At 42.6% G+C, this 57,671-nt stretch carries 46 protein-coding genes and 1 CRISPR repeat array (1 of these 47 running past the window's edge); of the genes, 33 read left to right on the top strand and 13 right to left on the bottom strand.

The window, feature by feature from the left end:
• Together CXF72_RS15495 and rnm are read right to left on the bottom strand one after the other, a co-directional pair.
• Nucleotides 1-393, bottom strand: partial view of an L-threonylcarbamoyladenylate synthase gene (locus CXF72_RS15495; protein WP_101040310.1) — the 5' portion only. Its footprint begins 228 nt before the window's first position; 393 of the gene's 621 nt are visible here — the first part of the coding sequence; it begins with the start codon at nucleotides 391-393; the stop codon falls past the left edge of the window.
• Nucleotides 390-1,265 (bottom strand): RNase RNM, encoded by an 876-nt coding sequence (gene rnm, locus CXF72_RS15490; protein ID WP_101040308.1) that lies wholly within the window; start codon nucleotides 1,263-1,265, stop codon nucleotides 390-392. Before rnm ends, CXF72_RS15495 begins: the two co-directional genes overlap by 4 nt.
• A gap of 734 nt (nucleotides 1,266-1,999) precedes the next feature.
• Here rnm and CXF72_RS15480 point away from each other — a divergent pair.
• The 8 genes from CXF72_RS15480 to CXF72_RS15445 all read left to right on the top strand — a co-directional run bounded on the left by CXF72_RS15480 (nucleotide 2,000) and on the right by CXF72_RS15445 (nucleotide 9,714).
• Complete coding sequence (locus CXF72_RS15480) at nucleotides 2,000-3,682, top strand: anthranilate synthase component 1 (RefSeq protein WP_101040304.1); 1,683 nt, start codon at nucleotides 2,000-2,002, stop codon at nucleotides 3,680-3,682.
• Between the two features lie 3 nt (nucleotides 3,683-3,685).
• Entirely contained in the window at nucleotides 3,686-4,288 is a 603-nt protein-coding gene (locus CXF72_RS15475) for an aminodeoxychorismate/anthranilate synthase component II (RefSeq protein ID WP_101040302.1), read from the top strand.
• On the top strand, nucleotides 4,289-5,311 hold the full coding sequence (gene trpD / locus CXF72_RS15470; protein ID WP_101040300.1) for an anthranilate phosphoribosyltransferase: 1,023 nt from the start codon (nucleotides 4,289-4,291) through the stop codon (nucleotides 5,309-5,311).
• Nucleotides 5,305-6,714: a bifunctional indole-3-glycerol-phosphate synthase TrpC/phosphoribosylanthranilate isomerase TrpF gene (trpCF, locus tag CXF72_RS15465; protein WP_101040298.1), complete on the top strand. Its 1,410-nt coding sequence runs from the start codon at nucleotides 5,305-5,307 to the stop codon at nucleotides 6,712-6,714. Before trpD ends, trpCF begins: the two co-directional genes overlap by 7 nt.
• A gap of 51 nt (nucleotides 6,715-6,765) precedes the next feature.
• On the top strand, nucleotides 6,766-7,953 hold the full coding sequence (trpB, locus tag CXF72_RS15460; protein ID WP_101040296.1) for a tryptophan synthase subunit beta: 1,188 nt from the start codon (nucleotides 6,766-6,768) through the stop codon (nucleotides 7,951-7,953).
• Nucleotides 7,953-8,765, top strand: a complete 813-nt coding sequence (gene trpA, locus CXF72_RS15455) for a tryptophan synthase subunit alpha (protein WP_101040294.1) — start codon at nucleotides 7,953-7,955, stop codon at nucleotides 8,763-8,765. Before trpB ends, trpA begins: the two co-directional genes overlap by 1 nt.
• A 77-nt stretch (nucleotides 8,766-8,842) precedes the next feature.
• Entirely contained in the window at nucleotides 8,843-9,412 is a 570-nt protein-coding gene (locus tag CXF72_RS15450) for a septation protein A (protein WP_101040292.1), read from the top strand.
• A gap of 2 nt (nucleotides 9,413-9,414) precedes the next feature.
• A complete protein-coding gene (locus CXF72_RS15445) occupies nucleotides 9,415-9,714 on the top strand; it encodes a YciI family protein (protein ID WP_101040290.1) in 300 nt (99 codons plus the stop codon).
• A gap of 65 nt (nucleotides 9,715-9,779) precedes the next feature.
• On the opposite strand, the gene dapD is transcribed toward CXF72_RS15445, so the two are convergent.
• Nucleotides 9,780-10,808 carry a 2,3,4,5-tetrahydropyridine-2,6-dicarboxylate N-succinyltransferase gene (gene dapD, locus CXF72_RS15440; protein ID WP_101040288.1) on the bottom strand — a complete coding sequence of 343 codons (1,029 nt, stop codon included), beginning with the start codon at nucleotides 10,806-10,808 and terminating at the stop codon, nucleotides 9,780-9,782.
• A gap of 734 nt (nucleotides 10,809-11,542) precedes the next feature.
• The gene (gene djlA, locus CXF72_RS15435; RefSeq protein WP_101040286.1) at nucleotides 11,543-12,349 is read right to left on the bottom strand and encodes a co-chaperone DjlA; all 807 of its coding nucleotides are present in this window, start codon (nucleotides 12,347-12,349) and stop codon (nucleotides 11,543-11,545) included.
• A gap of 231 nt (nucleotides 12,350-12,580) precedes the next feature.
• On the opposite strand from djlA, the gene lptD reads away from it, so the two are divergent.
• Genes lptD through CXF72_RS15410 form a run of 5 tightly spaced genes read left to right on the top strand, consistent with a single transcriptional unit; the run spans nucleotide 12,581 to nucleotide 18,925 of the window.
• Complete coding sequence (gene lptD, locus CXF72_RS15430) at nucleotides 12,581-14,941, top strand: LPS assembly protein LptD (protein WP_101040284.1); 2,361 nt, start codon at nucleotides 12,581-12,583, stop codon at nucleotides 14,939-14,941.
• 10 nt (nucleotides 14,942-14,951) lie between these two features.
• Nucleotides 14,952-16,271: a peptidylprolyl isomerase gene (locus tag CXF72_RS15425; protein ID WP_101040282.1), complete on the top strand. Its 1,320-nt coding sequence runs from the start codon at nucleotides 14,952-14,954 to the stop codon at nucleotides 16,269-16,271.
• Nucleotides 16,271-17,257 carry a 4-hydroxythreonine-4-phosphate dehydrogenase PdxA gene (gene pdxA / locus CXF72_RS15420; RefSeq protein ID WP_101040280.1) on the top strand — a complete coding sequence of 329 codons (987 nt, stop codon included), beginning with the start codon at nucleotides 16,271-16,273 and terminating at the stop codon, nucleotides 17,255-17,257. Before CXF72_RS15425 ends, pdxA begins: the two co-directional genes overlap by 1 nt.
• Nucleotides 17,258-17,279: 22 nt before the next feature.
• Nucleotides 17,280-18,092 carry a 16S rRNA (adenine(1518)-N(6)/adenine(1519)-N(6))-dimethyltransferase RsmA gene (gene rsmA, locus CXF72_RS15415; RefSeq protein WP_101040278.1) on the top strand — a complete coding sequence of 271 codons (813 nt, stop codon included), beginning with the start codon at nucleotides 17,280-17,282 and terminating at the stop codon, nucleotides 18,090-18,092.
• A 2-nt stretch (nucleotides 18,093-18,094) separates the two neighbouring features.
• A complete protein-coding gene (locus CXF72_RS15410; RefSeq protein ID WP_101040276.1) occupies nucleotides 18,095-18,925 on the top strand; it encodes a symmetrical bis(5'-nucleosyl)-tetraphosphatase in 831 nt (276 codons plus the stop codon).
• A gap of 1 nt (nucleotide 18,926) precedes the next feature.
• Here CXF72_RS15410 and folA read toward each other — a convergent pair whose 3' ends face one another.
• Nucleotides 18,927-19,418, bottom strand: coding sequence for a type 3 dihydrofolate reductase (gene folA, locus CXF72_RS15405; protein ID WP_198552623.1), 492 nt, complete (start codon nucleotides 19,416-19,418; stop codon nucleotides 18,927-18,929).
• A gap of 374 nt (nucleotides 19,419-19,792) precedes the next feature.
• On the opposite strand from folA, the gene CXF72_RS15400 reads away from it, so the two are divergent.
• The 4 genes from CXF72_RS15400 (at nucleotide 19,793) to CXF72_RS15385 (ending at nucleotide 23,043) form a co-directional block, all read left to right on the top strand.
• Nucleotides 19,793-20,764, top strand: coding sequence for a DUF2333 family protein (locus tag CXF72_RS15400; RefSeq protein ID WP_442966050.1), 972 nt, complete (start codon nucleotides 19,793-19,795; stop codon nucleotides 20,762-20,764).
• Between the two features lie 300 nt (nucleotides 20,765-21,064).
• Nucleotides 21,065-21,706 carry a glutathione S-transferase gene (locus CXF72_RS15395; protein WP_101040272.1) on the top strand — a complete coding sequence of 214 codons (642 nt, stop codon included), beginning with the start codon at nucleotides 21,065-21,067 and terminating at the stop codon, nucleotides 21,704-21,706.
• Between the two features lie 220 nt (nucleotides 21,707-21,926).
• Nucleotides 21,927-22,454: a cytochrome b gene (locus CXF72_RS15390; RefSeq protein ID WP_101040270.1), complete on the top strand. Its 528-nt coding sequence runs from the start codon at nucleotides 21,927-21,929 to the stop codon at nucleotides 22,452-22,454.
• Nucleotides 22,455-22,479: 25 nt separating this feature from the next.
• A complete protein-coding gene (locus CXF72_RS15385) occupies nucleotides 22,480-23,043 on the top strand; it encodes a YceI family protein (RefSeq protein WP_101040268.1) in 564 nt (187 codons plus the stop codon).
• A 78-nt stretch (nucleotides 23,044-23,121) separates the two neighbouring features.
• Here CXF72_RS15385 and CXF72_RS15380 read toward each other — a convergent pair whose 3' ends face one another.
• Nucleotides 23,122-25,599 carry an ATP-dependent Clp protease ATP-binding subunit gene (locus tag CXF72_RS15380; RefSeq protein WP_101040266.1) on the bottom strand — a complete coding sequence of 826 codons (2,478 nt, stop codon included), beginning with the start codon at nucleotides 25,597-25,599 and terminating at the stop codon, nucleotides 23,122-23,124.
• Between the two features lie 356 nt (nucleotides 25,600-25,955).
• On the opposite strand from CXF72_RS15380, the gene CXF72_RS15375 reads away from it, so the two are divergent.
• The 4 genes from CXF72_RS15375 (at nucleotide 25,956) to CXF72_RS15360 (ending at nucleotide 29,891) form a co-directional block, all read left to right on the top strand.
• Complete coding sequence (locus CXF72_RS15375; RefSeq protein ID WP_101040264.1) at nucleotides 25,956-26,891, top strand: DnaJ C-terminal domain-containing protein; 936 nt, start codon at nucleotides 25,956-25,958, stop codon at nucleotides 26,889-26,891.
• A 3-nt stretch (nucleotides 26,892-26,894) separates the two neighbouring features.
• On the top strand, nucleotides 26,895-27,203 hold the full coding sequence (locus CXF72_RS15370; protein WP_101040262.1) for a chaperone modulator CbpM: 309 nt from the start codon (nucleotides 26,895-26,897) through the stop codon (nucleotides 27,201-27,203).
• A 138-nt stretch (nucleotides 27,204-27,341) separates the two neighbouring features.
• Nucleotides 27,342-28,718, top strand: a complete 1,377-nt coding sequence (locus CXF72_RS15365; RefSeq protein WP_101040260.1) for a Do family serine endopeptidase — start codon at nucleotides 27,342-27,344, stop codon at nucleotides 28,716-28,718.
• A gap of 231 nt (nucleotides 28,719-28,949) precedes the next feature.
• A complete protein-coding gene (locus CXF72_RS15360) occupies nucleotides 28,950-29,891 on the top strand; it encodes a LysR family transcriptional regulator (protein ID WP_101040258.1) in 942 nt (313 codons plus the stop codon).
• A 54-nt stretch (nucleotides 29,892-29,945) separates the two neighbouring features.
• Here the strand turns inward: CXF72_RS15360 and acuI are convergent, their stop codons facing one another.
• On the bottom strand, nucleotides 29,946-30,926 hold the full coding sequence (acuI, locus tag CXF72_RS15355; protein ID WP_101040256.1) for an acrylyl-CoA reductase (NADPH): 981 nt from the start codon (nucleotides 30,924-30,926) through the stop codon (nucleotides 29,946-29,948).
• A gap of 120 nt (nucleotides 30,927-31,046) precedes the next feature.
• On the bottom strand, nucleotides 31,047-32,531 hold the full coding sequence (locus CXF72_RS15350; protein WP_101040254.1) for a carboxypeptidase M32: 1,485 nt from the start codon (nucleotides 32,529-32,531) through the stop codon (nucleotides 31,047-31,049).
• A 251-nt stretch (nucleotides 32,532-32,782) separates the two neighbouring features.
• Between CXF72_RS15350 and hutC the strand changes: the two genes are divergently transcribed.
• From hutC to hutH, 5 genes are all read left to right on the top strand, one after another.
• Nucleotides 32,783-33,487, top strand: coding sequence for a histidine utilization repressor (gene hutC, locus CXF72_RS15345; protein WP_101040252.1), 705 nt, complete (start codon nucleotides 32,783-32,785; stop codon nucleotides 33,485-33,487).
• A gap of 272 nt (nucleotides 33,488-33,759) precedes the next feature.
• Nucleotides 33,760-34,971 carry an imidazolonepropionase gene (hutI, locus tag CXF72_RS15340; RefSeq protein WP_101040250.1) on the top strand — a complete coding sequence of 404 codons (1,212 nt, stop codon included), beginning with the start codon at nucleotides 33,760-33,762 and terminating at the stop codon, nucleotides 34,969-34,971.
• Complete coding sequence (gene hutG, locus CXF72_RS15335; RefSeq protein WP_101040248.1) at nucleotides 34,964-36,004, top strand: formimidoylglutamase; 1,041 nt, start codon at nucleotides 34,964-34,966, stop codon at nucleotides 36,002-36,004. Before hutI ends, hutG begins: the two co-directional genes overlap by 8 nt.
• 215 nt (nucleotides 36,005-36,219) lie before the next feature.
• The gene (gene hutU, locus CXF72_RS15330; RefSeq protein ID WP_101040246.1) at nucleotides 36,220-37,896 is read left to right on the top strand and encodes a urocanate hydratase; all 1,677 of its coding nucleotides are present in this window, start codon (nucleotides 36,220-36,222) and stop codon (nucleotides 37,894-37,896) included.
• A gap of 85 nt (nucleotides 37,897-37,981) precedes the next feature.
• Complete coding sequence (gene hutH / locus CXF72_RS15325) at nucleotides 37,982-39,514, top strand: histidine ammonia-lyase (RefSeq protein WP_101040244.1); 1,533 nt, start codon at nucleotides 37,982-37,984, stop codon at nucleotides 39,512-39,514.
• A 94-nt stretch (nucleotides 39,515-39,608) separates the two neighbouring features.
• On the opposite strand, the gene msrA is transcribed toward hutH, so the two are convergent.
• The 3 genes from msrA to CXF72_RS15310 all read right to left on the bottom strand — a co-directional run bounded on the left by msrA (nucleotide 39,609) and on the right by CXF72_RS15310 (nucleotide 44,195).
• A complete protein-coding gene (msrA, locus tag CXF72_RS15320) occupies nucleotides 39,609-40,199 on the bottom strand; it encodes a peptide-methionine (S)-S-oxide reductase MsrA (protein ID WP_101040242.1) in 591 nt (196 codons plus the stop codon).
• 95 nt (nucleotides 40,200-40,294) lie between these two features.
• Nucleotides 40,295-41,185 (bottom strand): formyltetrahydrofolate deformylase, encoded by an 891-nt coding sequence (gene purU / locus CXF72_RS15315; RefSeq protein WP_101040240.1) that lies wholly within the window; start codon nucleotides 41,183-41,185, stop codon nucleotides 40,295-40,297.
• Between the two features lie 325 nt (nucleotides 41,186-41,510).
• Nucleotides 41,511-44,195, bottom strand: a complete 2,685-nt coding sequence (locus CXF72_RS15310; protein ID WP_101040238.1) for a nitrate reductase — start codon at nucleotides 44,193-44,195, stop codon at nucleotides 41,511-41,513.
• A 489-nt stretch (nucleotides 44,196-44,684) separates the two neighbouring features.
• Here CXF72_RS15310 and cobA point away from each other — a divergent pair, with 489 nt between their 5' ends.
• The 5 genes from cobA (at nucleotide 44,685) to CXF72_RS15285 (ending at nucleotide 52,004) form a co-directional block, all read left to right on the top strand.
• The gene (gene cobA, locus CXF72_RS15305; RefSeq protein ID WP_101040236.1) at nucleotides 44,685-45,566 is read left to right on the top strand and encodes a uroporphyrinogen-III C-methyltransferase; all 882 of its coding nucleotides are present in this window, start codon (nucleotides 44,685-44,687) and stop codon (nucleotides 45,564-45,566) included.
• Nucleotides 45,567-45,589: 23 nt separating this feature from the next.
• Nucleotides 45,590-48,115: a nitrite reductase large subunit NirB gene (gene nirB, locus CXF72_RS15300; protein WP_101040234.1), complete on the top strand. Its 2,526-nt coding sequence runs from the start codon at nucleotides 45,590-45,592 to the stop codon at nucleotides 48,113-48,115.
• A 10-nt stretch (nucleotides 48,116-48,125) separates the two neighbouring features.
• Complete coding sequence (nirD, locus tag CXF72_RS15295; RefSeq protein WP_101040232.1) at nucleotides 48,126-48,458, top strand: nitrite reductase small subunit NirD; 333 nt, start codon at nucleotides 48,126-48,128, stop codon at nucleotides 48,456-48,458.
• 72 nt (nucleotides 48,459-48,530) lie between these two features.
• A complete protein-coding gene (locus tag CXF72_RS15290) occupies nucleotides 48,531-50,000 on the top strand; it encodes a NarK family nitrate/nitrite MFS transporter (protein WP_101040230.1) in 1,470 nt (489 codons plus the stop codon).
• Nucleotides 50,001-50,234: 234 nt separating this feature from the next.
• Entirely contained in the window at nucleotides 50,235-52,004 is a 1,770-nt protein-coding gene (locus CXF72_RS15285; RefSeq protein ID WP_101040228.1) for a bifunctional protein-serine/threonine kinase/phosphatase, read from the top strand.
• A 369-nt stretch (nucleotides 52,005-52,373) separates the two neighbouring features.
• On the opposite strand, the gene CXF72_RS15280 is transcribed toward CXF72_RS15285, so the two are convergent.
• Complete coding sequence (locus tag CXF72_RS15280) at nucleotides 52,374-53,450, bottom strand: endonuclease/exonuclease/phosphatase family protein (protein WP_101040226.1); 1,077 nt, start codon at nucleotides 53,448-53,450, stop codon at nucleotides 52,374-52,376.
• A 132-nt stretch (nucleotides 53,451-53,582) separates the two neighbouring features.
• Here CXF72_RS15280 and CXF72_RS19440 point away from each other — a divergent pair, with 132 nt between their 5' ends.
• The gene (locus CXF72_RS19440; RefSeq protein ID WP_157823274.1) at nucleotides 53,583-53,720 is read left to right on the top strand and encodes a hypothetical protein; all 138 of its coding nucleotides are present in this window, start codon (nucleotides 53,583-53,585) and stop codon (nucleotides 53,718-53,720) included.
• Nucleotides 53,721-54,004: 284 nt separating this feature from the next.
• Here the strand turns inward: CXF72_RS19440 and CXF72_RS15275 are convergent, their stop codons facing one another.
• Entirely contained in the window at nucleotides 54,005-54,475 is a 471-nt protein-coding gene (locus tag CXF72_RS15275; RefSeq protein WP_157823273.1) for a DUF2780 domain-containing protein, read from the bottom strand.
• A 503-nt stretch (nucleotides 54,476-54,978) separates the two neighbouring features.
• Between CXF72_RS15275 and CXF72_RS15270 the strand changes: the two genes are divergently transcribed.
• Nucleotides 54,979-56,889: an AsmA family protein gene (locus tag CXF72_RS15270; protein ID WP_101040222.1), complete on the top strand. Its 1,911-nt coding sequence runs from the start codon at nucleotides 54,979-54,981 to the stop codon at nucleotides 56,887-56,889.
• Nucleotides 56,890-57,219: 330 nt separating this feature from the next.
• Nucleotides 57,220-57,614: a CRISPR direct-repeat array (repeat unit 29 nt; unit sequence CGGTTCATCCCCGTAGGCACGGGGAACAC).
• Between the last annotated feature and the right edge of the window lie 57 nt (nucleotides 57,615-57,671).

Here is a 57,671-nt window from a genome sequence, read left to right as displayed (position 1 = left end):
TGCCAGTGCAATAACATTATCGGGAATGCGAATGCCGATAGTGCGTTTAGTCGGATTCATTAAACGTTTAGGCAAATCTTTGGTGGATTTGAAAATAAAAGTATAGGCACCCGGGGTATTATTTTTAAGCGCACGAAAGGCATGATTATCCACTCGTGCATAGGTCGCTATTTCCGATAGATCGCGGCACACCAAAGTGAAGTTATGTTTTTTATTTAGATCCCGAATTTGACATATTTTGTCCAAACCGTGTTTATTGTCCATTGTGCAACCTAATGCATAACCGGAATCCGTTGGATAAATAATCACTCCACCCTTTTTCAATATCTCTACAGCTTGCTTAATCATGCGAACTTGGGGATTTTCAGGGTGTACATAAAAAAATTGACTCATTGTATTTTTTCTTCTTTCGATACTAACGTTGCTGACAAATAACTTGGCCAATCAGCCCAAACGGGTTTGGCTGTCTCCGGTAAATGTAGCGCTTTACCGAGATCCCGCCAACGACCAACAAAATGGAAGTCACTGCCCTGTGAAGCGAGCAACTTATACTCATTACTCCAAATTGCAAGCTGTAAACGCATTTGTGGTGATTGTTGCCCCATTGCCACTTCCATTGCATCGCCGTTAAGCTGCTTAAATTCAGTCAATAAACGACGCATCCATTTGTTGGATAAACCGTAGCCATTAGGGTGTGCTAAGATGGCCTGCCCGCCGGCTTGATGGATAGCCCTTATGGCGCACTCCAAATCTACCCAATCATGGGGTACATAACCGGTATTTCCACGGCTTAAATATTTATCAAATACCTTTTGAAAGGTCGGTGCGACACCTATATCAACTAAATGACGCGCAAAATGTGCCCGCGTAATGGCACCCTCACCCGCCAAGGCCTTTGCGCCTTCATAAACATCGGGTATTTTCGCTTTTGCTAAGCGAGCTCCCATTTCAACAGCTCGCGCTTCACGTTTTTCTTTTTGCAGTTTGATAAGAGAGCTTAACCCCGAATGCGCCGGATCGATATTAACACCGACCACATGGATTTCATGATTTAACCAGTTGCTGGTTATCTCAATACCGTTAATCAGCGTGAGCTTAAGTTTATTATCAATAATGGTTTGCTGCGCTTCAGCTAACCCGTCAACCGTATCGTGATCGGTAATGGCTAATATGTTTACTTGACGATTTGCGGCCCGCACAACCAATTCTGTAGGCGTTAACTGCCCATCGGAAGCTTTTGTATGTGAATGAAGATCAATTAACATGAATATCCCAAAGGAGTGAACGCGAATAAACAACCATTAATATCAATCTCTAAAAATTCGCATGTGAATCAAATCCAGATAACAGTAATATCCTGAAAATTAGCATGTGAATTAAATCCAAATAACAGTAATATCCTGAAAATTAGCATGTGAATTAAATCCAAATAACAGTAATATCCTGAAAATTCGCATGTGAATCAAATCCAAATAACAGTAATATCCTGAAAATTCGCATCTGAATCAAATTCAAATAACGGTAATATCCTAAAAATTCGCATGTGAATAAAATCCAAATAACGATAACATTCTAAAGATTCGCAGATGAATCAAATCAAAATAACGATAACATCCTAAAAATTCGCATGTGAATAAAATCCAAATAACGATAATATCCTAAAAATCACCTTGACATTAATAGCATAATCGCAAAAGATGGTTGTCATAACTTTATGGAATACATGATATATGATTTTAACAACAATTTCTCTTAATGATTATTGGTGGCACTCATTCTCCTAAGCGAGCAATGAGGTTTTTTTATATTCGTATATTTTCCAAAAACCAAATTTTAAGCTCGCAATATGCGGGCTTTTTTTGTATTTGGGCATTAGCTTTTTAATCACATATTTGAGAACAAACATGGACAAGAACAATAAAATCCTTAAACAATCTTGGCGATGGCGGTGAAAAAAATCCATACCCCCTGTTAACAGATATAATTTTAAAGGATAAAAATGAATACTAATCATCCCATCGGCGTATTAAAAAGCCTTTCAGCAGACTGTGAATATATCAGTGACTCGCTCGGTTTATTTCAAACGTTCAGTGCCAATACAGACAATCATCTCTTATTCGATTCTGCCGAGATTGAAAGTAAAAACCATCTTAAAAGTTTAATGCTGATTGATGCCTGCATGAAAATAACCTGTCATGGTCTCACCGTCACACTCGAGGCGTTAACTGATAACGGTAAAGACCTGCTTACTTTTATCGCTCCACAATTTTCCACTCAAATAATCAGCCAACATTCCGCCCATCAATTACAGCTTGTTTTCCCAGTATCAGACTCCACTGGCGATGAAGATCAACGTTTAAAATCATTATCACCGGTAGATGCTTTACGTTTTATTGTTAAAGGCATTAAAACGTCCTCGCCTCATCAGCAGGCATTGTTTTTGGGCGGTATCTTTGCCTATGACTTTATCGCTACCTTTGAAGATTTAATGGCCGTGCCCGAGAGTGATAACATCTGTCCTGATTTTATGTTTTATGTCGCTGAAACATTAATGATTCAGAATCATCAAACTCAGAAAGGAGAATTAATCGCGTCGGTGTTTGGCGGATTATACTCCGATGAAAACGAGCAGCACCTGAACGCACGTTTAGAAGAAATACAACAACAATGTCTTGATTTTGAAACGGTCGATAGCCCGGTCATTCCCTTAACCGGGAAAGTCAGTACGGATGTTTCAGATCAAGATTATTGTTCTATTGTTGAAGAGCTTAAAGAATATATAGTAAAAGGGGATATTTTCCAGGTAGTACCTTCGCGCAGCTTTTCGCTTTCCTGCCCTGATCCGATTGCTGCCTATGCAAAACTTAAACAAACAAACCCAAGCCCTTATATGTTTTATTTAAAGGACAGTGACTTCACTCTGTTTGGCGCATCACCGGAAAGTGCGCTTAAATACACCCAAGCCTCAAATGATGTTGAAATTTATCCCATTGCAGGGACACGCAGACGGGGATTTAACCCCGATGGCAGCATTAACAAAGATTTAGACAGTCGTTTAGAGTTGGAATTACGTTTAGACCAAAAAGAAACCTCTGAGCATTTAATGCTGGTTGATTTAGCACGTAATGACGTGGCGCGCATTAGCGAACCGGGTACTCGACACGTAGCAGACCTGTTAAAAGTAGACCGCTACAGCCACGTGATGCACTTAGTTTCCCGCGTTATCGGTCAATTACGCAGGGATTTAGATGCACTGCACGCCTACCAGGCATGTATGAATATGGGTACCCTAGTCGGTGCGCCTAAAATCAGTGCGTCAAATCTGGTGCGTCAGGTAGAAAAAAAACGCCGTGGCAGTTACGGGGGTGCAGTCGGTTATATCAATGGCAGTGGTGATATGGATACCTGTATTGTTATCCGCTCGGCATTTGTAAAAAATGGTATCGCACAAGCGCAGGCAGGCGCAGGGGTTGTATTTGATTCAATACCCCAATCAGAGGCCGATGAAACACGCACTAAAGCCGCAGCGGTCTTAAATGCGATTGCATTGGCTCATGGTACAACACTTGCAGAAGTCTCTGTACCCGATGTCTCTGTACCCGATGCCTCTTTACCTGAGGACTCTTTGCCTGAAGTCGTTTCATCAAGCAAAATATCATCAACCGTAGCCCATGGAGAGTAAAAAATGGAGATAACTCAAAAACAAACACTCTTTTTTCTGGATAACTTTGATTCTTTTACTTATAACCTGGTTGATCAATTTAAGGCATTGGGTTATCCGGTAAAAATTTACCGGAATAATATACCCGCCAAACAGGTTAAAGCACATATTGATGCTTGTGAAAATGACCCGGTTTTAATTCTTTCACCCGGTCCCGGTACGCCAAGTGCGGCAGGCTGCCTGATTGAACTGATCGGTTTATGCCGAGGAAAAATTCCGATGATTGGGGTGTGCTTAGGCCACCAGGCGATCATCGAGCAGTATGGCGGCACAGTCGGTCAGGCGGATCAAATTATGCATGGCAAATCATCACTGATCGAACATTGCGGTGACCGAATGTTCAGCGGTTTAAGCCAGCCGCTTTCCGTTGCGCGCTATCATTCTTTAATTGGTACCTTTGTACCGCCATCGCTTGAGGTCGTGGCACATTTTAATGGCATGTGCATGGCTGTTTATAATGAAGCAGATAAAGTGATAGGTGTTCAATTTCATCCTGAATCTATTTTAACCTGCGAAGGTGCAAAATTATTAGAGAGCAGTTTAAATTTAGTTACGGGGAACAGTTAAATGAGTCCATTCAATATACATGACATTTTAGAGCAGTTATACGCCGCTAAATCACTGACCTGTGGACAAAGCCAGGCATTCTTTGAGCGGGTTGTTCAAGGGGAAGTTGATCCTATCATTTTATCTTCGGTGCTAACGGCATTAAAAATGAAGGGTGAAACAACGCAGGAGATTACTGGCGCCGCTAATGCTCTGCTTGCACAGGCAACACCTTTCCCGCGTCCCGATTATGACTTTACCGATATCGTTGGCACCGGAGGAGACGGTTTAGGGACGATTAACATTTCCACTGCCAGTGCCTTTGTTGCCGCTGCCTGTGGCCTAAAAGTGTGCAAACATGGCAGCCGCAGCGTATCCAGTAAATCCGGCTCGTCGGATTTACTGGCCGCTTTTGGTCTCAATCTGGATATGAGTGCGCAGCTTTCGCGCCGTTGTTTAGATGATTTAAATATCTGTTTTTTATTTGCCCCGCAATATCATGCGGGCATGCGTTTTGCAGCCCCAGTACGCGCCGCATTAAAAACGCGTTCAATTTTCAATCTGCTGGGTCCGTTAATTAACCCGGCTCGTCCCAAATTTGAACTGATGGGCGTGTATGCACCTGAACTGTTAAAACCTATTGCAGAAGTGCACAAACAATTAGGAATGAAGCGGGTTATGGTGGTTTACGGCAGTGGTCTGGATGAAATCGCATTGCATGGTGAAACCCAAGTGGCAGAACTGATTAATGGTGAAATTAGAGAATATACGCTAACACCGGAAGATTTTGGCGTTCAACATTACCCCGTCGAGGCAATTCTTGGTGGCACCCCCTCAGAAAATAAAGTGATCATTGAACAAATATTACAGGGTAAAGGCAGCGACGCACAGCAGGCGGCCGTGGCCATTAATGTTTCCGCTTTACTGGTCTTAAACGGTAAAGCCGATAACTTTAAAGAGGGTACAAAACAAGCGCTGGATATGATGTTAACCGGTAAACCATTACAACTATTAAAAGCACTTGCGGAGCTAAGCCAATGTTAAACGATAAAAGCCTAGAAGATACTATTCTCGGAAAAATTATAGCGGATAAGGTCGAGTGGGTAAAAGCGCGTCAGCAAATAGAGCCCCTGATAAGCTTCAAAGATAAAATTACAGAGAGCGATCGCTATTTTTATGAAGCATTGGATAAACCTGACACTGTCTTTATTTTAGAGTGTAAAAAAGCCTCTCCGTCAAAAGGGTTGATTCGAGAAGATTTTGATTTGGATCTAATTGCTGGTACCTACAAAAATTATGCCAGTGCAATCTCGGTGCTAACGGACGAAAAGTACTTTCAAGGTAATTTTGAATATATCAGTAAAGTTCGGGAGCAAGTCTCCCAACCGGTGATCTGTAAAGATTTTATTATTGATCCCTACCAAATTTACCTGGCACGCTATTATAAAGCCGATGCGATATTATTAATGCTTTCTGTTTTGAATGATGATGCTTACCGGGCTTATCGCGACACGGCACACAGTCTTAACATGGGGGTCTTAACGGAAGTCAGTAATGAGCATGAGCTGGTACGTGCCATTGCATTAAATGCAAAAATCATTGGCATAAATAACCGTGATTTACGTGATCTAAGTATTGATTTAAATCGTACTAAGGAACTGGCAGCTAAAATACCGGCAGACCGAATTGTCATTTCTGAATCGGGTATTTACAACCACAGTCAGGTTAAACAACTGAGTAAATATGCAAACGGTTTTTTAGTCGGCAGCGCAATTATGAGCCAACCTAATATTGATAGCGCTTGTAGAAGATTGATTTTAGGCAGTAACAAAGTTTGTGGTTTAACCCATCCGAGAGCAGCTGCAGATGTTTATAAAGCGGGCGCAGTTTATGGCGGTTTAATCTTTGTAGATAAATCGCCGCGTTTTGTGGATCTGGAGGAAGCGCGTTTAGTAATGCTCGGCGCGCCGCTATTATATGTGGGTGTTTTTCAAAATGAAGAGCCTGAATTAATCAGCTATACCGTTAAACACTTAGGACTCGCCGCAGTACAATTACACGGTGATGAAAACCCAAAATATATTAAAGTGTTACGCGCTTTATTACCGGAAAAATGTGAAATATGGAAAGCCCATGGTGTGAGTGACAGTTTACCCGAGTTTGAAAAGTTTAATGTTCAAAAGCACCTGCTGGATACTCGAATCGGTGGACAAACAGGAGGAACAGGCAGAGCCTTTGACTGGGCCCTGCTGGCAACTCTAAGCAGTGAAATTAAAAGTAAAATAATACTGGCCGGTGGTTTAACCCCTGAAAATGCACAGCAAGCCTGTTTAATAGGCTGCGCAGGGTTAGATTTCAATTCAGGTGTTGAATCTGCGCCCGGCAAAAAAGATCCGCTAAAATTAAACGCCGCATTTTCAGCAATAAGACATTACCTGCAGCGCTAAAAAAATATTCCAAGGTGGAGACACCTTGTATAAAATAAAAGGTTCATAAAAATGGAAAAACTAAATCCTTACTTCGGTCAATTTGGCGGCATGTTTGTCCCCCAAATTCTGGTCCCCGCATTAAAACAGTTAGAAGCTGAATTTGTAAAAGCACAGACAGATCCTGAATTTTTGGCAGAGCTGTCTGAATTATTAACCGAATATGCCGGTCGTCCGACGCCCTTAACATTGTGTCGCAACCTGACTAAAGGTAAAAAAACCAAACTTTACCTTAAACGCGAAGATCTGCTCCACGGGGGTGCACATAAAACCAACCAAGTGTTGGGACAAGCATTACTCGCTAAACGCATGGGTAAAAAAGAAATTATTGCAGAAACCGGGGCCGGCCAACACGGTGTTGCAACGGCATTAGCCTGTGCGTTACTGGGGCTTAAATGCCGTGTGTATATGGGCGCTGTGGATTGTGAACGTCAAAAACCCAATGTATTCCGTATGCGTTTAATGGGCGCGGAAGTGATTCCGGTGCATTCCGGTTCATCAACATTAAAAGATGCCTGTAATGAAGCATTACGTGATTGGGCGGGCAGTTATGATACTGCGCACTATTTATTGGGCACCGCGGCTGGCCCGCACCCTTTTCCAACTATTGTACGCGAATTCCAGAAAATAATTGGCGAAGAAGCAAAGCAGCAGGTATTGAAAAAAGAAGGTGTGTTACCCGATAAAGTGATTGCCTGTGTGGGCGGAGGCTCTAACGCGATCGGCATATTCAATGATTTTATAGATGATCCAACGGTTGAATTAATTGGGGTTGAGCCGGGAGGACACGGTATTGAAACAGGTGAGCACGGTTGTCCTATTTCCTATGGTTCAAAAGGTATCTTTTTTGGAATGCATTCCTTAATGATGCAGGACAAACATGGTCAGGTTAAAGAATCTTATTCAATTTCTGCCGGACTTGATTTCCCATCCGTTGGCCCGCAACATGCGCACCTCGCCGAAACGGGACGCGCTCAATATGTTTATGCCACCGATGACGAAGCTCTGGACGCTTTTCAGGCTCTGTCTTTAAACGAAGGTATTATTCCCGCCCTTGAGTCGGCACACGCATTAGCACATGCTTTAAAACTGATTAAACATGATGATAAGGAGCAAATCATTATTGTTAATTTATCCGGGCGCGGCGATAAAGATATCTTTGCCGTGGCTGAAATTTTTGAAGAAAGAGGAACTCTCTAATGAGCAAACGTTATCAAGCTTTATTTGCCCGCCTTAAAACTGAAAATAAGGGCGCTTTTGTTCCTTTTGTGACTGTGGGTGATCCAAATCGTGCCCTCTCTCTGAAAATAATTGATACTTTAGTTGATGCCGGTGCGGATGCATTGGAATTAGGTATTCCCTTTTCAGATCCTGTTGCCGATGGCATTGTTATTCAAGAGGCCTCCGTTCGGGCTTTGGATGCCGGTGCGACACCCGATAGCTGTCTGGAAATAATTGCGGAAATACGTCATAAACATCCGACCATTCCCATTGGTTTATTATTGTATGTAAACCTTGTTTATCGTAATGGTATTGAAAATTTTTATGAACGTTGTGCTAAAGCGGGTGTCGATTCTATACTGATAGCAGATGTGCCGCTTGAAGAAAGTGCTCCGTACCGTGCTGCGGCTGAGAAGTTTGCCATTAACCAAATATTTATAGCGCCCCCCAATGGCGATCAGGAAACATTACAAAAAGTGGCTGAATATGGACAGGGTTATACCTACTTATTAAGTCGCGCAGGGGTTACCGGCGGACATGCAAAAGCAGGCATGCCGGTTGGCAATATGTTAGCTACATTAAATAAGTATCATGCACCACCGTCGTTACTGGGTTTTGGTATTTCCACACCTGAGCAGGTACGAGAAGCGATAAAATTGGGTGCTGCCGGCGCAATTTCAGGTTCAGCAGTGGTTAAAATTATCGAAAAAAGCTTAGATAATCCTGATAAACTGCTGTTCGAAATGCATAAATTTATCAGTAAAATGAAAGCCGCCACCGATAAAAAATAAACTGCTGAAAGTGCAATGCTTACTTTAGAGTTACTTTTTATAGAGTGACTTTGTACTTTTTTATAATAGGAAAAAACATGAAACAATTTTTTGAATTTATTCCACTGATTATCTTTTTTGTGGTCTTTAAGACGACCGATATTTATATCGCAACGGGAGCCTTAATAGTCAGCATGGGGTTATTGCTCGCTTTAAACTATTACAAAAACGGTAAAGTTGAGAAAATGCAGGCTATTACCTTTGGTATGGTGCTGGTATTTGGCACCTTAACAATTGTTCTGCACGATGACGTATTCATTAAATGGAAAGTCACCGTAGTATACGCCCTGTTTAGTGTCGCTTTACTGGTTAGCCAGTTTTTCTATAAAAAGCCAATTATCAAACAGATGCTGGGCAAAGAAATCAGCCTGCCCGCCAATATATGGAATAATCTGAACAGCGCCTGGGCAGTATTTTTTGCCGTATTATCAGCGCTCAATGTTTATGTTGCATTCAGTTTGTCACAGGAGACTTGGGTTAATTTCAAAGTATTCGGCTTATTGTCAGTCACCCTTGTATTTACGCTTTTAAGTGGCATTTATATCTATAAATACTTACCTGCACCGGCAGAAAAAAAGATTTCCAGCAATAAAAATCCAGAGGAATAAAAATGTTATATGTTATTTTTTCACAAGATGTGGAAAACAGTTTAAGTTTACGCCAACAGGTACGCCCCGCACATGTTGCACGCTTACAACAATTAAATGAGCAGGAGCGGTTAATTGTGGCAGGTCCGATGCCCGCGATTGACAGTGAAGATCCGGCTGATGCAGGTTTTAGCGGCTCGACTATTATCGCGGAGTTTGACAGTTTAGAAGCAGCACAAAACTGGGCGGATGCGGATCCTTACGTGGCCGCAGGCGTCTATAAAAAGGTCATAGTAAAACCCTTTAAAAAAGTATTACCTTAGCTTATAAAAAAAGGGACTCAATGAGTCCCTTTCTTATTTTCATATAAAATATTTACTATAAAAATTTAGTTCGAATGCAGCATACTGTTCAATTCAACCGCGCTTTTATTCGCTAAACATTCAATCTGTCCGGTCATTGAATTACGGCGGAAAAGCAAATCATCTTTATTGGCAAGTTCACGCGCCTTGACATAACCCGCTTCTTTACCTTCATTATCAAGCATTTTTACTTTTGAGCCAGCTGTTATGTATAATCCAGACTCGATAGTGCAGCGATTACCAAGTGGAATCCCCAAACCTGCATTAGCCCCTAATAAACTGTTTTCTCCGATCGTGATGACCATTTTGCCACCGCCACTTAAGGTCCCCATAATCGATGCACCACCACCGATATCAGTGCCTTCACCAACCATAACACCCGCAGAAATTCGACCTTCAACCATGCTGACGCCAGCCGTGCCTGCATTGAAATTGATAAAACCTTCATGCATCACAGTGGTGCCTTGGCCCACATGCGCGCCCAAACGTACACGAGAGGTATCGGCAATACGTACACCACTTGGTACAATGTAATCAACCATTTTAGGAAATTTATCCACACAATCAACGGTGAGTGTTTCACCCTTTAAACGCGCCTCTATCTGGCGGTCAGATAATTCAGGAAGATCTATTGCGCCTTTGTTGGTCCAGGCAATATTATGCAGGATACCAAAAATACCATCTAAAACTAAACCATGGGGTTTAACTAAACGATGCGAGATAAGCTGCAGCTTCAAATACCCTTCAGCGACACTTTGCGGTGCATCATCTGTTGCCAGAATAACTAAGACTAAAGGTTGGCTTGATTTTTCCGCTGCTGTTGCAAAATCAGCATTTGCGCTGTCATTAGCGCCATTAAAAGCAGCCGCTAAATATTCGGACATTTCAGCTTTTATTTCAATAACTTGATTACCCTGCTCATAGCCTGTAATAGCACCGATAACAGAAACCAGATCATCACTTGGATTCAAGATTGGGTTAGGAAAGAAAGCTTCAATAATTTTTTGATCGCGGTTTTTTGTGGCAGTACCTAAAGCAAGTGCAAAAGTCGACATTAATATAACTCCGTTTTAAAAATTCAATATAGTGTTTTATTAAATCATAATCAAGATGCGGATTACAGATTTATCCCCAATCACTTGCAGATGCACAAAGCAGCAGTTTGGGTACATGCAAAAACCGACCAAAAAGTGTTCAGTTTAGTCCACCGCTTAACGGTGTGGTGAGGTGTGGTTTTAGAATGCAGAAAGAAGACTTTTCTGGCTAACAAAGCTGAGATAAAACAGTGATTATAATAATAGAAAAGTGATCAGGGGTGTCACTCGATTGTGCAGTTTTTAACTTTAAAGATGGCACGAAACTTTCCGGCTTTTCGTATCAATTAAGGTATCTTCATTGCTTCAAATAGTGGATGAAAAGGCTATTTTTTTAAAAAAACTGTCATTATTTGAATTTAAAGCAAGTAAAATTTCATGTCAAAGCCGCAACAAAAAACGGCGGAATCGAGTGTAACTGTTTTACGTTTCACTAAACGGAGGGGTATTTAACTGCCCGGCTAAACACCACAAAGGTTCGACGAGCGATGCATTTCATCGGTTTTATACGCTTGCAGGTATTTAAATTGCCGCTCACCCGCAAAGAGGTAATCGGCAATCATTTAATATCATTTTTTGCTTCGCTATAATTACCCTCTAAGCATATTTAATACTGCAGCAAAAAATTTGAATGTACACTGCATCGATGCTCAGAGGCGTTGTAAACGCTAATGCTGTAAAGACGCTATCAACTTTTATTTAAATCCCCGTGAGCTGCGCAGTGTCTCATAGGCACCTTGGATATTCTGTGCTTTTTCTTTGGCTAACGTCATCATCTCTTCGGGCAACCCTTTAGATGCCAACTTATCCGGATGATGTTGGCTCATCAGTTTCCGATAAGCACGCTTAATTTCTTTGTCCGTTGCAATCTCTTCAACGCCGAGTATTTTATAAGCGTCTTCTTTATTAGCCGTTTGGGTTTGCTGTTGCTGGCCTTGATGAAAATGTTGCTGACCTTCCATCATCTGTAATAAACGTTCCAGTTCAAACCTTGAAAAACCTAACTGTTGGGCAATATTATATAAAATGCTTTTTTCATTTTCGTCCAGTACACCGTCAGAATAAGCAACCTGCACCTGAATACCCAAAAACATTTGCAGCAGATTGCGTTCACCGCGCACCATTTGAGTAAACTGAGCAAGTGTCTCTTGAAGTGAAAACTCCCCCGCTTTACCCTGTGAAAACGAAGTCTGTGCCCGCTCTCTAGCTGCCCCCTGCAGACGCATTTGATCCATATAAGCGTTAGCAATTTGTATATCCGTTTGTGTTACCTGGCCTTTTGCTTTGGCAACATGTCCCATCACAGAAAACGTAGCGTTAAAAAATATTTTTTGCCGCTCCTGGCTGCTGGCAGCATTACCAAATAAACTGTTTTTCGCACTGAAGTTATTAGCCCGTGCGCGATCAAAACGATGCCCTAGCCAAATGCCCAGCAACATGCCAAAAATATTACCAAACATAAAACCAAAAAAGCCGCCGAGTAGTTTTCCCCAAATGCGCATAACGTTAAAATACCTTGTTTATTAGAAAGAGAAAGAATCAATATTGTGTTTGTTTTGTTTAACTGTTGCTTAGTTTGCCTCTTTTTTATCTAAAATACAGAACTTTAACATATTTATAAGTAACAAAGATTGGAGCTCAGTTAAGTTTGTTCTATTATACCAAGATCTATTTTATTTTATTTTATTTTAGCTTGGCGTTTTCAATTTCTAAGCAATATTTGTGAGTTATTCATGTTAAAAATATTACCTTCATTGCTCTTTCTCTTACCTTTATTTGCAAATGCAGCAGAAAAATCCGTGCCTGAAGAAAAAAGCACACAACAATATGCCGTTACCGATAAGGCATCAACCGCAGAAGAGCAGCCTACGGATCCAAAACGTGATACGGAACTTTTTTTCCGTCAATGTTATACACAAGTTCCACCGAGAGTCGATGATCCTAATACTCTGCCCGTTGAACAACAACCTATTAATATTGATGCGCAGAAATTATATGCTATTCCGAGTAAGTTGGTCTATGAGAAGGATGTTAATCTCACCCAGGGGGATAAAAATCTAAGCGCCGACAAATTAACCTATTATCTTGAACAGGAAAAGGTCATTGCAGAAGGTAATGTGAATTTTAATAATGGCCAAGTCACCTTGTTTGCAGACGTAATCGAAAGGCAATTAACCAGCAATAAAACGTCTTTGTACCAGGCTGATTACCAGTTTCACGGACGGGGAGGACGGGGAGATGCGAGTAAAGTTTATGATAATGGTGAGGATTTATATGAGCTGAATAACTCCTCCTATAGCGCCTGCCCGCCTGGCGATAACACCTGGTCAATTGATTCGACAACACTGTATATAGACAATAAGGCTGGCACCGCCTCAGCTTATAACGCAATACTAAAAATAAAAAATGTCCCGATTTTTTACTTGCCTTATATTACATACCCTATTGCGGACAAACGCAAAACAGGCCTTTTATTTCCAAGTTTTGAATTTGCAGACACCAATGGTTTGACCATCAGCCAACCCTTGTATCTTAATATTTCGGAAAACATGGACGCCACTATTACGCCGACTTATATGCAGGAGCGAGGCACACTGGTTGCGGGTCAATATCGTTATCTGTTTGATGCCGGCAGCGGTAAAATGCAAGCAGAATATTTAGCAGATGATAAAATTTACAATGAAGCCCGTTATCTATTCCATTGGGATCATGGGCTAAGCTTTGCTGATAACTGGCAGTTTAATCTAAATTATAATCGTGTCAGTGATAACGATTATTTTACGGATATTTCGACCAAATACGGTTCACGCAGTGATAACCAGTTATTGCAGACAGCCAGTTTAAAATATACTGAAAATAACTGGAACAGTGAATTAGAGGTCAGAAGTTTCCAAATATTGGGTGACGGGGACACACCGCACGAAGTATTGCCAAAACTTGCATTCAGTGCTTATCAACCCCTTAAATTTCATAGTTTACAATTAGACTGGTACTCCGAAATTTCAAAATTTAACCACAGCGATGACGATATTTATACCGGTACCCGACTCCATTTAGAGCCTAAATTATCACTGCCCTTGTATTACAACTCACTGTTTATTAATACTGAGCTTAAGTATATGCTGAGCTTTTATCAGCAGGATTTAAGCAATGAGACTCAATACGACTGGTATGATAATCTAAGCGAAACGGCGACGCGTAATCTGCCCTCGTTCAAAATTAATTCCGGGGTTAATTTTGAACGTACATTATCAATACTGGATAACCAGTACCGGCAAACACTGGTACCGCAAATTCAATATTTATATGTACCTTATCAGGATCAATCGGCGATCGGCATTTATGACAGTACGGAGATGGAAGTCGATTATTACGGTTTATTCCGTGATAATCGATTTTCGGGATATGACAGAATTTCAGATGCTAATCAGATAACCTTTGGTGTTTCAAGTAGCTTTATTAACCCGCAGGGAGAAAAGAAAGTACGTTTGGCGCTTGGTCAAAATTATTATTTGACTCCTTCGCAAACCTATATACCCGATAACGATAACGATAACGATGAGAATACGGCAAGTCGCTCTTCGCTTATTGGAGAGTTAGATGTTAATTTCGACAATGATTATTTTTTCCATACCGGATTAGCATTTGACTCAGATCAGGGGGAATTTACCCGATCCAATTTCACGTTGGAGAAACGCTGGATCAATAATACCTTTGCACAATTAAATTACCGTTATTATGCCAATCCGGAAGATGAAGATTGGGACATAAAAATTAATCAGCTGGGAACTAAAGTAAATTGGGCAATGAATTCACAATGGACCTCTTATCTCAGTTACTATTATGATCTGGATTACAATCATGCCTACGAGAGTCTTGTTGGCTTAAAATATCAATCATGCTGCTGGGCAGTCAACTTATCCTACGGTAGTTATATGGACTCCTATTCTGGTGAGGAAGATTCAATAAAAGATGATTATGAGAGCGAAGAAAGTCTTACACTAAATTTTGAATTAACCGGGTTGGGTGGTGTTGGCGTTAGCTCAGCGGGTGAAAGTTCATTTGATTACGGTCGTCCTTTTTACTTACAATAATGGAAAAAAAATGAAAGTTATTCAGAATATTATCCTGCCTTTACTTTTTGCGTCTTTGGCCGCAACGCAGGTGTTTGCACAGAAGATACCCTTAGACAAAATAGAAGCGGTTGTTAATCAAGACATTATTCTAAGCAGTGATTTGCAGCGCGCGCAACTTGAAATTCAAGCGCGTTATAAAAATAGCGAGCAAACGTTACCCAGCGGCGATAAATTAAGCAAGCAGATTCTTGATAAATTAATCACTGACCGTTTACAGCTGCAAATTGCACAGCGTATCGGATTGCGGATAAATGATGCGCAACTGCAACAAACGGTACAGCAAATAGCACAAAAAGAGGGGCTGACCAGCGAAAATCTACAAGAAAAACTTGAAAAACAGGGCAAAAATTACGCCGCATTTGTTGATACTATCCGTGACGAATTGACCATCAATGAAATACGTCAAATTGAGGTTCGCCGCCGTATTACTATTTCTGATCAAGAAGTTGAACAGATGGTAAAACGCATCAATACCGAGGGACAAAAAAATACTCAATTTAATTTTGTACATCTTCTTTTTAAGTTAGACAAACACAGTTCAGCGGCAGAGCAGCAAGCGGTTGAAAAAAAAGCACAGGATCTGCTTAAAAAAATAAAACTTGGGGGCAATGCATCACAGTTAGCACTGCTTAACTCTGAAGGGCCAAAAGCGTCTGAAGGGGGTGACTGGGGATGGAGAACGATCAATGAAATGCCCACTTTATTTGCAGACATATTTAATGAACAGCTGACTAATAAAGGCGATCTGATAGGTCCATTTAAATCAGACCTTGGTCTTCATATTATCAAGATAATTGATAAAAAAGGGGATCAGAATGTCATGACGGTTGAAGTCAATACACGGCATATATTGATTAAATCTAATATCATTCTTAGCGATCAAAAAGCGCAAAAATTATTGACGGGTTACCGTCAGGATATTATCAACGGCAAAAAATCCTTTGCAGCACTTGCCCGCGAGTATTCTCAAGATCCGGGTTCAGCCGTTAAGGGAGGGGAATTAGGTTGGGCAGATCCCAGTATGTATGTGCCTGAGTTTAAAGCATTAGCGCTCTCTCTACCCGTTGGAGAACTCAGCCAGCCGTTTCGTACTATGCATGGTTGGCACATTCTTGAGGTGACCGGTAAACGCGAATCAGATACCACAGCACAAGCAACCAAACAAAAAGCTTACAACCTATTATTTCAGCAGCGCTTTCCCGCAGAAGTTTATGCCTGGATGAATGAAATACGCCAGGAAGCCTATATTAAAATACATAATCCGAATTATATTATTGAGAAACAATAATGGTGAAGCGTTTAATTATCACCGCCGGGGAACCGGGCGGTATTGGACCAGACTTAATTCTACAACTTGCTAAACAAGCCTGGCCTGTAGAATTAATTATTTGTACAGACAAAAGGTTATTGGCTGAACGTGCCTTACAACTTAATGAACAAGTTAAATTGCTTGATTATGATCCGCAAACAGCAGCTAAAGCCAATCAGATTGGCAGCTTAAAAGTGGCTAATATTAACTTGCAGGTGCCGGTTAAAGCAGGGGAATTAAACATGCTGAATGCGCAGTTTGTTTTGAATACCCTGAGTTTTGCAAGCCGCGGCTGCTTGTCAGGCGAATTTTCCGCGGTTGTCACAGCACCTGTGCATAAAGCGGTTATTAATGATGCGGGGATCACTTTTAGCGGTCATACTGAATTTTTTGCTGAACAGGCAGGTGTTGATCTGGTCGTAATGATGTTAGCCACAACCGGACTGCGGGTGGCATTGGTCACAACGCATCTGCCTTTAGCCGATGTTTCCGCCGCCATTACCGAGTCCCGTTTAACGCAAATAATCCGCATACTGAATCAAGAATTACAAACAAAATATGCCATCAAGCAACCGCGTATTTATGTTTGCGGTTTGAACCCTCACGCGGGTGAAGGTGGCCACATGGGCCGAGAAGAGATTGATACCATAGAGCCGACATTAGAGAAGTTACGTGCAGAAGGGATCAACTTAACCGGTCCCCTGCCGGCAGATACACTCTTTCAGGAAAAATATTTAGCAGATGCAGATGCGGTTTTAGCCATGTATCATGATCAAGGCTTGCCCGTTTTAAAATATAAAGGATTTGGCAAATCAGTCAATATCACTTTAGGTCTGCCCTTTATCCGCACCTCTGTGGATCATGGTACTGCGTTAGACTTAGCCGGCACGGGTAAAGCAGATTCAGGCAGCTTGCTATGCGCTGTCGATGAAGCTATTACGATGATTCAGAGCACTAATAAATAATAAGCAACAAGGCAAAATCAACATGAATGATAAAACACACTTAGGTCACACCGCGCGTAAACGTTTTGGACAAAATTTCTTACACGATGATTACATTATTGACTCTATTGTTGCGGCCATAGCACCTCAATGGGAAGACAATATCGTTGAAATAGGTCCGGGATTAGGCGCACTAACCGAGCCGGTTGCAAGCAAAGTTAAAATCTTAAATGTCATTGAACTCGATAGAGATTTGGCAGATCGTTTAGCAGAGCATCCCGTATTAGGTGATAAATTAAACATTACCCAAGCCGATGCAATGCAATTTGATTTTGGGAAATTAGCCAGTGCCGAAAGACCGCTGCGCGTTTTTGGTAACTTGCCCTATAACATTTCAACACCGCTGATGTTTCATTTGTTTGAATATGCAGACAAAATTTCCGATATGCATTTTATGCTCCAAAAAGAAGTGGTAAATCGTCTCTGTGCAGGTCCTGACTGTAAAGCCTACGGACGCTTAACCGTCATGGCGCAATATTATTGCCGAGTTATACCTGTATTAGAAGTGCCTCCGACGGCTTTTATACCTGCTCCTAAGGTTGATTCGGCAGTCGTACGTTTAGAGCCCTATGATACCCCACCCTTTGTCGCTAAAAGCTTAAAATCCCTCACCCAAGTGTGTTCAATGGCATTTAATCAGCGTCGTAAAACAATTCGTAATGGTTTACGTGATTTGTTAAGTATTGAACAATTACAAGAGATTGGCATTGATACAACCAAACGGGCAGAAAATATCAGCGTTGAAGAATACGTTAATATTGCCAATTATGTATATGATTTAAAAGAAAACAAATAAAGATGGCCACCTATATAGTGGGTGATGTCCACGGCTGCTTTGATGAACTTCAAGCATTGCTTGAACTGGCGAAATTTGAAAAAAATAAAGATCAGCTTTGGATAACCGGGGATCTTGTCGGACGGGGTCCAAAATCGCTGCAAACATTACGTTTTGTTAAAAGCTTAGGTGACAGTGCCAAAGTGATATTGGGTAATCATGATCTGCATCTTTTGGCCATCCATCAAGGTATCCACCGTGATAAAGAAAGTGATAAATTAAGCGCATTATTAAATGCGCCAGACTGTGATGAGTTACTGAATTGGCTGCGTTTCCAACCGCTTTTTAGACGCCACCCTGAATTTAACTTTGTGATGGTTCATGCGGGTATATCCCCACAGTGGACTATTGAGCAAGCGCAAGGTTACGCGCAGGAAGTGCAAGACATTTTGCAGGGTAATGAGTTTAAAATGCTGCTTAAAAACATGTACGGCAACCACCCTGCCTCATGGAATGATAGTTCACAGGGTATTGAGCGCTTACGTTTTATCATTAACGCGTTAACCAGAATGCGTTATTGCCTGTTAGACGGGTCATTAGAATTTCACAGCAAACTTTCCCCTAAGAAAACCGATAGCACTGTCCTTAAACCCTGGTTTGAAATTAACACGATGGATCAGAGTAGTGACATAATATTTGGTCATTGGGCGGCGTTATCAGGCACAGCGACTAGAGAAGGGATTTATGCTTTAGATACCGGTTGCGTATGGGGAAATAAGCTGAGTATGTTACGTTGGCAAGATAAAAAAATATTTTCTTTCGCTTGCCAACATCAAAAAGTTCACCGTAAATAAATCAACTTACTCGATCTAGTGTTACAAATTGATAATTATAATTGTTTTGCGCGTCAGACTGATGCGCTTCAGTTTGTACTTCTTGCCAATTGGCGATCATTTTATAATCGGGAAACTGCGTATCACCCGCGGTTTTTAAATCGATAAAAGTAATATACAAACGGCTTGCTTGTGGTAAAAACTGCTCATAAATCGTCGCACCACCGATCACCATCACTTCATCACAATCCTGCACCAGTGCAAGTGCCTGTTCAACGGTTTGCACACAGCAAACCCCCTCTATGCGAAGATTTTTATCACGGCTTAAGACGATGTTTTTTCTTCCGGGTAACGGTCGCCCAATTGACTGGAAGGTTTTTCGGCCCATAATAATGGGTTTACCTAATGTCACACGTTTAAAAAACATTAAATCGGCAGGTAAATGCCACGGCATTTTATTATCCAAACCAATTACCCTGTTTTCCGCCATCGCAACAATCATTGAAATTTTCATAACGAACCCTGTTCAACTATTTTGCAGGAAGATTACCATAGAATACCAAATTCACTCATTTTCTCTTCATTTATGCGGATGAAAATGAATGTTATCCACGCATGAAAGCAAAGCATTGATTGCGGTAACTAGTTATTCTAATTATACAAAATCGTAGGGAACAATTTTGTGAAGTGAACATAACGATCGAATACAACTCACCTCCTTGTTAGGTTAGAGCTAATTTTTTCTGCGCAATCATTGATCACTTAATTAATTCTTCTGATATTATTAATCTTTGTCTAAAGCAGACACTAAAATCTTAAGCGCTTGTTATTGCTTAATTAACCCTTTAAAATATTTTTTGAATATCAAGATTAGGGACTAAAATGACTATTTCAGTAAAAAAAGGAATTTTCGCCGGCCTTGCAATCATCGCATTGATACTATGGATAGTATCAATTTGGTGGGGATTCCCCCCCGCAGCCTATGATGTAAAAGCTAAAGCGTTGACAGCAGCCAAAATAAATAACCATAAAATAGTGCCTGGTTATACAACAACAACCACCTTAATCGATGTCACCAGCTGGTTAATTGAAAAGCCTGGCGGATTTTTTTCAAATGATGTTACACCGCCGGGATTATTCATGGATAATATGCCTGCTTTTGAATATGGTGCGCTCGAGCAGATAAGAGATTTATCATTAGCCATGCGTTTAGATTTTAGCCGCTCACCGACCCAGACAACGGGCGATAACGATTTAGAAAAAGCACAGGAAAAAATCAATACTTCGCACAAAAACTGGGCGTTGCCAAGTGCCGAAAAGGAGTACCGCCAAGCTATTGCCTCTCTGCTGTATTATCGAACACGTTTAGTTGCAAATAATCAAACTGATGCACAATTTTACACTAGAGCAGATAATTTAAGTGCCTGGTTAAGTGCCGTGGAAAAACGTTTAGCTTCTCTTTCTCAACGCTTAAGCTCAAGTGTTGGGCAAGATAATGATAACAGCGCATTAAGCGCTGATCCTGCAACCGAAACAGCACAGCGAATGCAAATAAAAACCCCTTGGTTTCAAATTGATGACGTATTTTATGAAAGTCGCGGTGCAACTTGGGCTCTCTTGCATTTTTTGAAAGCCGTCGAGGTAGATTTTGCCGATGTCTTAGAAAAGAAAAATGCACAAGTCAGTTTAAAGAAAATAATTAAAGACTTAGAATCAACACAAGCTGTTATATGGAGTCCGATTATTTTAAATGGCAGTGGTTTTGGTTTGTTAGCAAACCATTCATTGGTGATGGCAGATTATGTATCGCGTGCCAACACGGCATTAATAGATCTGCGTCTTTTGTTAGGGCAAGGTTAAAAACATAACAATCCGCTTACAATATGTAAGCGGTGCTCGCCTCGATGATTCTGAAGTGATTTGAGTATCAACGTTTCGGCGCTGAAACGTTGATACCAAATGACATTGCCAGCTGATAGCAAACAACTAAAAAGGTGAACAGTCCTATTGACTCCCTCTAACAGCGGCGTGAGTGATAATGATTTTCCTGAGTAATACTTTAGCAGTGCATTAATTCTTTTGCTATCAAGACTATTTTTATAAAAAATGATCGTAAAATGATCATAACGCACCTTTCTTCAAATTTATTACGAGGTATTTATGCCCAATACGTTATATTCATTTCGCCGTTGCCCCTATGCCATACGTGCCCGTTTAGCCTTAACGGTCAGTTCACAATCTGTTTTTTTACGGGAAATACTACTTAAAAATAAACCGGCAGAAATGTTAGCGCTTTCATCCAAAGGCACAGTGCCTGTTTTACAACTAAGCGATGGGACTGTCGTTGATGAAAGCTTAGATATTATGGTTTGGGCGCTGGCACGCCGCGATCCAGACGGCTGGTTACAGGGTAATTTAACTGAAATGCTAAATTTGATTGATGAAAATGATGTGGAATTTAAAGACTGGCTCGATAAATACAAATATGCGGATCGTTTTCCAGAACATTCGGCGCATTATTACCGGGAGCATGCGGAAGACTTTTTAATGCAATTAGAAAATCGTCTCAGTAATAGTCCTTATCTTTTCGGCCAACAAATCAGCCTGGCCGATATGGCTATCCTCCCTTTTATACGGCAATTTGCAGGCGTTGATAAAGACTGGTTTGAGCAAAGTGCCTACCCGTTTCTAAAGGTGTGGTTAGCCGACTTCATCAACTCTCCATTATTTACATCGGTAATGAAAAAATACCCTATCTGGCTTGAATCCGAACAACAAACTTCCTTTCCGGAAATGCCATAATTTGTCAGATTTAATTAAATAAGCTACTGAATCTTAAAGTGAATTCGCACCGTTAACGGTTAAGACCTTTAAATTATCAATAGAATGAAAGTATCAACAAGGTAAATCATCAAAATATTTGAACAAACTATTCTACATTTCTATCTTTGCTTATCAAATAGTTAATCTACAATGAAACTGATTAACACTTTGTTAAGGTCACCTTTTAAAAGGGCAGTAAATGTCACAAACCGTCACAAAATATAATATCACCGCTAAACTCCTGCATTGGGTTTCAGCTCTGTTGGTTATTGGTTTATTTAGTTTAGGGCTGTGGATGGTTGATCTGGGCTATTACAATGACTGGTATAAAACAGCACCACACATACATAAATCCGTTGGCCTGTGTTTGTTTGCATTGACTCTGCTGCGGGTTGTCTGGAAACTGTTAACTGCCCATCCCGAAATTGAAGGTCAAAAGTGGGAAATACAAGCGGCTAAAATAGCCCATTTCGCTCTTTATATTTTATTGTTCAGTCTTTTTATTGCCGGATATCTGATTTCAACGGCTGATGGTCGTGCGATCGCGGTATTTAATTGGTTTTCCGTGCCCGGTTTTGGCTCATTGATTGAAAACCAGGAAGATATTGCCGGTGTTGTTCATTACTATCTGGCATTTACATTGATTGGCTTAGCCGCTTTGCACGCCTTAGCTGCCCTAAAACATCACTTTATTAATAAAGATAATACACTCAAGAAAATGCTCTAACTTAAACTCGAATAGGAATGAAATAATGAAAAAATCACTAATCGCAGCGGCACTCAGCACTGCGCTGTTCATGCCAACCTTCGCCAATGCCGCTGACTATAAAATTGACACAGCACACGCTTCCGTTAATTTTAAAGTAAGCCACTTAGGTTACAGCTTTATTCAGGGTCGTTTTAACAAATTCGACGGTCAATTTAGTTACGATGAAACGAATATTGCAGCCTCTAAAATAACCGTAAACGTGGATACCAGCAGCCTCGATTCAAACCATGCAGAACGTGACAAACATATTAAAAGTGACGACTTTATTAATGCAGGTAAATTTTCCGAGGCAAAATTTGTCAGCCAAAAATTCACTGAAAAAACGGATGGCAGTTTAGCTGTTAACGGTAATTTGACACTGCACGGTATCACTAAACCTATTACTATTGATGCTAACTTTGTTGGTGCAGGTGAAGATCCCTGGGGCGGATACCGCACAGGTTTTCAAGGCACAACACGTTTACAGCTAGTTGACTTTGGTATTCAGGTAATGGGTCCGGCAAGTTATGTGGACATGGAATTAAATGTTGAAGGTATACGTCAATAAATTCAATACGTTAAAAATGGCAAACCCGTAAAGGTTTGTCATTTTATTGACCACAAAAAATACAACGCTATTTAGCCATCACTGCTCCTCGGTAATAAAAACAACCTCCTTATCCTGCATCTTAACTTCAACCCGGCAGTTATCTGAGAATTCATTGCGCACAATTTTCATTGCTAATACATTTTCTATTTGACGCTCCACTTCACGCCTTAAGGGCCGCGCACCGTAAATAGGATCAAAACCGTCTGCCGAGAGTTTATCAATCACTGCATTATCAACTTCAAGCACAATTCCCCTCAGTTTCATCCGTTCGACTAATTCAGCGACAAACATCTCAGCTATCTGGTGCACATGGTCTTTTTCTAAATAATGGAAGACGATAATGTCATCAAGCCGGTTAAGAAACTCCGGTTTAAAGAATTTCTTAACTTCGTGCATCACCAAATCTTGGGTTTCCTTATAGTTTAGCGAATCAGAATGAATAAATCCGATCGGTCGTTTGTCAGGGGAAAGTGACCCGGTGCCCAGGTTAGAAGTGCCTATGATAACGGTATTGCGAAAGGATACTTTACGCCCTTTAGCATCCGTTAGTTGCCCATCTTCAAGAATTTGCAGTAACATATTAAATACATCAGGGTGGGCTTTCTCCATCTCATCCAGCAATACCACTGTATAGGGGTTATGACGTACACGTTCAGTTAATTGCCCTCCTTCACCATAACCAATATACCCCGGCGGTGCGCCAATCATTTTAGAGACTTCGTGTCTCTCCATGTACTCCGACATATCCAGACGGATTATTCTTGTTTCATCATCTAATAAAAAAGCTGCCAAGGCGCGGGCGAGTTCAGTTTTCCCTACACCGGTAGGACCGAGAAAAAGAAATGAGCCAATAGGACGACGGCTGGATGTAATACCGGCGCGATTACGACGAATGGCATCGGCGACAGCGCGAACAGCATCCTCCTGGCCTACGATCCGCTGGTGCAGTTTTTCTTCCATTCTGGCCAGCTTTTCTGATTCCGATTCAACCATTCTCGCAACCGGAATACCCGTCCAGCGCGCCACTACTTCAGCAATATCATCCGGTGTCACCATCGCATCTTCCTTGGCCTGGCCTTTTTGCCAATCACTGCGCGCATCTTTAAGCTTTTGATCGATCCTTAAAATCTCCATCTGTGTTGCAGCTACCTGTTCAAAATTTTGATCATTAAAAGCGCCGGTCTTATCGCGTAATAACCCTTGATGCTGTCGTTCAAGATCCCGTAAATTGTGAGGAATAGCGGTTAGACGAAGGTGTTTACGCGCGCCTGCTTCATCTATCAAATCAACCGCCTTGTCAGGTAAACAGCGATCCGCAATATAACGCTCAGAAAGTCGCGCTGCCGCTTCGAATGCTGATAACGCATAATGAACATCATGGTGCTTTTCATAACGCGGGGCTGCCCCCTGCAAAATAGCAATGGTTTCATCAATGCTCGGCTCGCGCACTAAAATAGGATGGAAACGGCGCTCAAGGGCTTTATCTGCTTCTATATATTTTTGATATTCATCCAAAGTGTCAGCACCGATAACCTGCAGGGTTCCTTGAGCCAGCGCGGTTTTCAGCAGACTGGGCGCATCAATACCACCGGATCCGGCATTAGCGCCAACCACGGTATGTAATTCATCAATAAACAGAATAACCTTGCCCCCCGCCTCAATAACGGCATCACGTACAGATTTCAAGCGCTCCTCAAATTCACCCCGCATCGAAGCCCCAGCCACTAACTCTCCCATATCCAGCGCGAGCAAACGCTTATTTAACTGGCTATCGGGTACATCTGCAGCCACAATCCGTTGCGCCAAACCTTCGACAATGACCGTCTTACCCACCCCGGGTTCACCAATCAAGGCGGGGTTATTTTTCTTGCGCCGGGACAAGGTTTGAATAATCAACTCAATCTCCTCCTCCCGACCGATAACAGGATCTAACTCCCCCTTGCGCGCCATCTCGGTGAGATCTTTAGTGTAGATATCCAATACATCTGGTTTTCCTTCTGCATCTTGACTATTAAGCTGATGCCCCCGTCGAATATGCTTTAGTGCTTGACGCGCCTGATCAACACGAATACCTTCATTGTTTAAAATATCAGCAACAGGCCCCGCATCCTTATGAAAAAAAGCAAGAAATAAAGTGCCTGTACCAATATAATCATCGCCAAAATTTTTAGCCTCGTCGTAGGCCACTCGAAACACTTCGACTATCTCCTGAGAAGCCAGAATTTGCTTTGCCTGTACGTTACTTGCGGGCGGGTAGTTTTGTCTTATCTGACCAACGATACGCAACGGAGCATCATCTTCATTGGGCAATAACTCCTGCAAAACCTTATGTCCTTCACTGTCCGGTTGAGAAAGTAACGCAACCAGCAAAAAATCGGGCGTCAATATATTCAGTCGTAAGCTTCCTAACTCGGCAAAAGAAAGCTCCAAACAGCCAATTACCTTCTGGGTACTCTTCTGAACATAATTATGTAACATGGCTCCTTTGGCCGCCGGATTATTCCAATCGGACATAATAAAATTCCTTACATTATGATTTCATGAACTTGAATTTAAGCTCTCCGCCAAAAATCTCTTACTTATAATTCTAGTATCCATAACTCGCCCTGCACTGTTATTTTTTAAAATACCAACAGTATTGGATACTTAATCATCATAATATTGATAAAGATCGGAACATTATAATCGAGATACGCAAACGACTTGCAGATCCAGATTCCTGAATCTGCAAGTCATTTGCTCATAAGCCTGTGCTGGACTATAAAATTATGCAGACTAATCTTTAATTAAGCTTTCCCATCCTGGGGGAGATTTTTCACGCCATTTTTTTAATGATGTTATCGATAAAATTTCAATAAGGTAGATCGACCATGGAATATAAGGATTATTACAAAATAATGGGTCTACAGCGCAATGCGTCGAAAGAGGAGATCAAACGCGCATACCGAAAATTAGCGCGTAAATATCATCCGGATATCAGCAAAGAGCCCGCAGCTGAAGCTAACTTTAAAGAGGTATCCGAAGCCTATGAAGTGCTTAGGGATCCCAAAAAACGCGCCACCTACGACCGTTTAGATCCAAATTTAAAATCCTGGCAGCAGGCGGACAGAGATTCAAGTTTTGAGTTTAGCAAAGGGGAATTTGACGATCTCCATGGCGGTGCCTTTAGCGATTTTTTTGAAGCGTTTTTTGGTCATAAAGATCAACATTCTGATTTTAACCGTAGTGCACAGTTTAATACTCGCGGATCTGACCACCATGCCAAAGTGTCGATTAACTTAGAAGATGCCTTTTTTGGTGCAACGCGTAGCATTAATCTGCAAACACAGGAAGCCGATAGTCGGGGATCAATACGAGCAGTTAATCGCACCCTTAATATTAAAATTCCCAAGGGAATCAAAGATGGGCAACAGATTCGTCTTTCCGGACAAGGCTCGAACGGTATGGGACAGGGGAAAAAAGGAGATCTTTATCTGGAAGTTCATTTTAACCCTCACCCCCTTTATAGGCTCGAGCAACAAGATTTGCACATGCAACTGCCGGTGACTCCCTGGGAAGCAGCGCTGGGCGCAACGGTCAAACTTCCAACGCCCGCCGGCGTGGTGGACCTTAAAATTTCACCGGGATCAAACAGTGGCAGTAAAATGCGCTTAAAAGGCCGAGGTATTCCGAGTAATCCTGCCGGGGATATTTACGTCATACTTAGTGTTGTCACACCGCCAGCGACGAGTGAGTCGGCCAGGAAACTTTATCAAGAAATGGAAAAAATAATGGCATTTAACCCAAGAGCTAAAATGGGGGTATAGAGCATGATCAAGCAAACCGTATTATCAGGGCTGATTGTTGAGAAAGGCACCATTTTCACTCTGGAGGAACTTAGCCATGCCTGTGGTAAGCCTGCCGAATGGATTTTAAATTTAGTAGAAGAGGGGGTTATTGAGCCGGTGAAAAACGATCAACAGCATTGGCAATTTAGTGGATACTGCCTGCGGCGTGTGCTTATTGTACAACGACTCGAATCGGATCTCGGGGTTAATCTTGCCGGGGCCGCACTCGCGTTAGAATTACTGGAAGAAGTCGAAACACTTCGAAATAAAATTGCATTATTGGAGTATTAAGCCGCCCTTTACTCCCTTAACAGGGTAATTATCGGTCAATAAATTTGATCTATAAGGCACCATTTTGTAAGCTACTAACGTGCTCAAAGCACTCTCTTTTCCATTAAATTTTTTGATTAACGTTGTTAAGGAAAAAACATGAAGATAAAATCAGCTTTGTTATTAGTGATGATGCTTTGCCTGAGTTTAAGTTACAGCGCAAATGCAGCAATACCTAATGTGACGGCTCAGGGAAAACCTTTTCCATCTCTTGCGCCCATGTTGAAAAAAATAAATTCTGCAGTGGTTAATATCTCCACCTATTCAACCAAACAGGCGTTAGTCAACCCGTTATTAAACGACCCTTTTTTCAAGCACTTTTTTGAACTCCCTGAGCAGGATAATTTACAGCAGCAAGCACCTCAAAAACGCCAACAAAGTGCAGGTTCAGGGGTCATAATCAATGCTCAGAATGGCATCATTATGACCAATTTCCATGTAATAAAAGACGCTGATGAAGTGCAGGTTTCATTGATCGACGGACGCAGTTATAAGGCGAAAATAATAGGTTCAGACCCGGAATTGGATATTGCTATACTGGCAATAAAAGCAAAAAACCTGACGCAGATCGCAATATCCGAGTCAATTCTGTTAGAAGTCGGTGATTTTGTCGTTGCCATCGGCAATCCTTTTGGTTTAGGTCAAACCGTGACCACGGGCATTGTCAGTGCGCTGGGACGCAGTGGTTTGGGGATAGAAGGCTATGAAAACTTTATCCAAACCGATGCTTCTATTAATCCGGGTAATTCCGGAGGTGCACTGGTTAATTTGAATGGTGAATTGGTCGGTATCAATACGGCTATTATTGCGCCGGCAGGTGGAAATATAGGAATAGGATTTGCCATTCCAATCAATATGGCTAAAGCGAGCATGCAGCAAATCACAAAATACGGTGAGGTTAAGCGCGGTCAGATTGGTGTTGCTATTCAGGATATTACGCGCGATTTAGGCGAGGCGCTGGAGCTTAAAAATGGTCAACTGGGTGTACTTGTTGCCGGTGTAACTAAAGGCTCTCCCGCTGAACAAGCGGGATTAATCGCGGGGGATATTATTACCGGTGTTGATGGTCAGATAACCAAGTCGACCGGACAATTACGCAGTCAAATAGGCCTGAAAAGTATCGGTGATACAGTCAAAATAACCTTATTGCGGGATGGCATGAAAAAAACAGTGGATGTGGGCATTGGCAAACCACAAACCTTGAGTGCGGTTGATTCATTCAAAGAATTGCATCCTTTACTCGCGGGCGCTTCATTTGCCAATAATAACAAGGGCAAGGGTGTCAAAGTCGTCGAAGTACAGGCAAATTCTCCGGCCGCCTACAGTGGACTGGAGGCAGGTGATCTGATCATTGCAGCGAACAAACGTCGCGTTGATGATTTATTATCCTTCAAAAAAGCGCTGGGAATGGCTAAAAACAATATCTTATTGCAGGTAAACCGCAATGGACTGTCTTTATTTATTGCCATTCGTTAATTAAAAGCATGCACATTGTTGCTCTGTGGTGAATAATTTCACCACAGAGCATAAACTAAATCACCTCCCCCCCCCCCCCCTTTTTTACCTTCACCAAAAGCTAAGCCTAACTCGATATATGTGCGGACAGCATTCTCGGCAGCAAAAAATAATACCAATTAGAAAAGAAATAGCAGTTATGTTTAATCTTATCCATAATAACCCACTGTGATTGAAACCCTGGATCAAAATATGGAACTGGAAGATGTTTACCGCAAAGACTTAAATCTCTTAATTGCATTAAAGGTATTAGTTGAAGAAGGCAGTGTCAGTCATGCTGCAGTCAGGCTTAATTTGAGTCAATCTGCATTGAGTCGAATATTAGGAAGGTTAAGAGATCTGCTTGGCGATCCGCTTTTTATTCGCAATGGCCAACATCTGCAGCCAACACAACGCGCTATCGAGTTAAACCTTGCACTTAATGATCCCCTGCAATCACTACGGACTCTGTTATCACCCGGTGATTTTGAAGCAATAAATTGTAAGCAGCATTTTAATATCGCCGCGACTGATTATGCACTGCAGACAATAATGCCCTATGCACTGCCCCGTATTTACCAAGAGGCACCCAATATATCCCTTGAATTTGTACCTCTTAAACATAAACAGATGATCAATCAATTAACCAGTGAAGGTGTTGATATGGCTATCTGCCATCCGGATTATTCAATTGCTCCGTTACAGCGAGATAAACTTGGCTTAGTCAGCGTATTTTGTATGTTGTCAAAGTCTCATCCCCTTGCCGATAAAATATTAACTCTGGAAAATTATCTTACCTATCCGCATGCCTTAATTGCTATTAGTGATGGTGTTAAAGCACTGCTTGATGAAGCACTCAGTGGACATCAAAAGCAAAACACGATTCTACGGGCATCTCATTTAGAAACGGCCTTAGCTATTGTTGACAGTATGCCGCTGCTGATTACCGTGCCTGCAGATCTGGCCTATTTAGTGGCAGAAAAATATGACTTGATTGTAAAACCCCTGCCTTTTGATTTTAAACCTTTTGAATATTCACTTATCTGGCATCCTCGTTCTGAATATTCTCAAGCACAAATTTGGCTGCGCCGGATATTAAAAGAAGAATGCAGTAAGTTAATTGAGCAGCGGATAAATGCGATGGGATTGGATTGATTAAAAAAAGCCTGCAGCAGCAGGCTCATTATTATTGCTTAAGCACTATAGTCTTTACAGCTTGATGACTGTGCGACCGGTCACTTGTCCATTGGTGATAGCTTCAGCATATTCTGCTGCTTGTTCTAAATCGATTTCGTGGCAGGCCTGCTGGTAATAACTGGCTGGCAAGATTTCAGCGATACGTTTCCATGCGGCCATACGGCGCGCATAGGGGCAGGAAACCGAATCAACACCTAATAATTTAACACCACGTAAAATAAAGGGCATAACGGTGGTTGGCAAATCAAAACCGTTGGCTAAACCACATGCCGCAACCGCACCGTCATAATTAATTTGTGACAGCACTTTAGCCAGTATTTTACTGCCGGCGGTATCCACGGCCCCGGCCCATAACTGTTTGTCTAATGGACGGATCGGCTCTTCAAGTTCAGAACGCGGTATAACACGGCTGGCACCCAGTTGTTTTAACAACTCACCATTTTCTTCCACTCTGCCGGTCACGGCGACGGCACGATAACCCAGCTTAGCTAATAACGTCACGGCAACCGAGCCCACACCACCGCTCGCACCGGTCACTAATATTTCACCGCTTTCAGGTTTAATGCCCGCATCAATTAATGCTTGTACGCATAACATAGCGGTTAAGCCGGCGGTGCCAATCATCATCGCTTGTTTGCCGGTCATGCCCTGCGGAAGAGGGACTAACCAATCAGCTTGTAAACTCGCTTTCTCTGCCATGCCGCCCCAATGACCTTCACCAACGCCCCAACCTGTTAATACAACATTATCTCCTGCCTGGTAACGCCCATCCTTAGATTCGACCACCTGACCGGCTAAATCGATACCCGGTACCATAGGAAATTGACGAACAACTCTTCCTTTGCCGGTAATAGCTAAACCATCTTTATAGTTTAATGATGAATAATCAACATCAATCAAGACTTCTCCTTCAGGTAACTGAGATTCATCAATTTGGCAAATTTCTGCAGTGGTTTTTTTGTCTTGCTGATTCAGGATAAGTGCTTTAAACATAGAGATACTCCGTAAATAATAAAGATGCTTTAAAGAATAGATATTTTAGGTCAAAACAATTTATGAAAAAAATGAAATTTAATCATATTATCTATGCATAAACCGCATAAATTGAAAATTTTAACTTAAATATCTTTGCTGTAGATGTTTCCCGTATAAAGCGGGGTTAAGGGTTTCACCTGTTGCTTGTTTAACTAACTGATCGGTTGGTAACAAACTCGCTTTGCTCCAAATGTTTTTATTTAACCAATTGAAAATAGGCGTTAATTTTTGTTCTCTCAGGCAGGCATTAACGTCCACCTGTTTTTTCATCGCGGTCATAAACTGCGCAGCGTACATGGCGCCCAGGGTATAACTGGGAAAATATCCAAACGCGCCATCTGTCCAGTGGATATCCTGCATACAGCCATTTTTGTAGTTACCCGCAGTTGAAAGACCTAAATATTGCTGCATTTTAAGATCCCATAATTCCGGGATATCCGTATAATTAATATTGCCGTTCATTAAATCACGTTCTATTTCATAACGTAACATAACATGGGCAGGATACGTGACCTCATCGGCATCAACACGAATTAATCCGGGGTTAACACGCGTATATATTTTCTGCAGATTAGCGGTCTCGAAGACGGCGGGATTATTATTCGGAAAATGTTTTAAAGCCAAGGGCACAAGTTGATCAATAAATTCCTTACTGCGACCCAACTGCATTTCAAAAAATAAACTTTGAGATTCATGGATCCCCATCGAACGCGCTTCACCGACCGGCAGCCCCGTGAGGATTTTTGGTAATCCCTGCTCATAACGGGCATGCCCGGTTTCATGGACAATACCCATCAAAGATTGTACAAAATCCGTTTCATCATAACGTGTTGTTATCCGTACATCCTGACTGGTTCCACCGCAGAACGGGTGCGCACTGATATCTAATCGCCCGTGATTAAAATCAAAATCAAGCAATTTCATAATATCCAGGCCAAGCGCATTCTGCTGCTTGGTTGTATAAATTTCCGTCGGTTTGATAAACTTCTGGCTGCTTTGGCGCTGCTGTATTTTCCGGGTTAAATCAGGTAACCAGGTTTTTAAATTTCCAAAAAGACCATCCAGCTGCTCGCTGGTAGTACCGGGTTCATACAAATCCAGCATGGCATCATAGGGGGTTTTATTAGCGGCATCCGCTCGAATCGACGCCTCTTCTTTAGATAACAACACCACCTCGGCAAAGTTTTTGGAAAATCCCTGCCAATCATTTTCGCCGCGTTGCGTACGCCAGGCGTGCCCGCATTTAGAACCGGCTAATGATTTAGCCTGTACCAAACGTTGCGGCAGCACCGTCGTTTTTTGCCATGATGCTTTCATTTCACGCAAACTCGCGGACTCAAGTTCACCGAGATTTTCCGATTCAGCATCAGCAAATAACTCGCCAAGATGCTCCGACGTTGATAACTGATGGATATGAACAGAGAGTTCAGCCATTGCCTGCGCGCGAGATTCATTGCCTCCCGCAGGCATCATTACCGCCTGATCCCAGCCACCTATTGCAGCGAGATGCTCAAAATTGGCAATTTTTTTATAATGCTCAGAAAGCTTGTTGTAGTACTTCATTATTTTATCCTAGGGATTAAAGGTGAATGCGTATTTATCTGCTTGGGAACACAGCAATATAGAAATGAATTTAAATTCGAACCGTTATTATGCTCGCTTCCTATCAATATCTATTATACCAGTATACCGGTGCGCATAAAGTTCAGCGCCAACTTACTGTTTTCAACTAAGTGACTTTAATTATTTATCACTTGATTTATTCTGATAAAAAAGGGAGTATTTGTATAGTCAATTAACAATAAGGTAAATGCATGGGTAAATCACCACGTTATATCCAAATCAGAGAATTTATAAACGAAAAGATCAGCAGTAATGTCTGGCCGGTAGGCAGTAAAATCCCAACTGAGATGGCGTTAACTGAGCAGTTTGGGGTCAGCCGTATGACAGTCAATAAAGCGATTCGAGATTTAGTGACGGCAGGATTGTTAAAACGAACGGCGCGGGTTGGCACTTTTGTCTGCCAGAACAAAATGGAATCCCCATTAATAGACATTCGTAATATAGCCGATGAAATCCGCCAGCGCGGCAAACAATACAGCAGTCAGGTGCTGACTCAATTAACCCTGCATGCTGATCCGCAAACGGCAATACGTTTAGGGGTGCCTCTTGATACGCCAATCTACTTTAGTGAGATTATCCACCTGGAGGATGACAGCCCGCTGCAGCTGGAGATGCGTTGGGTAAACCCATCGTTTGCGCCTGATTATATCAAACAGGATTTCAACCGTTCGACACCCAACGAATACCTGACAAAAAATTGCCCCTTAAGCTCGATAGAGCATAGCGTTGAAGCCGTGATGGTTAATAAACGCATTCAGGGACATTTGCACTTATCAACTCACCAACCCTGCCTGCTTTTAAACCGTCGAACCTGGAGCAAACAGAATCTGATCAGTGTCGCCCTGCTGTATCACCCGGCCGATAAATATAAATTGACCTTAAAGACTAAGATCTAAATGCTAAGCAGCGAGTTGCGAGCTACGGGGCACGAGCCGCCGGCCTTCAGCTGTCTGCTGTCTGCTGTCTGCTGTCAGCCGTCAGCCGTCAGCCGTCAGCGATGAGTCGCAGCTCGAAACTCAAAGCTCGCAGCTCAAAACTCGAAGCTCGAAGCTCGTAGCTCGTAGCTCGAAACTCGCAGCTCAAAACCACAAATTATTAACATAATGCTTGCGCTTTATTTTTTAACTGCTAATGTAATTGTATATACATTTAAACAAGCGGGAATAAAATGAATTTACTGTTAACCAATGCCACCCTTGTCACCATGGAAACGAACGACACGGGTTACCAGCTTAAAGCTAATCATTTTATTAATATCATTAACGGTAAAATCGCACAGATAGGTGGAATGGCATCCTGCCCGCTGTTGTCATCGGGTAAACAGTTCGACTGCGAAAACAAACTGCTCACCCCGGGGTTTATCGATTGCCATACCCACCTGGTTTTTGCCGGTAATCGCGCCCATGAATTTGAGCAACGCTTAACCGGCGTGCCCTATCAAGAAATTGCCCGTCAAGGCGGCGGAATCATGACCACGGTTAACGCCACACGGAAAGCCACGGAAGCACAACTGTTAGCAAAAGCCCTGCAGCACCTTTCTGGTTTGATTAAAGACGGCGTCACTACGGTTGAAATAAAATCGGGTTACGGTCTCGACCTTGAAAGTGAATTAAAAATACTGCGTGTCGCCAAGCAGGTTGAACAACAGGCCAAGATTAAAGTGTCCACCACGCTTCTGGCTGCACATGCTGTGCCGCCGGAGTTTAAAGACTCCCCGGATCGTTATATTGATTATGTGTGCAATACTATTATTCCGGCGGCAGTTGACGCGCAACTAGTTGATTATGTGGATGTATTCTGTGAAGGCATTGGTTTTAACCTACAGCAAACAGAACGGGTTTTTAGGGCGGCGTTATCTTTTGGTCTGGGCATCAAGGGGCATACCGAGCAGTTAAGCAATTCAGGCGGCAGCGCATTAGCCGCAAGAATGGGCGCAAGCTCGGTGGATCATATTGAATACCTTGATGAAACCGGCGTTAAAGCCCTTGCCGAAAGCGGTACGGTGGCGACCTTATTACCCGGCGCTTTTTACTTTTTAAGGGAAACACAATTACCGCCTGTCGAATTACTGCGCGCGTACAAAGTACCAATGGCATTAGCCACGGATTTTAATCCCGGCACCTCCCCGATAGCATCCCTTTTAATGATCATGAATATGGGCTGTACGCTCTTTGATTTAACACCGGAAGAGGCCCTGCGCGGTGTCACTTGTCATGCGGCAAAAGCATTAGGTTTAGCGCAGCAGCGCGGTCAAATCAAAGTGGGTTTTGAAGCAGATTTGTGTCTTTGGAATATCGAGCACCCGGCACAACTGGCCTATGAAATAGGCACTGGCCTGCTGGCAGCACGGATCATTAATGGAGGGTTATGCAATGACTGATAAAGTTAATCATCATCACCTGCACCAGCCGACAGCAGAAAACATATGGCAGGGAAGAACAGACGCAGAAGATGGCGCGAGCGGTAAACGTTTTCACCATATGGTCAGCCTTACGGCATCGGAGCAGGATGCTTCCGGCATTACTCTGTTGGGTTTTTGCTGCGATCAAGGTGTCAAACGCAACAAAGGACGAACAGGTGCATTTGATGCGCCGGATCTGATTCGTCGAGCATTGGCCAACAGCGCATGGCATCAGCAAACGGACTCGGGGAAAGCGTCCTTCTACGATGCTGGTAATGTTTTTTGCCATGGGAAAAACCTTGAAGAAAGCCAGCAAACACTGGCCAAACAGGTACAAATTGCGCTCAAGCAGGAGCATAAAGTAATAGTATTGGGTGGTGGTCATGAAATCGCCTGGGGCTCTTTTCGAGGACTCGCCGCGCACCTGCAGGAAACAAATAGCAGCTCGCCTAAAATAGGCATAGTCAACTTTGATGCGCATTTTGACCTGCGATCCTATGCACAAGACAGCGCGCAATATTCGGGGAGTTCCGGTACCCCTTTTCGCCAGATAGCCGATTTTTGCAAGGACCTGGGCTGGGCATTTAATTACGCCTGTTTAGGCGTCTGCAGAGCAAGTAATACTCAAGCATTATTTTCCTGTGCCGACAGTCTGAAGGTTTTTTACCGCGAAGATAACCAGCTTGCAAGCCACCTGATGGAAAAAAGAATCTCTGAGTTAACCCGCTTTATAGCGCAAGTTGATTACCTTTATCTGACCATTGATCTGGATGTTTTCTCTGCGGGCATAGCGCCCGGTGTCAGCGCGCCCGCTGCAAGAGGACTTTCTTATGAGACGGTCGAGCGCTTGCTGCAGCCGATTTTTGAGGCAAGCAATAATAAGGGTAAAGCAAAACTGCTGTTAGCGGATTTGGCAGAATATAATCCGGCATTTGATATCGACCAGCAAACCGCCAGATTAGCGGCGCGACTGGTCTGGGATATCTCCCATGCCATGTTTAAACATAGTTAGACCCACACCCGTCTGTTTGTGAAGGGATAATTCATACCAATTCCACTAAATAGGTGGTCTATTTAGGCGCCGGAAAAATGCATGAAAGCAAGACATTGATTGCAGTAACTAGTTGTTCTAATTATAAAATCAATAACGAAGCTAGCGTGTATTTTAACCAGCATAAATGAACAGAAAATTAATGGATTTGGTATTACTATTACGAGGAAAAAAAAATGACCGATAAGCGTTTAGATACTTCGCGCACCATTATTGCACCACAGGGTACAAAATTGAATGCTAAATCATGGCTAACGGAAGCGCCCCTTAGAATGTTAATGAATAACCTTCACCCGGACGTGGCAGAGCACCCGCATGCCCTGGTTGTATATGGTGGTATTGGCCGCGCTGCACGTGATTGGCAGTCCTATGACAAGATTGTCGAAGTACTGCAACGTTTAGAGAATGACGAAACCTTATTAGTCCAGTCAGGTAAACCCGTCGGTGTCTTTCAAACCCATGAAAATGCGCCACGGGTACTGATTGCCAATTCAAACCTCGTCCCCCACTGGGCAAACTGGGAACACTTCAACAAACTCGATAAACAGGGTTTAATGATGTACGGACAAATGACCGCGGGCTCTTGGATTTACATCGGCTCTCAAGGCATTGTGCAAGGTACCTATGAGACTTTTGTGGCGATGGCGAAAAAACATTTTTCCGGCAGCGCCAGCGGTCGCTGGATATTAACCGGTGGTTTAGGGGGCATGGGCGGTGCCCAACCCCTTGCTGCCACTATGGCGGGCTTTTCAATGCTGGCCGTAGAATGTGATGAGTCGCGCATTGATTACCGTTTACGGACAGGTTATGTGGATCAAAAAGCGACTTCGTTGGATCAGGCATTAACCATGATTGAACAGGCAAAAGCGGATAAAAAACCCACTTCAATTGCGCTGCTTGCCAATGCCGCGGATATTTTCCCGGAGCTGGTTAAACGTCAAATAACCCCGGATGTGGTCACTGACCAAACCTCGGCACACGATCCCTTAAACGGTTATCTGCCACAAAATTGGACCATGGAATACGCGGCGAAAATGCGTGAAATCGACGAAGCTGCGGTAGTTAACGCCGCTAAACAATCCATGGCAGTACAAGTTAAGGCGATGCTGAATCTGCAGTCTGCGGGCTCGGCAACGGTTGATTACGGCAATAATATCCGGCAAATGGCGCTTGAAGAAGGAGTTACAAACGCCTTTGATTTTCCGGGATTTGTACCGGCTTATATCCGTCCGCTATTTTGTGAAGGTATTGGTCCTTTCCGCTGGGTTGCGTTGTCTGGCGATCCAGAAGATATTTACAAAACAGATCAGAAAGTAAAAGATCTTATTCCCGATAACCCGGAGCTGCACAACTGGCTGGACATGGCACGGGAACACATTCAATTTCAAGGTTTACCGGCACGTATTTGCTGGGTCGGTTTAAAAGATCGGCAGCGTCTGGGACTGGCATTTAATGAAATGGTTAAAAATGGCGAGCTCAAAGCCCCGATTGTGATTGGCCGTGATCACCTCGACTCAGGCTCAGTCGCCAGCCCAAACCGCGAGACCGAAGGCATGCTCGATGGCTCCGATGCGGTGTCAGACTGGCCGTTATTAAACGCTTTATTAAACACTGCCAGTGGTGCCACTTGGGTATCACTGCATCATGGTGGCGGTGTCGGTATGGGCTTTTCCCAACATTCGGGCATGGTCGTTGTCTGTGATGGTACCGACGATGCCCACCAGCGTGTCAGCCGGGTATTAAGAAACGATCCCGCCACGGGGGTGATGCGTCATGCCGATGCGGGTTACGAGATAGCGAAGAAATGTGCACGCGAGCAGCACCTTGATTTGCCCATGCTGGATATTGAATAGCTGAATATTGAATAGCAAAACACATTAAACTAACTATTATTTGTCATGATTCGCCATCTAAGCGATCATGACTGCGGAGAAAACGATGTACGAATTACAGATTAAACCGGGCCAATTGAAACTTTCTCAACTGCGTAAAATCAGCCGTCATGCGCTTAAAGTCAATTTAGCCCCAAGTTGTATCGAGGCAATTCATGCCAGTACACAAGTTGTCAATCAAGTGATTGCAGAAAATCGGGTCGCTTATGGTATCAATACCGGTTTTGGGTTGCTGGCCAATACCCGTATTGCACCGGAAGACTTAGAAACACTGCAGCGCAGTATTGTCCTTTCACATGCGGCCGGTATCGGCGAATTGATGAGTGATGAAACCGTGCGCATGATGATGGTCTTAAAAATCAACAGCCTGGCACGGGGTTTTTCAGGCATTCGTTTATCTGTTATTGAAGCATTAATGACCCTGGTAAACGCACAGATTTATCCCTGTGTGCCGAAGAAAGGTTCAGTGGGCGCATCGGGTGATTTAGCCCCTCTAGCGCACATGAGCACGGTTTTATTAGGTGAAGGTGAGGCACGTTACCAGGGGGAAATAATTTCCGGTGCCAAAGCGTTACAAGTTGCCGCTATGCAGCCTATTACTTTGGCCCCCAAAGAAGGACTCGCATTATTAAACGGTACTCAGGCATCCTGCGCCTTTGGTTTAGAAGGCCTGTTTGCCGCTGAGGATCTGTTTGCTTCAGCGACCTTGTGCGGGGCAATGACGGTCGATGCAGCATTAGGCAGCCGGCAGCCCTTTGATCCTCGAGTACATCAAGTACGCGGCCATCAATCACAAATAGATTCAGCCTTAATCTATCGTCATATACTTGATACACACAGTGAAATAAGTAATTCACATACGGCTTGTGAAAAAGTACAAGATCCCTATTCTCTGCGCTGTCAGCCGCAGGTAATGGGCGCATGTTTACAGCAAATTCGTAATTCTGCTGCTATTTATGAAATTGAAGCAAACTCTGTCTCGGATAATCCTTTGGTCTTTGCCGAGGACGGCGACATTATTTCTGCTGGTAATTTTCATGCCGAGCCGATTGCCATGGCCAGTGACAATTTAGCCTTAGCCATTGCTGAAATTGGCAGTTTATCTGAACGCCGTATGGCCTTGTTAATCGATAGTGGCTTAAGTAAATTACCGCCATTTTTAGTCAACAACGGCGGCGTTAACTCCGGCTTTATGATTGCACAGGTAACGGCTGCAGCCCTTGCCAGCGAAAACAAATCACTCGCTCACCCGGCTTGTGTGGACAGCCTGCCAACATCGGCAAATCAGGAAGATCACGTTTCAATGGCAACCTTTGCCGGTCGGCGCTTAAAAGATATGGCTGAAAATACCCGTGGAATTTTAGCAGTGGAGTTATTAGCCGCCGCCCAGGGACTGGATTTTAGAGCCCCGTTAACATCCTCCGCGTTAATAGAAACAGCGAAGGCTGAATTACGGGAGCGTGTTGATTTTTATGATAAAGACAGATATTTTGCACCCGATATTAAACACTCAAATCAGTTGTTAATTGAAGCTATGCATAACAAACTGATCCCGAAAGGTTTGCTGCCGAGCCTGTAAAAAATATCAGGAAAATTTGCGAATATAACGCCTATAAAAAAACGCTGAATGATCAGCGTTTTTTTGTATTGCCTAACTAGCTGTCACGCACCAATCAGTGAGTCGCTTTCTCTCCCCAAATCTTCTTGAGACGCTTATCCCGCCCACAATTCCAACGATAAGCTTTATACCGAAGCGGGTTGTTTTTGGCATAGTCCTGATGATAACTTTCGTCACCTTTGATAGGATAAAAAACCGCTGCCGGTAAAACGGGTGTGACAACCATTTTATTCGCAAACTGCGCTGCTATCGCAGCTTTAGATTGTTCAGCTATTTTTTTCTCTTCGGTACTGGCGACAAAAATAGCACTCAGGTAACTGGGCCCTTTATCGCAAAACTGCCCTCTCCCGTCAAAGGGATCGATATTTACCCAGTAATAGTCGAGCAGCGCTCGATAACTTATTTTATCCGCATCATAGGTGATTTCCACGGCTTCATAGTGCCCCTGGTGATCACCGTTATAGGTTGGTTTTTCTAATTGCCCGCCGGTAAAACCTGAGACGACATCACTCACCCCTGAAAGTTTTTCAAAGTCTGCTTCCATGCACCAAAAACATCCTCCGGCCAGGACGGCTTTGTCTGCCAGCACATTGGCGCTGTACAACAGACAACAGCTTAAAAGTGAGAGTCTCAATTTAGATTTCATGAAGCTTATTCCTTTATAACAATTGCGCTTCGGGGCGAACGTAATAATAACAATGTAACAAATCCGATAAACAGGCACTTGGAAGATATGCCTGTTTATTTTGCAAAAACCACCGACTTTTCACCGTGTAAAAACACACGCTGTTCAATGTGCCAGCGCACCGCACGTGACAATGTCTGACATTCAATATCCCGTCCCTTAGCGGCTAAATCCGCCGGATAGTGACTGTGGTCAACGGTTTCAACTCCCTGCGTAATAATCGGACCTTCATCCAGATCGTCACTGATATAATGGGCAGTGGCACCGACTAATTTAACCCCTTTATGATAGGCCTGATAATAGGGTTTAGCACCTTTGAATCCCGGCAGTAGTGAGTGATGAATATTAATCGCCCAGCCCGCCAATCGTTGACACATCTCACTGGATAAGACCTGCATATAACGCGCAAGCACTACTAAATCAGCATCACAGTCTTGAATGATTTTCCATACCATCGCTTCCTGTTGGGGTTTTATGTCTTTATTAACCGGCAGATGAAAATAGGGAATACCATGCCATTTAGCCAGTTCTTCAAGGTCTGGATGGTTGGAGATAATAGCGGGAATTTCAATATTTAAATCGCCGGTGCGGTAACGGTAGAGTAAATCATTTAAACAATGATCATGCTTGGACACCATGATCACTACTTTCGCCTTATCGTCTTTTGCGGTCAACGTCCAATCCATCTCAAAGCTTGCCGCCTTAGCTTTAAAGCCACTGATAAAATGTTCGCGGTTAAATGCGCTTTGCCGATCCGGTCTAAATTCTATACGGATAAAAAAGCGTTGCGTATCGATATCATCAAATGAGTTGATTTCATTAATATAACAGCCCTGCTGAGACAGGTAAGCGGTTACGGCATCGACCGTCCCCAGACTGCCGGGACAGCTTGCTGTGATAATCTGTGTATCTGAAATTTGTTCCTGCACCTCTTTTGAAAGTGACATCGCGACTCCAAGTATTAGCAGAGACTAAAGGTATCTTCTTTAGTCAGAGTTTAGTTATACCAAAAGAATTAATGAAGTGATCAATGATTGTGAAGGAAAAATCAGCACTGATAAGGCGTGAGTTGCAGGAGATAGTTGTTCTCACTTCAAAATTCACAACGCAATTAGAGATTATTTTAACCAGCAAGGGTGATCACCTTTTTAGTTCTTTTGGTATTAAGTAGCTCTTTATAACAGATTTTACAGCCTAAAAAAGTTGGCTCGATCATTTAATTAACAATTAGGTCCTTCATCAGGCAGTCTTTGAACAAGTATTGTGCAGTCTTCAAACAAGCAGGGTGCAGTCGGTTAAAATTGCCTCCACTTCCCCTAAACAAGAACCGCATCCTGTGCCGGCACCGGTGTGTTCACTGACGGCTTTCAGGTTATCAAGTTGCTGCTCCGCTATCGCATTTTTAATGGTTTTTTCACCCACTTGTTTACAGGCGCAAATCAGCTTTCCGCAGGCGAGTTTACCTTCGACCTGCCCGGAAATAAGTGAGCGTTCAATACTGCTGTCGACCGTTTCCTCAAGCAGGTTTTGCAACCAGTCTAAATCTTGCTCCTGCAGATTTTTGCCGACAATATAAGCCTGCTGCATTTTTTGATCGGTAATATTAGCGTAACGGTAAATCGGTGCTGCGCTTTTAGCAGCGGGAGAATTCGTCAGCGTTTTGCCGCTATTATGGTCCATTAAATTGGACAGTTTAATGGTCATCTCAAGAGGAGGAAACTCGGCGGCAAGACGATACAAATAACCCGCTGCGACTTTTTGTTTTACCCAATAATCAAAATCGGACAAGTCCATTGGCGTCCGGCTGAGTAACCAGGCTTCACTTTTGTATGCCCACTTAACAAGCTTAACCGGAGTAAATTTAAATTCCGGTTGCCCTGAATTTGGGTCCACATTGGCTTTGATCAGGGCGCAGATATTCGCCTTACTCGCCGTTGTCTGACTCCAGTGGATCGGCATAAACAACTGCCCGGGTTCAATATCTGCTGAAACCGCTAAACGTACTAGTACCGAACCGCTGAGACTGCTGATAGTCACTAACTGACCGTTCTCAAGTTGTTGCTTTACTGCGTCAATAGGATTGATTGAAACAAAGGGTTCCGGTTGATATGCGCTTAAGCGGCTGGAAAGCCCCGTTCGGCTCATTGTATGCCACTGATCGCGGATTCGGCCGTTATTAAGCACAAAAGGGTAATCTGCACTGCAGCGGCTAAGAGGTTGCTTTTGTGAAATAGGGATTAAGCGCGCTTTTTTGTTTTCCGTAAAAAAAAGGTTATCGGCAAACATACGCTGATTAACCACCTCTTTTTGATATTCAGGCACCGGCCATTGTTGCGGCGTAAGCTGATTGTAATCATTAGCACTGAGACCCGCTAGACCAATCAAATTTAGCGCGCGTAAGTTGCCGTCACGGTTTCCCAATCCAGTCATTTTGACATATTCATCAAAAACCTGTCCTTCATGGGCATAATCAAAGGCCTTTGCAAAACCCATTTTTTTTGCCACTTCACTGATTATCCACCAGTCGGGTTTACCTAAACCCGGGGTGGGTAAAATTCGCCGTTGACGGGAGATTCGACGCTCCGAATTAGTGATTGTTCCGGACTTTTCACTCCAGCCCTGGGCCGGTAATAACACATCGGCAAAAGCGCTGGTCGCCGTTTCTTTAATGCAGTCCGAGACCACCACTAACGGACATTTTTTTAATGCCGCCTTAATTTTACTGCTGCCCGGCAAGCTGACAACGGGATTGGTGGCCATTATCCAAACGGCTTTAATAGTACCGTCATCAATTGCATCAAACAGTTCAACGGCTTTTAAGCCGGGTTTTGTTGCTAACTGCTCAGTCTGCCAAAATTCACTGATTCTTTGATGATCCTGCTCATTACCAAACTCCATATGCGCAGCCAGTGTGTTCGCCAGACCGCCAACTTCTCTGCCGCCCATCGCATTGGGCTGACCGGTCACCGAAAAGGGTCCCATGCCCTCTTTGCCAATACGTCCCGTTGCCAGAAAACAGTTCAAAATACTGTTTACTTTATCTGTCCCTTGAGATGATTGGTTTACTCCCTGAGAATAAATGGTAATCACTTTTTCGGTCTGAGAAAAATGCTTATAAAACAATTCCAGCTGGCTTTCCTTAATACCCAGCCGTTTTAAAAATTCGTCCCGATCCTGACATTCATCTACGGCACTGGCTAAGCTCGCTTCAAAACCCTGGGTATATTGGTCGATATAATCCCTGTCTATGGTTTTATTTTCGGCAAGATAAGCTAATAAACCGTTAAACAGGGCAACATCACTGCCCGGCTGAATGGCCAAATGACAATCTGCAATTTCACAGGTCGCGGTTTTGCGCGGATCAATAACCACAATAAAAAGTTCAGGACGTAAGGCCTTAGCGGCTTTTAAGCGCTGAAATAAAACCGGATGGCACCAGGCTAAATTAGAGCCGGTGATCACCACCATGTCGGTTTTTTCAAGATCCTGATAACAAACAGGAACAGTATCAGAGCCAAATGCACGTTTGTGCCCGGCCACCGATGACGACATGCACAGTCGCGAATTGGTATCAATATTGCCGCTGCCAATAAAGCCTTTCATCAGCTTGTTAGCCGCATAATAATCTTCAGTCAATAACTGCCCTGACACATAAAATGCAACGGAATCAGGCCCGTATTGCTTTATTGTGTCGGAAAACTTATCGGCCACCAGCGTTAAAGCATTCTCCCAACTTGATGGAGCCCCATTGACTTCAGGGGTTAATAATCGCCCTTCATGGACAACGGTCTCGCCAAGCGCCAAACCTTTAGAGCACAAGCGCCCATAATTTGCAGGGTGATCCTGATCACCTCTAATATCCAATAAACCGAGTTTGTTGGGTTTTGCTTCAACACCACAACCAACGCCACAATATGCACAAGTGGTTTTTGTCCATAAGCTTTTTTCTGCTGTCATGTGCCCTCTCTTGATTTCAGCTTTTAGCTGCTGCTTTATGTTTAATGAAATTTTATCTATCGAGTTTATTTGTTAATTGAATAATGCAATTTACGCGCCAAACCTTGATCAAAATAAAAATTTATTAGAAAAAATCACAGTTAACACCACACAAACAAACAGTTAACAAAAAACAGCAGTCAGCTCAGCAGCATTCTCCTTAAGCTGCCAGCCATAAAAAAGAGGATCAAGCTTAAATGCGGATCATTGTGGTGCTAGCCGCACTATTAACGCACCTGTTTTTTATCCCAATAAGGTCTTTGCTGTTTATCCGGAATATTTAAACCTGCAGATAATCCGACTAGTAACAACATGATTTAAAAAGCTTTAAATTTTTAATTTAACGCTTGATTTGTTTATTGGCACTATATTTGCTTTAACAAACCCATAACACTGAATTAACAAAAATCGATAACAGCTTGATGAAAAAAAATAAAAACAGGTGACAACATGAACACACAAAAAAGTAACAAGGTAGTTACCACTTTTGTTTTACACGAAAAAACAACGGCTAACAGAACCTTACTAAAGGACAATAAACCGGCAAATTATGGCAGGGTTTTTTTAGTGGGTGCCGGCCCCGGTGATCCGGATTTGCTTACGGTGAAAGCACTTCGTCTAATCCAAAAATGTGATGTTATTATTTTTGATAATCTGGTCAGTAAACAAATTAGAGAGCTGTTTTCTGCGCAGGCTGAACTCTTATATGTGGGTAAAGCCAAGAATAATCACAGTATTCGCCAGTCCGAAATTAATCAGCTGTTAATCGATAAAGCCCAGCAAGGATTAAGCGTTTGCCGTTTAAAAGGCGGTGATGCTTTTGTTTTTGGTCGCGGCAGCGAAGAGATGCTGGCGCTGAAAGCACATAATATTAAAGCCGAAATCGTGCCGGGCATTACCGCAGCGGCAGGCTGCGGAAGCTACGCAGGTATTCCCCTTACGCATCGAGGTCTTTCTCAAGGTTGTACTTTTGTCACCGCGCATGCAGAAAAAACCCTGGATATAAAATGGCAGGCACTTGCCAAACTGGATCATACCCTGGTCTTTTATATGGGCTTAAGTAAAGCCGAATTAATTGAAACGCAGCTGATAAAAGCAGGCTTGGATAAAAATACGCCGGTCGCTTTAATTGAAAACGGCTGCTGTCCGCAGCAAAGAGTGATCACCGGTCATCTAAACCAACTTTCCTCATTAGTAAAAACACAACAAATAAAATCACCCGCTCTGATTATGATTGGCAAGGTTATCTCCTTAGCTGAGCAATTACAGTGGTTTAACGAAAAACCATCGGTCGATAGTGCGATTAATGAGTTAACACAATTATCAGCTTAAAAATTTATAAGGATTTTAACATTATGAACAAACAACGCATTGTGGTGGTCGGTAACGGCATGGTCGGTCACAAGTTTATAGATACTCTGATTACAGATGAAAGTGTTGATTACGAGATAATTACGTTTTCAGAAGAATCCCGTCTTGCCTATGATCGGGTTCAACTAAGTGGCTTTTTCTCCGGTAAAACAGCCGATGATTTAGCATTAACCGATGCGACTTACTACCAGGAAAATGGTATTAACTTTGTGCTTAACGATAAGGTTGTCACACTTGATACCAAAAATAATCAGGTGGTCACCAACAGTGGCCGTATTGAACCCTACGATAAATTAGTACTGGCAACGGGTTCATTTCCTTTTGTGCCGCCAATAGCAGGCAATGATAAAGAGCATTGTCATGTGTACCGTACTATTGATGATTTAGAGGACATAACAGCCTCTGGAAAAAGCAGTAAAGTGGGGGTTGTTGTCGGTGGCGGTCTGTTAGGTCTTGAAGCTGCCAATGCACTGGTTAACCTGGGTTTAGAAACCCACGTGGTAGAATTTGCACCGCGTTTAATGGCCGTGCAGTTAGATGACGGTGGCGGTCAATTACTGCGCCGTAAAATTGAAGCCTTAGGGGTACAGGTACACACCGAAAAAGCGACCACAGAAATTGTTGATGGTGAGAACTGCCGCTACCGAATGAACTTTGCCGATGGCAGTTTTCTAGAAACCGATACGATTGTTTTCTCGGCGGGTATTCGTCCTCAGGATGAACTGGCCAGACAGTTTGATTTAAAGATTGGCGAGCGTGGCGGTATTGCTATCAATGACCAGTGCCAGACTAATGTTGAAAATGTTTATGCGATTGGTGAATGTGCATTATGGGACAATAAGATTTTTGGCCTAGTTGCCCCCGGTTACCAAATGGCAAAAGTTGCGGCAGCCCATATTAAGGGTGAATCACTTACCTTTACCGGCGCTGATATGAGCACCAAACTTAAATTATTAGGCATTGATGTTGCCAGTATTGGCGAAGTACACGGTCAGACACCCGGCGCACAGTCTTATACCTACCACGATGAAATTGAACAGGTTTATAAACGTTTGATTGTCTCGGAAGACGGCACCAAAATTGTCGGTGCGGTTTTAGTCGGAAATGCAGAGGCTTACGGCACATTATTACAATTATTACTCAATGATATGACCCTGCCGGAAAACCCTGCGGTGCTTATTCTACCGAGTACCGGTGATGAGCAAGCAGCTGGATTCGGGGTCGAAGCCCTGCCTGAAACCGCGACTATCTGTTCATGTTTTGATGTCTCTAAAGGCGATCTTACCAGTGCCGTGGCAGCCGGGTGCTGCACTATGGGAGATTTAAAAGAGCAAACCAAAGCATCAACGGGCTGTGGGGGCTGTAGTGCACTGACTAAACAAGTGTTAGACAGTGAATTAGCGAGCTTAGGTTTTGAAGTCAATAACGATCTTTGTGAACATTTTGCCTACTCAAGACAAGAGCTTACGGACATTATTCGGGTTAAAAAAATAACCTCTTTTGATCAATTGCTGGAAAATTACGGCAGCGGTTTAGGCTGTGAAATTTGTAAACCCACCGCCGGCTCTATTTTAGCCTCCTACTGGAATGAATATGTATTAGAAGATAACCATATTGAATTACAGGACAGTAACGATCTCTATCTTGGTAATATTCAAAAAAACGGCACTTATTCCGTTGTACCGCGTATCGCAGGCGGTGAAATCACGCCGGATAAATTGATTGTACTCGGTGAAGTTGCCAAGGAATTTGATCTTTATACCAAGATAACCGGTGGTCAGCGGATAGATTTATTTGGCGCGCAGTTACATGAATTACCCGTTATCTGGCAGCAACTAATAGATGCCGGTTTTGAAACCGGTCACGCTTACGGTAAATCCTTACGCACGGTAAAATCCTGTGTTGGTAATACCTGGTGCCGTTTTGGGGTTGATGACAGCATGACCTTAGCCCTCAATCTTGAAAATCGTTATAAAGGTCTGCGTTCCCCGCATAAAATAAAATTTGCCGTATCCGGTTGTACCCGCGAATGTGCAGAAGCCCAGAGCAAAGATATCGGCCTTATTTCCACCGAGAATGGCTGGAACATGTATGTCTGTGGTAATGGCGGTATGCGCCCCCGTCACGGAGATTTATTTGCCTCGGGCCTTGACGAGCAAACCCTTATTAAATATATAGATCGCTTTTTAATGTTCTATGTCCGCACCGCAGATCGTCTCCAGCGTACGTCAGTTTGGATGGAAAACATGGAAGGCGGATTAGATTACCTAAGAGAAGTGGTGATTGAAGACAAGCTTAATCTGGCCGATGAACTTGAGCAGGAAATGGAAAATAACATTGAAAACTATCAATGTGAATGGAAAACCACGCTGCAAAATCCAGAAAAACTAAAACGCTTTAAACATTTTATCAACAGTGATGATACCGATAATCAATTGGCATTTGAACTCGAGCGCGAGCAGCGTATACCCGCTCAGCAAACAATCAAAGTCGTAGAATTAACGGCATAAGGGAAAAATTATGAGTCAATGGTTTAATATTTGTAAATCTGAAGATCTTGCTCCTAACAGCGGCATTTGTGCGCAGTTTGAAAGTCAGCAAGTAGCAATTTTTTTCTGTCAACGTAATCAGGATTTATATGCGGTTTCCAACTTTGATCCTATAGCACAAGCGAATGTTATTTCGCGCGGAATAATAGGATCAACGCAGGGAGAGACCTATGTTGCATCACCTTTGTATAAACAGCGTTTTAATTTAAAGACCGGCGTCTGTCTGGATTTACCTGAGCATGTATTAAAAACCTATGCCGTGCGCATTGAAGCCGAACATGTGCAACTGCAGTCGATAGGTTAATTTTAAACGCTTAATCGTGCTCTATAGGGCTGTTTAGCCTATAGAGCATAAAAAATTTTAAAGGAAAGAATCATGGATAAAACCTCATTTAATATCGCCTCTTTTACCGGAAAGATGAAAATCCTGCATTTAAGCTGGATGGCCTTTTTTATTACTTTTGTGGTCTGGTTTAACTTTGCCCCCCTGCTGCTTGCGGTAAAAGAATCCTTGGGTTTAAGCACCGAAGAGATAAAAACATTATTAATTCTTAACGTCGCTTTAACTATACCCGCCCGAGTAATTGTCGGTTCATTAACCGATAAATACGGGCCAAGAGTGGTGTACTCCGCACTCCTAGCGGTTTGTTCTATTCCTTGTTTTATGTTTGCTTTTTCAGAAACATTTTTAGAAGCGGCGATCGCCCGTTTTCTGCTCGGTTTTATCGGTGCAGGTTTTGTAATCGGTATCCGTCTGGTGTCAGAATGGTTTCCACATAATGAACTTGGCACCGCCGAGGGAATCTACGGCGGTTGGGGTAACTTCGGCAGTGCAGCAGCAGCCTTTAGTTTACCGACTCTGGCATTATTGTTTGGCGGTGAAGACGGATGGCGCTATGCAACGGCTATCACAGGTTTGATGAGTTTAGTTTTTGCCTTTGTGTTTTATGCTAATGTTAGCGATACTCCAAAAGGCTCTACTTATTTTAAACCGGCCAATTTAACGGCCATGGAAGTGACCTCCAAGGGCGATTTTTTCCTATTATTAATAATGAAAATTCCGATGTACGCAGCCCTTGCGTTACTTGCATGGAAAGTCTCTCCAAGCAATATCGCGATGATTTCAGCTGAAGTTACCTATGCCATTTATGCGATACTGATTGCACTTTATATTTATGAATGGTCACAGGTTTGGAAGGTTAATAAATCAATTTTCACTACCCCGGTTCCTGAAATTCATCGGTATAAATTCAAACAGGTGGCTGTATTAAATGTGCTTTATTTTGCAACCTTTGGATCTGAGCTGGCGGTTATCTCCATGCTGCCCTTATTCTTTTTGGAAACCTTTGAATTAACGCCAGTCATGGCGGGTATGGTCGCATCGGCTTATGCCTTTATGAACTTAGTGTCCCGACCCGGTGGCGGTTGGATTTCCGATAAATGCGGGCGTAAAATAACCCTGGTTATTCTAACCGCCGGACTTGCATTGGGTTATCTGTTAATGGCGCAAATTACCAGCGGCTGGACGCTGTGGATTGCGGTTGCAGCGGCAATGTTATGTTCTTTCTTTGTGCAGGCAGGTGAAGGTGCAGTATTTGCCACCGTCCCCTTGATTAAACGCAGAATGACCGGACAGATTGCGGGTATGACCGGTGCTTACGGTAATGTCGGTGCGGTAGTTTACTTAACCATACTGTCATTTGTTGATTATCAAACTTTCTTCTACGTGATTGCCGTGACTGCGTTTTGTGGTTTGGTGACCTTATCTCTGATGACCGAGCCTAAGGGACAAATGGCCGAGCTTAATCCCGACGGCAGTGTCACTATGATTGATGTTAGCCATTAATACCAAAAGAACTAAAAAGGTGATCATCCTTGCTGGTTAAAACCATCCCTAACTGCGTTGTGAGTTTTGAAGTGAGAACAACTATCTCCTGCAACTCACGCCTTATTAGGGCTGATTTTTCCTTCGCAATCATTGATCACTTAATTAATTCTTTTGGTATAAGAAAACGGCGGGTGTTGATTATATTAACACTCGCCCTTTTTTTCTCTATTGTCTGCCAAGGAAAAAATTAATTTGAATATCCCAGCTAAGCAACCTAATAAGGCACTTGAACTGATTGTCGGGGGATATTCCGAAAGCGGTAAAAGAGAGATTAATCAAGATGCTTTTGCGGTCAAAATACCGACCTCCTATACAGAGAAAAAGCATAAAGGAATTGTCGCGAGTATCGCAGATGGTGTCAGCTGCAGCACTAAGAGTCAGCAGGCGAGCCATACCAGTGTCACCCAATTTATCAATGATTATTATTGCACGCCCGAACATTGGGGAACCAAGTTATCCGCCAGCAAAGTGTTAAATTCACTTAATGCCTGGTTATATCAACACGGTAATAATGACCAGATACGCCACGACGGGCTAATCACCACCTTCAGCTCGGTCATTTTCAAATCCACCAGCGCTTATCTTTTCCACGTTGGGGATACCCGTATATATCGCTACCGCGACTCACAATTAACCCAGCTCAGTAAAGATCATAGCCGCACTCAATACGGTAACAACACAGTCTTAACCCGTGCACTGGGGATGGATTCCCATTTAGAGGTCGACTTTCAAACAACCGATCTGCAGCAGGATGACCTATTTTTTTTATCATCCGATGGTATTCATGACTGGCTGAGCAAAACTGAACTGGCAGAACATTTTTCCACCTTAAAGCCGGAAGAATTAAATGCGGCAGACTTCGAAGTCCTGGCCAAAGCAATAGGTCAACATGCACTTGATAACGGCAGTACCGATAACCTGACTTGTTTGCTGCTGAAGGTTAAAAGCCTGCCGATCATCGCGGTTGACGAATTACAAAAAAGATTAACCGAATTAACCATTCCGCCAGCATTACATGAAGGGAATGAAATTGATCACTTCCTAATAAAAAAAGTGATTCATGAAGGCCCGCGCAGCCATGTTTATCTGGCTATCGATAAATGGTCTAAAGGTTTTTTTATTTTGAAGATGCCGTCATTAAATTTCAGTGACGATCTGGTTTATCTCGATGGTTTTTCAAAGGAGCAATGGGTCGGCCGAAAATTATCACATTCGAGCATAATGTCTATAATGCCGAAAGTGGATGAATCACCTTTTTTATACCATATCTGTGAATACATTAAAGGTATTACCCTCAGGCAGTGGATCTATGACAACCCCAATCCCCCCTTAGAAATCGCCAGAGAGATTATCCATAATATTGTTGCTGCGGTAAGAGTATTACAGCGCTCCGGTATGGTGCATCGGGATTTAAAACCGGAGAATATTATGATTTCCGACGAGAAAAAAATAACTATTATTGATTTTGGCACCATTAAAATAGACAGTTTGGATGAAATATCGGTGGCTCCCGAAAGCGAGCAACCTTTAGGCGCCACGGATTATATTGCGCCCGAGTATCTGAATGAAGGACACGCCAGTTCAGCATCGGATCTGTTCTCTATTGGCGTTATTGCCTATGAGTTATTAGCGGGACACTTACCCTATAAATCACTTAATTCTCAATCCTTAAGCCGGGCAAGAAAGGCACAATGGAAATATCGCCCGGTCAAACAGTTTAGGCCTGATCTCCCCGACTGGATTGATTTAACACTGCAAAAAGCGACACATCCTGTGTTGGCGCAGCGTTATAATGCCATGAGTGAGTTTACTCAAGATCTCTACACGCCCAATACTAAAATGCTCAGGAACCGCGAGCGTGCGCCCTTATTAGAGCGCAACCCGGTCAAGTTCTGGCAAATTTTAAGCACCCTGTTATTTTTTACTGCCTTAATAGAATTAATAATACTGTTGGACCATTAAGCTTTAGGGCCTGTTTATATTTCGGGATTGTTGTTGCAGCAGCTTGTAGATTCTTTCTACAAGGCAGAGATTATGCAGTGTTGTTATTATACATAAATAAGCGATAACGCCTACGAGTGAGCGACAATCGCATCACTCGTAGGGTGCGCTTCAGCACCGATTAACACTGTTTGCGGTGCATAGAATGCACCCTACCGCTAACATAAGACCAAACGCATTAATAAAATGATCCGATTTATTATTCAATCATCACTACTGTTTTATGAGCGTAACTGCAGAGTCACCAAGACAATACTATGGATGCTCGGTGCTTTCCCCGTCACGGTCAAAATAGCATTAACCTTACTGCAGGGGATTAAGTTTATAAAATTAAGAGCGTAACTGCAGGGTCACTAAGACCACACCATGGTCGGTGCTTTCCCCGTCACGGTCAAAAATGGGATTGATCAAATGCCTGTCGTAGGTATTATATTCACTGACTTCAAATAAGCTTGAATGATAGTTAGCATCAAATTCACAGGATAATAAAATATAATCTAAGACCGAACTCGATGCACCAAAATAGTGTGTCGGTTTACGCAGAATATGCTCAGTATTATTTTCTGTTCCCTGAAATAAATCCCATGAATCATTTAGGCAGTACTTTTCAAGATAGGCATCACTGTCCAATTTTGACACAAAACGCAGTGAATCCGTTACAAGATGATTTAATACCCCGTCCGCCAGAATATTATTAAAATCGCCCATTAAAATCATCGGTAATCCAGTTTCTTCACGGCGCGCTATCATATTAACCAATAACAGTGCGGCTTCGCTGCCGCGCTGAATAGTGGAACCCCAACCACCGGCAACTTGTGCTTTCAGTTTTTCGATAATATTTTTTTCACCCGACAAGCTTTTATTCTCTTCATGCTCAAGCATCGGACGTTTAGATTTAAAGTGCACCACATAAAAATCACAATCGCCTATATGGGGCAAGTTAATGGTTGCGCGTAATACCTGCCGGCTAAAGGAAAAATCCTTCTTAAGCCCCATTGCAGCAACCAGGGTTTTATCTGCCTGCACCGCTTCAATATCAACAATGGGATATTTTGAGGCAATAGCGACCACCGGGCTGCGACAGATAAAATCATCAATAATTTCCGGCTGATCAACCACTTGAAAAAACTCATAACCTTCCCCTGCTAATAATTCAGCGAGTGCTTGAGGGCTGAACACCTCCTGAAATCCGATTACGTCAGGTTCAAACTCATTAACATAATCCGCTATCCACTTTTGTTTTTTAGCCCATTGTTCGGCACTGTAAATCCGTTCAAAATCGTAATATGCAAAAGGGGGTTCAAGATAATTAAACAGATTAAAAGTCGCTATCTTAATATGGGAATGAGGAATAGATTCAGCAGCATTGCTAACTGCTGTTATTTCAGGGGGGTGATTAAATGACAAATTATTTTCTCTGTAGTGTTTAGGCCGCCAGTATAACGGAAATCCGCCCTGTCTGCAGATAAGCGCACGTAATAAAAATAATCATCACCCCTGCCCCTCTGCTGAATGAAGACGGTACAAAGGTAGGATCTAATGTTCTTTCAAAAGGTGATGTCTCTCACTGTATTAGATCTTATCTTAATAATTCATGAAGATAATGCCTTTAATACTTATCTAAAAGAAATTCGCGCGGATGGGAAACACACAAAATGGCAAAAAATATTATCCTGAGATTTTGTATTCTAATAGGCCGCACCAATTACCGATTACCGATTACCGCGGATTTTGGTGCATAAAATGCACCCTACCGATAAACAGACTCTGTAGGCGCGCACCGATTGCCTTTGGAGCAATCTTAATGCTTTGCTATGAGTTGCGCTTAGAAAAGAGAAAGGGCAAACAACTTTTAAGTTGTTTGCCCTTTCTCGCTTTTGAGTTTTGAGCTTAGTTATAAAATGCCTGCAAAGGAAAATTTATCATCTGCAGTTAAGCTACTTTAACCATGCCGGACACCTTTAAAGCCAAAGTTTTGTCAGACTTCCAAGCAAATCTGAACCGCCATTTGCCGTTAAGTATTGCAGTAAAATGGGCGCAAATTGCTGCACCATGCTCGCATCTAACCCAAGCGCACTGAATGCGCTTTGCACACCCGCCATATCCATTACCTGATTAAGCATTTGCGATGATAATGTAGTAGATAATTCCGCCGGAATAATACTCTTTAATAATGAGCTGTCCGTGCCAGACAGATTTTGACTGGCCATTGATAACAACGCAGCCGTACCACCAGCAGCTTGAGACTCAGTCACACCCAATTGCGTCGTTAAGGAGCCCAGTAGATCACTACTTGTACTTTTAGTGCTGACGCCAGTCAGTGATTCGGTGGTCTTTAACAAAGAATCGAAACCGGCGCTATTGGCTGGAGTAACTATTGTTACAATGGATATTACTAAAATTAACTTGAACATTTTTTTTACGTTAAACATTTTCATTCCTGCTTTAGGGCAATTGTTGATCTGCATTTTCCGCTAACTTTACAAAATAATTCACCGGACGATTTTAGGTTTAGATTAAATCTACATTTTAAGTTTAGATTAAATCTACATTTTAAGATGCAAATAAAAACAGATTTTAACGAATTAAATATTTTTCGACTTATTAAAATCCGTCTTTAGGAAGAATCAGAAAATAGGCATGCCCCTTTTTATGAAAATTTGTCCATTTCAAGGGGCAGGAAATTTATGATTAAAGGCAGTGCGGAATGTCGAATAGACTTAATCTCCGCATTAATATTGTCAAAGCATTGCCTATAGTATTAGTATCAATAAATAGACGTTTTATGCTTTTTTTTGAAGGCGCTGAAAAATATATAAAAAACTAATCTCATCCACAATCATTAAATGTTATAAAAACAAAGCTCAGCGTTTAATCTCAATTTAACCCCTTTATAACGGGTTGAAATTTAAATAACACCGATAAGGAAAATTCAATGAAGCTATTTCTTAAATTATTTGCGGGATTGGTGGTTATATTGATAGTCGCCGTTGTACTGTTGATAACCACAATCGATCCCAATGATTATAAACAGCAAATTCAAACGCAAGTTAAAAAGTCCATTAACAGAGATCTGGCGATTAATGGCGATATTAGCTGGGCGTTTTATCCGCAGTTAGGTTTTAGCAGTGGCGAAATTGAACTGCGTAACCTTGACGGATTTAATCGACAAAATTTACTCAAAATTGATCAGGCCAACCTTGGTCTCGATATTCTCCCCCTATTAAAAGGACAAATTAAAATTGGTGAATTAACCGTCAATGGTTTGGTTGTGAACCTCATCACCAATAAAAACGGCAGTTCAAATCTCGATAATATGCAGGCGAGTGGCGCGTCCGCGCCGCAAGAAAAAATCCCCGAGAAGGACACAAGCCGCGAGACTGAAAAAGAGGGCTTTTTTGCGCTGGAAAATTTGCAGTTAGCGGGTATTAATATCAATGATGCGCAAATAGAGATTCAGGATCTTAAAGCCGCTACCACCCATAAAGCCAATATCAAAAAAATTCAACTCGGACAATTTGCACCTGGACAGGAAACGGATTTATCCGTGCAGGCCGATCTGATCCTCGATAATCTGCAGGCGCAACTGGATTTGCAATCAAAACTCCTGCTAGCGTCCGATTTTTCAACGGTTGAGCTTAAGCAATTTTCTCTTACCACCTTATTGACGGGTGAAGCACTGCCCAATGGGAAAATAGACAGCTCGATTAATACGGATATCAAATATGATCTCAACAATGCAAAAGCGGAATTAACTGATTTAATCATTAAGCTTGATAAAATCCAGTTATCTGGACAGCTTTCGGTACAAACCAAGCAGTTAACCACCGTACGTTTCGCCCTGAAGGGAAATCAATGGGATCTGGCGCCCTATTTACCTGAGCCTGCAGAGCCAGCCACTGAAACAGCAAGCACCGAAAAAACCACTGCTAAACAAATGGAACAGGAACCGGATCTCAGCATATTAAACAGCCTGGATATCAATGGCACACTGTCCATCGAAGGGCTAAAAGCATCGGGTGTAACCATTGGAAAAATTGACTCCAAAATTATAGTGAATAAGGGCAAAGCACAACTAACGCCATTAACCGCGGAGCTTTATCAGGGATTGTTAACCCTCGAGGCATCGCTTGATGAGAGTAAAGGATTAAATAGGTACCAAATCTCGAGCAATCTAAACAATGTACAAATACGTCCTTTGCTCACCGATGCAGCTGAAATTGATTTTCTTAGCGGTACAACCGACTTTAACTTTGCAGGTAAAGGACAAGGTTTAACCGCCACTAAAATAAAAACCGGGTTAACCGGAAAAGGTGATTTTAAATTATTGAATGGTGAGTTATACGGCATTAACCTTTCTCAGGAAGTGCGTATCCTAAAAGCGAAACTGACCGCTGCCCCACAACCCACCGAAGCTAATATTAAAAAAACCGATTTTGCATCATTAACCGGAAATTTCACTATCGACAACGGCATAGTCAATAACCAAAAATTGTTAATGCTTTCGCCTGTGATGCGCCTTGATGGTAATGGACTGGCCGATATTGTAAAAGAAACACTGGACTATCGTTTAAGTGTCACCCCATTATCAAAGAGCACCGAAACAACCGAACAGAGCGATCTGAGTGGTTTAGTTATTCCCCTGCTTATTAAAGGGCCTTTTTCTGATCCTAAATTTACGTTGGACACCGAAGGCGCTATAAAAGAGCGGCTTAATATGGAGAAAAAACGGCTGGAGGAGAAACTTAAAAAAGAATCTCAACAAAAAATAGAAGAGCAAAAAAACAAGCTCGAAGAGAAAGTAAAAGATAAACTAGGCGATAAACTCAAAAATCTGTTTGGTTAAGCAATTTTAGACTGATATCTCAGCGGATATTTTGATGAATATCTTGATGATAGAGAAAACACTGAACGTGGAAACGTTCGGTGTTTTCTTTTTTTAGGCACAATAAAATGCTTAACGTCTTCTCGCATAAGTCATATTTTTTGTTTTTTTGTAATAAACTTAAAGGCTCTACCACAGAGGCGCTGCGCACTACACAGAGTAAAGAATCCTATTATAAGTCCGCGTACACAATATAATTTCATCAACCCCTTCTATTGAAGGGGATAATGAAATTATCTCATAAATATATAATACAAACTTAAGTCCAAAGACACTAATACCGCTAACATGCGGTTCATCCCCGTAGGCACGGGGAACACCGTTTCTTCTGCTGCCTTCGCTTCTTGCTCGGCGGTTCATCCCCGTAGGCACGGGGAACACTTTTTTTCTAACATTTTTTGGCAACTCAATAGCGGTTCATCCCCGTAGGCACGGGGAACACTCAGTCTAGCCTGAAATTACAATGCGTTTACACGGTTCATCCCCGTAGGCACGGGGAACACCGTCATATACTATTTAAAAACACAGATGAAAACGGTTCATCCCCGTAGGCACGGGGAACACCAACTGCCGTACAAAACACTGTTTCCATGACGCGGTTCATCCCCGTAGGCACGGGGAACACCGCCGAACATTCCAACAACATCCTTCCCGCCACGGTTCATCCCCGTAGGCACGGGGAACACAATAACGTAGCAAGTGCGACATGAGATGGCGACGGTTCATCCCCGTAGGCACGGGGA

The sequence above is a fragment of the Psychromonas sp. MB-3u-54 genome, assembly GCF_002836415.1.
Lineage (GTDB): Bacteria > Pseudomonadota > Gammaproteobacteria > Enterobacterales > Psychromonadaceae > Psychromonas.
Note: the sequence above shows the minus strand (reverse complement) of the source record. Positions and strands in the feature narration are given on the sequence as shown.

What these genes read in the sequence shown, in the direction of transcription:
- CXF72_RS15275 (WP_157823273.1), bottom strand. Translation starts at nt 54,475, where the DNA reads ATGTTTAACGTAAAAAAAATGTTCAAGTTAATTTTAGTAATATCCATT.
- CXF72_RS15365 (WP_101040260.1), top strand. Translation starts at nt 27,342, where the DNA reads ATGAAGATAAAATCAGCTTTGTTATTAGTGATGATGCTTTGCCTGAGT.
- rsmA (WP_101040278.1), top strand. Translation starts at nt 17,280, where the DNA reads ATGAATGATAAAACACACTTAGGTCACACCGCGCGTAAACGTTTTGGA.
- CXF72_RS15370 (WP_101040262.1), top strand. Translation starts at nt 26,895, where the DNA reads ATGATCAAGCAAACCGTATTATCAGGGCTGATTGTTGAGAAAGGCACC.
- CXF72_RS15475 (WP_101040302.1), top strand. Translation starts at nt 3,686, where the DNA reads ATGGAGATAACTCAAAAACAAACACTCTTTTTTCTGGATAACTTTGAT.
- purU (WP_101040240.1), bottom strand. Translation starts at nt 41,185, where the DNA reads ATGTCACTTTCAAAAGAGGTGCAGGAACAAATTTCAGATACACAGATT.
- CXF72_RS15350 (WP_101040254.1), bottom strand. Translation starts at nt 32,531, where the DNA reads ATGAAGTACTACAACAAGCTTTCTGAGCATTATAAAAAAATTGCCAAT.
- trpD (WP_101040300.1), top strand. Translation starts at nt 4,289, where the DNA reads ATGAGTCCATTCAATATACATGACATTTTAGAGCAGTTATACGCCGCT.
- hutH (WP_101040244.1), top strand. Translation starts at nt 37,982, where the DNA reads ATGTACGAATTACAGATTAAACCGGGCCAATTGAAACTTTCTCAACTG.
- CXF72_RS15480 (WP_101040304.1), top strand. Translation starts at nt 2,000, where the DNA reads ATGAATACTAATCATCCCATCGGCGTATTAAAAAGCCTTTCAGCAGAC.
- CXF72_RS15375 (WP_101040264.1), top strand. Translation starts at nt 25,956, where the DNA reads ATGGAATATAAGGATTATTACAAAATAATGGGTCTACAGCGCAATGCG.
- CXF72_RS15385 (WP_101040268.1), top strand. Translation starts at nt 22,480, where the DNA reads ATGAAAAAATCACTAATCGCAGCGGCACTCAGCACTGCGCTGTTCATG.
- nirB (WP_101040234.1), top strand. Translation starts at nt 45,590, where the DNA reads ATGAACAAACAACGCATTGTGGTGGTCGGTAACGGCATGGTCGGTCAC.
- hutI (WP_101040250.1), top strand. Translation starts at nt 33,760, where the DNA reads ATGAATTTACTGTTAACCAATGCCACCCTTGTCACCATGGAAACGAAC.
- CXF72_RS15410 (WP_101040276.1), top strand. Translation starts at nt 18,095, where the DNA reads ATGGCCACCTATATAGTGGGTGATGTCCACGGCTGCTTTGATGAACTT.
- cobA (WP_101040236.1), top strand. Translation starts at nt 44,685, where the DNA reads ATGAACACACAAAAAAGTAACAAGGTAGTTACCACTTTTGTTTTACAC.
- CXF72_RS15390 (WP_101040270.1), top strand. Translation starts at nt 21,927, where the DNA reads ATGTCACAAACCGTCACAAAATATAATATCACCGCTAAACTCCTGCAT.
- CXF72_RS15310 (WP_101040238.1), bottom strand. Translation starts at nt 44,195, where the DNA reads ATGACAGCAGAAAAAAGCTTATGGACAAAAACCACTTGTGCATATTGT.
- CXF72_RS15395 (WP_101040272.1), top strand. Translation starts at nt 21,065, where the DNA reads ATGCCCAATACGTTATATTCATTTCGCCGTTGCCCCTATGCCATACGT.
- folA (WP_198552623.1), bottom strand. Translation starts at nt 19,418, where the DNA reads ATGAAAATTTCAATGATTGTTGCGATGGCGGAAAACAGGGTAATTGGT.
- acuI (WP_101040256.1), bottom strand. Translation starts at nt 30,926, where the DNA reads ATGTTTAAAGCACTTATCCTGAATCAGCAAGACAAAAAAACCACTGCA.
- trpCF (WP_101040298.1), top strand. Translation starts at nt 5,305, where the DNA reads ATGTTAAACGATAAAAGCCTAGAAGATACTATTCTCGGAAAAATTATA.
- hutC (WP_101040252.1), top strand. Translation starts at nt 32,783, where the DNA reads ATGGGTAAATCACCACGTTATATCCAAATCAGAGAATTTATAAACGAA.
- CXF72_RS15290 (WP_101040230.1), top strand. Translation starts at nt 48,531, where the DNA reads ATGGATAAAACCTCATTTAATATCGCCTCTTTTACCGGAAAGATGAAA.
- CXF72_RS15360 (WP_101040258.1), top strand. Translation starts at nt 28,950, where the DNA reads ATGGAACTGGAAGATGTTTACCGCAAAGACTTAAATCTCTTAATTGCA.
- CXF72_RS15445 (WP_101040290.1), top strand. Translation starts at nt 9,415, where the DNA reads ATGTTATATGTTATTTTTTCACAAGATGTGGAAAACAGTTTAAGTTTA.
- djlA (WP_101040286.1), bottom strand. Translation starts at nt 12,349, where the DNA reads ATGCGCATTTGGGGAAAACTACTCGGCGGCTTTTTTGGTTTTATGTTT.
- trpA (WP_101040294.1), top strand. Translation starts at nt 7,953, where the DNA reads ATGAGCAAACGTTATCAAGCTTTATTTGCCCGCCTTAAAACTGAAAAT.
- CXF72_RS15270 (WP_101040222.1), top strand. Translation starts at nt 54,979, where the DNA reads ATGAAGCTATTTCTTAAATTATTTGCGGGATTGGTGGTTATATTGATA.
- lptD (WP_101040284.1), top strand. Translation starts at nt 12,581, where the DNA reads ATGTTAAAAATATTACCTTCATTGCTCTTTCTCTTACCTTTATTTGCA.
- msrA (WP_101040242.1), bottom strand. Translation starts at nt 40,199, where the DNA reads ATGAAATCTAAATTGAGACTCTCACTTTTAAGCTGTTGTCTGTTGTAC.
- CXF72_RS15380 (WP_101040266.1), bottom strand. Translation starts at nt 25,599, where the DNA reads ATGTCCGATTGGAATAATCCGGCGGCCAAAGGAGCCATGTTACATAAT.
- nirD (WP_101040232.1), top strand. Translation starts at nt 48,126, where the DNA reads ATGAGTCAATGGTTTAATATTTGTAAATCTGAAGATCTTGCTCCTAAC.
- CXF72_RS15425 (WP_101040282.1), top strand. Translation starts at nt 14,952, where the DNA reads ATGAAAGTTATTCAGAATATTATCCTGCCTTTACTTTTTGCGTCTTTG.
- rnm (WP_101040308.1), bottom strand. Translation starts at nt 1,265, where the DNA reads ATGTTAATTGATCTTCATTCACATACAAAAGCTTCCGATGGGCAGTTA.
- CXF72_RS15450 (WP_101040292.1), top strand. Translation starts at nt 8,843, where the DNA reads ATGAAACAATTTTTTGAATTTATTCCACTGATTATCTTTTTTGTGGTC.
- hutG (WP_101040248.1), top strand. Translation starts at nt 34,964, where the DNA reads ATGACTGATAAAGTTAATCATCATCACCTGCACCAGCCGACAGCAGAA.
- dapD (WP_101040288.1), bottom strand. Translation starts at nt 10,808, where the DNA reads ATGTCGACTTTTGCACTTGCTTTAGGTACTGCCACAAAAAACCGCGAT.
- trpB (WP_101040296.1), top strand. Translation starts at nt 6,766, where the DNA reads ATGGAAAAACTAAATCCTTACTTCGGTCAATTTGGCGGCATGTTTGTC.
- pdxA (WP_101040280.1), top strand. Translation starts at nt 16,271, where the DNA reads ATGGTGAAGCGTTTAATTATCACCGCCGGGGAACCGGGCGGTATTGGA.
- CXF72_RS19440 (WP_157823274.1), top strand. Translation starts at nt 53,583, where the DNA reads ATGTTCTTTCAAAAGGTGATGTCTCTCACTGTATTAGATCTTATCTTA.
- hutU (WP_101040246.1), top strand. Translation starts at nt 36,220, where the DNA reads ATGACCGATAAGCGTTTAGATACTTCGCGCACCATTATTGCACCACAG.